The 49060-nt window shown below is 41.9% G+C and carries 47 protein-coding genes and 1 tRNA gene (1 of these 48 running past the window's edge); 16 read left to right on the top strand and 32 right to left on the bottom strand.

Features of this window, described 5'->3' with window-relative positions; all coding sequences use genetic code 11:
- Positions 1-283: 283 nt before the first annotated feature.
- The 15 genes from OQ279_RS08245 to OQ279_RS08175 all read right to left on the bottom strand — a co-directional run bounded on the left by OQ279_RS08245 (position 284) and on the right by OQ279_RS08175 (position 12807).
- Entirely contained in the window at positions 284-436 is a 153-nt protein-coding gene (locus OQ279_RS08245) for a hypothetical protein (RefSeq protein ID WP_266069404.1), read from the bottom strand.
- A 164-nt stretch (positions 437-600) separates the two neighbouring features.
- Complete coding sequence (gene mptB / locus OQ279_RS08240) at positions 601-1947, bottom strand: polyprenol phosphomannose-dependent alpha 1,6 mannosyltransferase MptB (protein WP_266069403.1); 1347 nt, start codon at positions 1945-1947, stop codon at positions 601-603.
- 73 nt (positions 1948-2020) lie between these two features.
- On the bottom strand, positions 2021-2344 hold the full coding sequence (locus tag OQ279_RS08235) for a type II toxin-antitoxin system PemK/MazF family toxin (RefSeq protein ID WP_266069402.1): 324 nt from the start codon (positions 2342-2344) through the stop codon (positions 2021-2023).
- Complete coding sequence (locus OQ279_RS08230) at positions 2335-2580, bottom strand: AbrB/MazE/SpoVT family DNA-binding domain-containing protein (protein ID WP_266069401.1); 246 nt, start codon at positions 2578-2580, stop codon at positions 2335-2337. The genes OQ279_RS08235 and OQ279_RS08230 overlap by 10 nt, the downstream gene beginning before the upstream one ends.
- Positions 2581-2648: 68 nt before the next feature.
- Positions 2649-4151, bottom strand: a complete 1503-nt coding sequence (locus tag OQ279_RS08225) for a cellulose synthase family protein (RefSeq protein WP_266069399.1) — start codon at positions 4149-4151, stop codon at positions 2649-2651.
- Complete coding sequence (locus OQ279_RS08220; protein ID WP_266069398.1) at positions 4151-4840, bottom strand: glycosyltransferase family 2 protein; 690 nt, start codon at positions 4838-4840, stop codon at positions 4151-4153. The genes OQ279_RS08225 and OQ279_RS08220 overlap by 1 nt, the downstream gene beginning before the upstream one ends.
- Before the next feature lie 146 nt (positions 4841-4986).
- On the bottom strand, positions 4987-6564 hold the full coding sequence (locus tag OQ279_RS08215) for a 4Fe-4S binding protein (RefSeq protein WP_266069397.1): 1578 nt from the start codon (positions 6562-6564) through the stop codon (positions 4987-4989).
- A gap of 38 nt (positions 6565-6602) precedes the next feature.
- Positions 6603-7901, bottom strand: a complete 1299-nt coding sequence (locus OQ279_RS08210; RefSeq protein WP_266069396.1) for an NAD(P)/FAD-dependent oxidoreductase — start codon at positions 7899-7901, stop codon at positions 6603-6605.
- Positions 7901-8731 (bottom strand): purine-nucleoside phosphorylase, encoded by an 831-nt coding sequence (locus OQ279_RS08205; RefSeq protein ID WP_266069395.1) that lies wholly within the window; start codon positions 8729-8731, stop codon positions 7901-7903. The genes OQ279_RS08210 and OQ279_RS08205 overlap by 1 nt, the downstream gene beginning before the upstream one ends.
- 10 nt (positions 8732-8741) lie before the next feature.
- Positions 8742-9302, bottom strand: coding sequence for a peptide-methionine (R)-S-oxide reductase MsrB (gene msrB, locus OQ279_RS08200; RefSeq protein ID WP_266069394.1), 561 nt, complete (start codon positions 9300-9302; stop codon positions 8742-8744).
- Positions 9303-9312: 10 nt separating this feature from the next.
- On the bottom strand, positions 9313-9924 hold the full coding sequence (locus OQ279_RS08195; RefSeq protein ID WP_266069393.1) for a TIGR04282 family arsenosugar biosynthesis glycosyltransferase: 612 nt from the start codon (positions 9922-9924) through the stop codon (positions 9313-9315).
- A gap of 4 nt (positions 9925-9928) precedes the next feature.
- Positions 9929-10984: an arsenosugar biosynthesis radical SAM (seleno)protein ArsS gene (arsS, locus tag OQ279_RS08190; protein ID WP_266069392.1), complete on the bottom strand. Its 1056-nt coding sequence runs from the start codon at positions 10982-10984 to the stop codon at positions 9929-9931.
- Positions 10985-11192: 208 nt separating this feature from the next.
- Positions 11193-11528, bottom strand: coding sequence for an arsenosugar biosynthesis-associated peroxidase-like protein (locus OQ279_RS08185; RefSeq protein ID WP_029036636.1), 336 nt, complete (start codon positions 11526-11528; stop codon positions 11193-11195).
- Positions 11529-11624: 96 nt separating this feature from the next.
- Positions 11625-11813, bottom strand: a complete 189-nt coding sequence (locus OQ279_RS08180; protein WP_266069391.1) for a hypothetical protein — start codon at positions 11811-11813, stop codon at positions 11625-11627.
- A gap of 100 nt (positions 11814-11913) precedes the next feature.
- Positions 11914-12807 (bottom strand): sulfotransferase domain-containing protein, encoded by an 894-nt coding sequence (locus OQ279_RS08175; RefSeq protein WP_266069390.1) that lies wholly within the window; start codon positions 12805-12807, stop codon positions 11914-11916.
- 132 nt (positions 12808-12939) lie between these two features.
- On the opposite strand from OQ279_RS08175, the gene OQ279_RS08170 reads away from it, so the two are divergent.
- From OQ279_RS08170 to OQ279_RS08160, 3 genes are all read left to right on the top strand, one after another.
- Positions 12940-13416, top strand: a complete 477-nt coding sequence (locus OQ279_RS08170; protein ID WP_266069389.1) for a DUF4168 domain-containing protein — start codon at positions 12940-12942, stop codon at positions 13414-13416.
- Between the two features lie 285 nt (positions 13417-13701).
- Positions 13702-14853, top strand: a complete 1152-nt coding sequence (locus tag OQ279_RS08165) for a zinc-dependent alcohol dehydrogenase (protein WP_266069388.1) — start codon at positions 13702-13704, stop codon at positions 14851-14853.
- Positions 14854-14884: 31 nt separating this feature from the next.
- Positions 14885-15406 carry a hypothetical protein gene (locus OQ279_RS08160; RefSeq protein ID WP_266069386.1) on the top strand — a complete coding sequence of 174 codons (522 nt, stop codon included), beginning with the start codon at positions 14885-14887 and terminating at the stop codon, positions 15404-15406.
- An 80-nt stretch (positions 15407-15486) separates the two neighbouring features.
- Here the strand turns inward: OQ279_RS08160 and thrC are convergent, their stop codons facing one another.
- Genes thrC through thrA form a run of 3 tightly spaced genes read right to left on the bottom strand, consistent with a single transcriptional unit; the run spans position 15487 to position 20153 of the window.
- Positions 15487-16782 (bottom strand): threonine synthase, encoded by a 1296-nt coding sequence (thrC, locus tag OQ279_RS08155; protein ID WP_266069385.1) that lies wholly within the window; start codon positions 16780-16782, stop codon positions 15487-15489.
- Positions 16779-17702 (bottom strand): homoserine kinase, encoded by a 924-nt coding sequence (locus OQ279_RS08150; protein WP_266069384.1) that lies wholly within the window; start codon positions 17700-17702, stop codon positions 16779-16781. Before OQ279_RS08150 ends, thrC begins: the two co-directional genes overlap by 4 nt.
- Before the next feature lie 3 nt (positions 17703-17705).
- Complete coding sequence (gene thrA / locus OQ279_RS08145) at positions 17706-20153, bottom strand: bifunctional aspartate kinase/homoserine dehydrogenase I (protein ID WP_266069383.1); 2448 nt, start codon at positions 20151-20153, stop codon at positions 17706-17708.
- 481 nt (positions 20154-20634) lie between these two features.
- Here thrA and OQ279_RS08140 point away from each other — a divergent pair, with 481 nt between their 5' ends.
- A complete protein-coding gene (locus OQ279_RS08140) occupies positions 20635-21831 on the top strand; it encodes a DUF7282 domain-containing protein (RefSeq protein WP_266069381.1) in 1197 nt (398 codons plus the stop codon).
- 184 nt (positions 21832-22015) lie between these two features.
- Here OQ279_RS08140 and OQ279_RS08135 read toward each other — a convergent pair whose 3' ends face one another.
- The 11 genes from OQ279_RS08135 to OQ279_RS08085 form a co-directional block, all read right to left on the bottom strand.
- Complete coding sequence (locus tag OQ279_RS08135) at positions 22016-22891, bottom strand: DUF808 domain-containing protein (RefSeq protein ID WP_266069380.1); 876 nt, start codon at positions 22889-22891, stop codon at positions 22016-22018.
- Between the two features lie 283 nt (positions 22892-23174).
- Positions 23175-23426: a hypothetical protein gene (locus tag OQ279_RS08130; protein ID WP_266069379.1), complete on the bottom strand. Its 252-nt coding sequence runs from the start codon at positions 23424-23426 to the stop codon at positions 23175-23177.
- Between the two features lie 43 nt (positions 23427-23469).
- Complete coding sequence (locus OQ279_RS08125) at positions 23470-23964, bottom strand: hypothetical protein (RefSeq protein ID WP_266069378.1); 495 nt, start codon at positions 23962-23964, stop codon at positions 23470-23472.
- Positions 23965-24355: 391 nt separating this feature from the next.
- Positions 24356-25393: a hypothetical protein gene (locus tag OQ279_RS08120; protein WP_266069377.1), complete on the bottom strand. Its 1038-nt coding sequence runs from the start codon at positions 25391-25393 to the stop codon at positions 24356-24358.
- Positions 25394-25655: 262 nt separating this feature from the next.
- Entirely contained in the window at positions 25656-26996 is a 1341-nt protein-coding gene (locus OQ279_RS08115) for a ferredoxin reductase family protein (RefSeq protein ID WP_266069376.1), read from the bottom strand.
- Positions 26997-27291: 295 nt separating this feature from the next.
- Positions 27292-27600, bottom strand: coding sequence for a hypothetical protein (locus OQ279_RS08110; protein WP_266069375.1), 309 nt, complete (start codon positions 27598-27600; stop codon positions 27292-27294).
- A 119-nt stretch (positions 27601-27719) separates the two neighbouring features.
- Positions 27720-28541: a carboxypeptidase-like regulatory domain-containing protein gene (locus OQ279_RS08105; protein ID WP_266069374.1), complete on the bottom strand. Its 822-nt coding sequence runs from the start codon at positions 28539-28541 to the stop codon at positions 27720-27722.
- Positions 28542-28736: 195 nt separating this feature from the next.
- Positions 28737-29429 carry a GNA1162 family protein gene (locus OQ279_RS08100; RefSeq protein WP_266069373.1) on the bottom strand — a complete coding sequence of 231 codons (693 nt, stop codon included), beginning with the start codon at positions 29427-29429 and terminating at the stop codon, positions 28737-28739.
- Positions 29426-29770 carry a DUF4810 domain-containing protein gene (locus OQ279_RS08095; RefSeq protein ID WP_266069372.1) on the bottom strand — a complete coding sequence of 115 codons (345 nt, stop codon included), beginning with the start codon at positions 29768-29770 and terminating at the stop codon, positions 29426-29428. Before OQ279_RS08095 ends, OQ279_RS08100 begins: the two co-directional genes overlap by 4 nt.
- On the bottom strand, positions 29767-30093 hold the full coding sequence (locus OQ279_RS08090; protein ID WP_266069371.1) for a hypothetical protein: 327 nt from the start codon (positions 30091-30093) through the stop codon (positions 29767-29769). Before OQ279_RS08090 ends, OQ279_RS08095 begins: the two co-directional genes overlap by 4 nt.
- Complete coding sequence (locus tag OQ279_RS08085; RefSeq protein WP_266069368.1) at positions 30090-31022, bottom strand: CsgG/HfaB family protein; 933 nt, start codon at positions 31020-31022, stop codon at positions 30090-30092. Before OQ279_RS08085 ends, OQ279_RS08090 begins: the two co-directional genes overlap by 4 nt.
- Positions 31023-31640: 618 nt before the next feature.
- On the opposite strand from OQ279_RS08085, the gene OQ279_RS08080 reads away from it, so the two are divergent.
- From OQ279_RS08080 to OQ279_RS08070, 3 genes are all read left to right on the top strand, one after another.
- Positions 31641-34097 (top strand): TonB-dependent receptor, encoded by a 2457-nt coding sequence (locus tag OQ279_RS08080; protein WP_266069367.1) that lies wholly within the window; start codon positions 31641-31643, stop codon positions 34095-34097.
- A gap of 605 nt (positions 34098-34702) precedes the next feature.
- The gene (locus tag OQ279_RS08075) at positions 34703-35098 is read left to right on the top strand and encodes a hypothetical protein (RefSeq protein WP_266069366.1); all 396 of its coding nucleotides are present in this window, start codon (positions 34703-34705) and stop codon (positions 35096-35098) included.
- A gap of 68 nt (positions 35099-35166) precedes the next feature.
- On the top strand, positions 35167-35379 hold the full coding sequence (locus OQ279_RS08070) for a hypothetical protein (RefSeq protein WP_266069365.1): 213 nt from the start codon (positions 35167-35169) through the stop codon (positions 35377-35379).
- A gap of 271 nt (positions 35380-35650) precedes the next feature.
- On the opposite strand, the gene OQ279_RS08065 is transcribed toward OQ279_RS08070, so the two are convergent.
- Positions 35651-35726: transfer RNA gene (locus tag OQ279_RS08065), tRNA-Phe, on the bottom strand.
- A 118-nt stretch (positions 35727-35844) separates the two neighbouring features.
- Here OQ279_RS08065 and OQ279_RS08060 point away from each other — a divergent pair.
- The 7 genes from OQ279_RS08060 (at position 35845) to OQ279_RS08030 (ending at position 43488) form a co-directional block, all read left to right on the top strand.
- Positions 35845-36576: a type III pantothenate kinase gene (locus OQ279_RS08060; RefSeq protein ID WP_266069364.1), complete on the top strand. Its 732-nt coding sequence runs from the start codon at positions 35845-35847 to the stop codon at positions 36574-36576.
- Complete coding sequence (gene bamG / locus OQ279_RS08055) at positions 36573-37820, top strand: BamG family beta-barrel-assembly machinery protein (RefSeq protein WP_266069363.1); 1248 nt, start codon at positions 36573-36575, stop codon at positions 37818-37820. Before OQ279_RS08060 ends, bamG begins: the two co-directional genes overlap by 4 nt.
- Before the next feature lie 34 nt (positions 37821-37854).
- Positions 37855-39225, top strand: coding sequence for a tetratricopeptide repeat protein (locus tag OQ279_RS08050; protein WP_266069361.1), 1371 nt, complete (start codon positions 37855-37857; stop codon positions 39223-39225).
- A gap of 1 nt (position 39226) precedes the next feature.
- Positions 39227-39793 carry an LPS export ABC transporter periplasmic protein LptC gene (gene lptC / locus OQ279_RS08045; RefSeq protein WP_266069359.1) on the top strand — a complete coding sequence of 189 codons (567 nt, stop codon included), beginning with the start codon at positions 39227-39229 and terminating at the stop codon, positions 39791-39793.
- Complete coding sequence (locus OQ279_RS08040; RefSeq protein ID WP_266069357.1) at positions 39790-39978, top strand: hypothetical protein; 189 nt, start codon at positions 39790-39792, stop codon at positions 39976-39978. The genes lptC and OQ279_RS08040 overlap by 4 nt, the downstream gene beginning before the upstream one ends.
- Positions 39979-39983: 5 nt before the next feature.
- Positions 39984-41270, top strand: coding sequence for a hemolysin family protein (locus OQ279_RS08035; RefSeq protein ID WP_266069356.1), 1287 nt, complete (start codon positions 39984-39986; stop codon positions 41268-41270).
- Between the two features lie 97 nt (positions 41271-41367).
- Positions 41368-43488, top strand: a complete 2121-nt coding sequence (locus OQ279_RS08030; protein ID WP_266069355.1) for a peptidylprolyl isomerase — start codon at positions 41368-41370, stop codon at positions 43486-43488.
- Positions 43489-43601: 113 nt separating this feature from the next.
- Here OQ279_RS08030 and OQ279_RS08025 read toward each other — a convergent pair whose 3' ends face one another.
- The gene (locus OQ279_RS08025; protein ID WP_266069354.1) at positions 43602-44519 is read right to left on the bottom strand and encodes a GYDIA family GHMP kinase; all 918 of its coding nucleotides are present in this window, start codon (positions 44517-44519) and stop codon (positions 43602-43604) included.
- Positions 44519-45832: a hydroxymethylglutaryl-CoA reductase, degradative gene (locus tag OQ279_RS08020; RefSeq protein ID WP_306419757.1), complete on the bottom strand. Its 1314-nt coding sequence runs from the start codon at positions 45830-45832 to the stop codon at positions 44519-44521. The genes OQ279_RS08025 and OQ279_RS08020 overlap by 1 nt, the downstream gene beginning before the upstream one ends.
- Positions 45833-46040: 208 nt before the next feature.
- Between OQ279_RS08020 and OQ279_RS08015 the strand changes: the two genes are divergently transcribed.
- Together OQ279_RS08015 and OQ279_RS08010 are read left to right on the top strand one after the other, a co-directional pair.
- Complete coding sequence (locus OQ279_RS08015) at positions 46041-48242, top strand: S9 family peptidase (protein WP_266069352.1); 2202 nt, start codon at positions 46041-46043, stop codon at positions 48240-48242.
- Positions 48242-49060, top strand: the 5' portion of a protein-coding gene (locus OQ279_RS08010) for a peptide MFS transporter (protein WP_266069351.1). The gene runs 777 nt beyond the window's last position; only the first 819 of its 1596 coding nucleotides appear in the window; the start codon lies at positions 48242-48244; the stop codon falls past the right edge of the window. Before OQ279_RS08015 ends, OQ279_RS08010 begins: the two co-directional genes overlap by 1 nt.

Below are 49060 nucleotides of genomic sequence, written 5' to 3'. Positions count from 1 at the left end.
TCGAAATGTTTTTGCCACGGATGCACAGATAATTCTTTAGCTGTCTCCTCGAGCGGAGTCGAGAGGTAGTATTCTAGTGGGGAATGAGTAAATTATTTTGCCACGAATACCCGAATATTTTTCTCATGTCGGCACTTTTTGTTACTCAAATTCTCTGTGATCTTCTTTTTGCTCCTGGTGAGCTTAGTGTGAATCGGGAGAATTATTTACTGATCACTGATCACTAATTTTTTGCGCCCTTTGCGTGAAATTATCAAGTCTTCATCTGCATCAATCTGCGAGATCAGCGGGAAACATTTTTCACATTTTCGAAATGTTTTTGCCACGGATGCACAGATAATTCTTTAGCTGTCTCCTCGAGCGGAGTCGAGAGGTAGTATTCTAGCGGGAAATGAGTAACTTGTTTTGCCACGAATACCCGAATATTTTCTTTCATGTTGGCACATTTTGTTACTCAAATTTTCTGTGATCTTCTTTTGCTCCTGGTGAGCTTAGTGTGAATCGGGAGAATTATTTACTGATCACTAAACACTAATTTTTTGCGTTCTCTGCGGAAAATCTTTGCGCCCTTTGCGTGAAATTATCACGTCTTCATCTGCATCAATCTGCGAGATCAGCGGGAAATTTTACATTTTTATGCCCGAAAATTTCATAAAACATCACCCCGAATACCACGACATATTCAACTGTGATAAACCACAAATTCTCTTCAAAATCCGGTTGCGAGTAAGCAAAATAACTCAGCACCACCATCAGGCTCCATACCTGCATAAATTTGTATCGGGTAAAAACAGAGAGTAGCAACGGAGTGGCCAGGTACCATGGATGTACGGTGGTGGCCAGCAACAAATAGATCACCATGCTAAACATTATACTGGTGAGTAAACCTCGCATTTTGTGATTCCGTTCTAAAATGGCCATAAGTAGGATCGAAACAAACACCACGCCCGCGAGTGCAGGTCCGGCATATCCAATAATATTATAACCTTCAACCTCATAACCTATCCACCTGATGAGGTAATAAATACTCGCATTAAACTCAAACTTCTGAAACCAGAGATTTATGCTGCTGAAGAAATTCTCTGCAAATACACCCGAAAGAAAAGGCAGGAAGATGAGAAGTAAGATTATACCTGTGGCTGCATAATAACCTAAAGCTTTTTTCCACCCAAGCTTCCTGATAAGTAGAGGCAGAAAAATAAGCGGGATCAATTTTACCGCAATGGAGCAGGAAAAGAAGAGGGCGCTAAAAAGCCATTTTTGACACTGTAGTAAATAGAGTGCAGCCAGGAGAAAGAACAGCATGACACCTTCAAAATGAAGATTTCCGGTGAGTTCAATGATGATGAGCGGATTGAGCAGATAGAGAAAAATATTGTTTTCAGGAAGCTTGAGGTTTCTCAGCAGTTTTCTTCCGAAGTAAAAGATCCCGATATCAGCAGCGATAATGAAGATCCGAAGCCAGATAATTGAGCCCAGGATGCTATTTCCGCCCAAAAGTGAAGCCAGTGCAAAGAAAAGCTGGTTGAGCGGCGGATAATTAGTCGGATTCCCAGCACTAAGGCTGCCCATGCCTTCATAAAGTTCCTGCGCTCCTGAAAATGGTAAATCTCCTGAAGAAAAGTATTCAGCAGGAGTCATTAAATAAGGATTTATTCCTTCCAGCAATAGCCTGCCGTCCCAGATAAATCTAAAGAAATCCTGAGATAGATTGGGAGCAGCAATCAGGAACAGCAGGCGAAAAATAATTGCGGCAGTTAAAAGGATCTTCCAGTTATACCGCTGCATCTGGAAGAATTTCCAGCTCAAAAAGAAAAGTCCGCCCCAGAGGGTCAAAAATTTAAAAAAGTCGGTTCTTTCCAGGTCGTAGGCGAAGGCTAGGTAAAAGGCACAGCAACTGAGGAAAATGAGGAGCGGGATTTTGTGGAGGTTTATAAAATTCTTCATTCCTTACCAGACCTAACAGGTTTTGAAAACCTGTTAGGTCTCCCAAGTGTAATATTTAAGGGTACTCGAAACATTAATCCACAAATGTCTCTTTAAGTACCTCTTTGCATTTCTGTATTTCAGATTTGCTCAGAGAATCAAGCACTCTAATAATTCTTTGTCTGTCAACCGTCCTGATCTGGTCTATTGCTATCATCCCTTTTTTATTATCCACTCTAACTGGTACTCTTGTTGGATATTTCTTAATGTTAGTGGTCATCGGTGCTATGACAATAGTTCGTAAATATTTATTCATTTCATTGGGTGAAAGAATAACACAAGGCCTGGTTTTTTTGATTTCACTTCCAAGTGTTGGATCGAGGTTTACCAGAATAACGGAATATTGGTTTAGCTCCATTCTTCGAAATTTTCATCATCAAATACATCATCGATAAGCAATTCATCGTCCTGTTGATTTGCCATTTCTCTAAATTTCTCTTCCCAATCTTTCCTCGGAGACTCCATAGGGCGCAGGATGATCTGTCCTTCTTCAAGAATCAATTCTACTTTTTCTTTGATCTGATATTTATCCAAAATAGTCTTACTTAATCTAAGACCTTTGGAATTCCCGATTTTAATAATTGGAGTTTCCATAAAACAAATTTGTAAGTACAAAGTTATTACTTTTTACTGAAATTATAATTATGTGTCCTCACTAAACCTCACAGGTTTTGAAAACCTGTGAGGTCTGATTTTTTACCCCGAAAGAGTTCTACATTCAAAGAAGCCAAGACCACATACGAAAACCCGAAGAACATCATTAAATGGAACGGGAGCAGGCTGTAATTTCCAATCCTGAAAGAAGAAAAAATTCCGAAGGCAAATAACAGCATCAACAGAATCTCCAGGATCAATTGAAAAGTGATCTTCACCGGCTGCTTTAAAGCTGCACCCGACTTGTTGCCGAGATTGAACTTGGGAGTCCTGATAAATTCACTCTTTTTTCCAAAATGTCCTTCCAGAATGGCGATGCTATTGTGCAGGGAAAGCCCCATGGCAATAGAAAAGAACGTAAAGAACAGGCCGGTAAACCTGAATATCGAGAGCTGTTGATCTTTATGCAGTTCCCGGTAAGCTGCGTAATAAGTGACAAAAAAAATGACAGGGCTTAAAATGAAGACGGTCATCCCGGTCAAAATTTCGGAGTAGGAGGGATTATCGAGTAAAAAGAGCACCGGGATACTAATGATTCCCATTAACAGCACCACGAAAAAAAAGCTGCTGTTCAAAAGGTGAAAAAAACTGTGGACGCGGGTGCCAAAAGTGGCGTTTTTGTCCTTTAATACTTTCCTGTAATTTTTCTGAAAATTCTCTGCTGCCCCTTTGTTCCACCGGAATTGTTGGGAACGTGCTGCTTCGATAGTAATGGGTAATTCGGCCGGAGTTACTACCTCTTTAAGGTATTTAAAATTCCAGCCTTTGAGCTGGGCTCTGTAACTCAGGTCCAGGTCTTCGGTGAGGGTATCGCCCTCCCAGTTTCCGGCATCAAGAATGCAGCTTTTTCGCCAGATTCCTGCAGTCCCGTTGAAGTTGATAAAATGTTTTCCGAAGTTGCGCCCGGTTTGCTCCAGGATAAAGTGGTAGTCCAGCAGGAAAGCCTGCAATCTAGTGAGTAACGAATAATCTTCATTGAGATGCCCCCAGCGGGTCTGCACTACACCCAAACTATCATCTTTAAAATAAGGAACAGTTTTTTTTAGCCAATCGGGTTTAGGAAGAAAATCGGAGTCAAAAATGGCAATAAATTCCCCTTTTGCAGAGGCCATTCCGGCCTTAAGAGCTCCGGCTTTAAAGCCTTTCCTGTGGGTTCGGGTGATATGTTCAATTGGAAAACCTTCAGCTCTTAATTCAGAAATTATTTCAGTAGTAAGAGCTGCCGAATCATCTGTAGAATCGTCCAGCACCTGCACTTGTAATTTATCATGAGGATAATCCAGCTTTGAAATATTCCGAAGCAGCCGTTCTACCACCGGTTTATCGTTGTAAAGCGGAAGTTGCACCGTGACAAAAGGAATCTGAAAAGGGTCTGAAAAATGCCATTTTTGAGAGGAATCTTTATGTTTTTTGCTTCTGCGGAAGTTGATGAGCAGGTGCAGCAGGGAAAGGCTGTAGAAGAAAACTACCAGCATTAACAACCCGAAAATTATTAAAATTGCCGTTCCCATTATTTGAAACTGTATTTAAAGATCCATGTAAGGATCTTGACTCCGGCCATAAAAGCCCCTTTTACAGTACCCGAAACTTTTGAAACCCCTATCCGGTTGCGGTAATGCACCGGTACTTCTTCATAGCTGTACTTCTTTTTTAAAGCCTTTAGCTGCATTTCTACTGTCCAGCCGTAGGTTTTGTCCTCCATGTTTAAAGCCAGCAGCTTTTCGTATTTAATGGCCCTAAAGGGACCAAGATCGGTGAACCGGGCGTTAAAGAACAATTTCATAAGGCTTGTTGCCAGCCAGTTTCCAAAGATCTGCGGAAAGGTCATAGCGCCTTTCTCCCGCCAGCGTTTGATCCTTGCTCCAATCACCATATCAATATTTCTATGGATAATTGGCTCCACGATCTTTTCCAGTTCCTGCGGAAAGTCGCTGTAGTCACCATCTAAAAATACGATTATTTCAGGCTTTTTTGGGAGCTGTGCAATGTAATCCATTCCTTTTAAGCAGGCGTAGCCGTAACCTTTTAGGGGTTCACGCAACACAGTGGCTCCTGCTTTTTCGGCAACTTCTTCTGTGTTATCTGTGGAATTATTGCTCACCACGATCACTTCGTCAACAATTTCAGGAATATCGCTGACTACACGACCGATTGAATCTGCTTCGTTGTAAGCCGGAATTATAACTTTTATTTGAGGCATGATGCAAAGAAAATCATTCTTCCAAGATTTCGGGTTCAAAATTTAAGATTCAAGATTTCTGTAAATTTTGAATGGCATCGAATTTCTGTATTTGGTGCTTGGCCTGCCTACGCAAAAGCTTCGGCAGGTAAAAATTTGGTACTTCTTTAATTTTTCCGTGTTGCTTTTTTCTGTTGCTGAATGAAATCCAGAAGATCAACATCATTTCCCAGCAACACCGCTTCACTGTTGATCCTGCCTTCGAGGGATCCGTTTTCTAATTTCAGAACACCCCGTGGGCAAACCGCACTGCAAATCCCACAGCCAACACAACTGGAGCGTACGATGTTTTCCCCTTTTTGAGCATATGCCCGCACGTCAATTCCCATTTCGCAATAGGTGGAGCAATTTCCGCAGGAGATGCATTGTCCGCCGTTGGTAGTGATCCTGAATTTAGAGAACAGGCGCTGTTGCATCCCCAGTACCGCAGCCATTGGGCAGCCAAACCTACACCATACGCGATTTCCGAAAATTGGATAAAAACCGACCCCTATTACTCCCGAAAAAGCCGCGCCAATCAGGAAGCCATACCATTGCCTTAGCAGGTAACCGTAGGTCATTCCGCTGAAGTAAAATGCAGCGATAATGGCCAGAACAATGCTGAGGGAGATAATTGCACCTTTTTTGGCATCTTTTGCCAGCCTGTGTCTTTTGAATATCCAAATGAGCCCAAAAAGCAGGACCAGAAATGCTGCTGATCCCATTAGAAAAACATTTTTGTTTAACCAGAATTGATCTGGATTCTCATTCAGGAAAGAGTAAACTACTGCAATGGTCATTACCACCACGAGCACCAGAACGGTGTGAATGATATAGCGTTCAAATTTCCATGTTGCCCTGCTTTTATCTGATAAATGCCGGTAAGAATCGCCGGCAGTTTCTGCGAGTCCGCCGCAGCCGCAAACCCAGGAGCAATACCATCTTTTTCCGTAGAAATAGGTGAGGATGGGAGTGATAACAAAAATAGAAGCTATTCCGAAGAAGAGCATGAGCAGGCCAATATTTCCGGCAGAAAAGAATTCTGATAATTTATACCCCGCAAAAAGGTCATAATTCAGTGGCCAGATGTTTACCGGATTAAAATACGGCTGATTGAGCCGCATGAGGATCTCCGGAATAAGGAACGCGAATCCCAGCTGAAAGAACATTACAGACCAGGTGCGAAGTACTTCATACTTATTGTGGCGGTACTTCAGCAAAAACTTATACCCAAAGGCGAGGATGGCAAGGGTGTATAAAGTGCCGTAAACAAACCACTGACTCGCAGCATGACCGCTGATTAACCTGCTAAGCGGATCGAATAGAGCTACGAGTCCGCTGTTGGCGCCATCGGAATTGTAGCCCAGGTACTGCGGAAACCAGTATAACACGATGTAGAACAAAGTGAGGATTATTCCCGTTCCCCACGCGAGGATGCCGCGAGCGGTCATTGACCTGAACCAGATGCCGTCGTTCTTCACTCCTGCCGATTTCCCCAGGTAAAGATCATTTGCAAAAATGATCACTCCCAATCCAATCAGCCCGATAGCCGAGTAAAGAAAAACTGAAGGCAGTTGCAAGTTGAAAAGGGCCAGGGCCAAAATAAATACGCCTGTCCAACCGAAGCCGGTGGCTACTTTTTGAGTAGTGGAGAGTGTTGCGGGTGGTTCTCCGGAAAGAGACATGTTATTTTGGGCTGTGGACATTTGTAGGAATTTGACACCTAACAGGTTTTTAAAACCTGTTAGGTGTGGCTGTTTATCATATTCTTTTTAAAACTACTAAAAATCTCCTTCTCGTGGTGATCGTAAAATTCGGGATCGAAATTGGCTTCGCGAAGGTGTGACAGGACATATTCAAGATCCCGTTCCTCTGTTAGCCAGCGGTCAAAGACTTCATGTCGCATCCGGATTCCAAAAGTGTTAATTCCGAGGAATTGATTGGTTCCGGGGTCAAAGGCAATGGTTATAGCCTTCTCACCATCTTTATGCTGCCAGTGAAAATGTTGTTCTGCCTCTCCGGGGTTTGCACTCACATTTCCGTAGGTTTGGTACTCGATGTCAAAGAATTTCGCACTGTTGAACCAGTGACCGGGCTTATAAGCAAATGGCTTTCCGCAGATGGTCTGCGCCACGGTTTCTCCCATCATTCGGGCGGTGTACCATACGGCTTCAATATCTTTTCTGCCCGTTGTGGGCTGCCGGTGTTGTGCACAATCTCCAATCGCATAAACGTTAGGAAGGTTTGTTTGTAGATTAGCATCAACAAGAATTCCGCGATCGGTTTCAATTTCTGACCCTTTCAAAAAGCTAATATTTGGCTTGACACCTACCGAAATCCCCAGCAGATCGCACGTGAGCTCTTCTTCCGAGGAGGTTTCTATAGAAGTCACTTTTCCGTTGGAGCCGTTAATCTTCTTAAGCTCAGTTTCGTGTTTTAAAACAATCCCATGGCTTTCTATGTGCCGGGAGATCAACTGGGCATCTTCAATGGGCAGGACATTTTGCCAAAAAGCTTTTTCCCGAATGAGCATGGTCACAGGAATTTTGCGGGTGTGGAGCATTTCGGCCAGTTCCACTCCTATGAGTCCGCCGCCAACGATCACTGCACTTTTGCAATTCCGGGTGTTCTCTTCCAGCAGCTCCAGGTCTTGTTTTGAAACCAGTCCCTGTACGCCTTTGAGTTCTTCCCCATCCCACCCCAGAAATCGTGGGACAGAGCCGGTGGCAAGGATTAGCTGATCGTAAGACATTTTTTCACCACCTCTCAAAAATAGCATTTTTGAAGAGGCTTCTATTTTCTCGACATACGCCTGCTTCAGCTCAATGCGGTTCTCCTCCCAAAACCAGTCTTCATAAGGCTTCAGGTGTTCCCATTTCATGTGGCCCATGTATACGTACATCAGGGCGGTACGCGAAAAGAAGTAGTCACTTTCCGCAGAGATCACCGTGATCTTTTTATTAGAAATCCGGCGAATGTGACGTGCAGCAGTGATGCCGGCCACGCCGTTTCCAATTATGACCACATGTTCTGTAGTTGACATTATTCTGCCGGCTTAAGTTCTATGCGTTTAATAAGTTCTCTAAATAGCGTGATCATCATAGGTTCGGCATTTCCGGCGGTCTCAATGATATCCTGAATATTCACTGGTTTCAGATCGTCGGGATTTCCTTCATCGGTCAATACAGAGACTGCGGCAATGGGTATTTTAAGATGGTTCGCCACAATAACTTCGGGCACTGTGCTCATTCCTACGGCATCGGCTCCAATGGTGCGCAAATAGCGATACTCGGCGCGGGTTTCGAGCTGAGGCCCCACAACTGCAGCGTAAACTCCTTTGTGCAGTGGAAAGCCGTGTTCTTTGGCGATTTCCTGCATGATTCGGCCGCTTTGTTGATCGTAAGGGGCACTCATATCTGTAAAGCGCGTGCCCAGTTGTTCAACACCCCTAAAAGCCAAAGGAGAACCGCCCTGCAGGTTGATATGATCGTCGATAAGCATGATCTCTCCCTTCTTGAACTCAGGATTCAAAGAACCTGCTGCGTTTGAAATGAGCAGTTTTTTGATCCCCAGGCGTTTCATAACCCTAACCGGAAAAGTTACGTCCCACATTGAATAACCTTCATAAATGTGGAAACGCCCCTGCATTACCACCACTTTTTTATCGTCGAGCTTCCCAAAAATGAGTTTTCCTTTGTGGAATTCCACTGTTGCTGTAGGAAAACCTGGAATGTGATTATAACTGACTTCTGAAATTATTTCCAGTTCATCAATTAATTTCCCCAATCCTGTTCCCAGAATGATCCCTATTTCGGGTTTATCGAAGCCCCTGGCCTCAAGAAATTCTGTAGTATGTTCTAAATCTTTGAGCATTGATTATTTTTTAAATATCCATTTGTTTAAAGTCGAGCGCCAGCGAATTCAGGCAATGTCGCTCTTCTGTTGGTACTCCCTCGTAAGGAAAAATGTGTCCCAGGTGAGAATCGCACTGGGCGCACACCACTTCTACGCGCTCCATTCCGTAGCGGCGATCTATCTTTCGCTTCACGAGTTTTGAATCTATAGGAGCATAAAAGCTGGGCCAGCCTGTGCCTGAATCAAATTTTGTATTAGAGCTGTACAGCGGTAAATTACAGCCGCCACAGTAGTAAATTCCCTGCTTTTTGTTGTTGTAATAGACGTTGCGAAATGCCGGTTCTGTGCCTGCTTCGCGTAAAATTTCGTATTCTTCGGGAGAGAGCAGCTGTTTCCATTCTCCCTTTGTCCTTGAAACTTTTTCCACATCAATGGTATCAGCTGTTACCGAATCATAGCTGTGAGTCTGTACAGGCACTTCTTCGGCCTGGGTCATGAGGGTTGCGCCTTTTTCGGTTTTCTTCCCGTCATTACATGCAAGGATCAAAACCGCTGCCATTAAAAAACTTAAAATCTTCATCTTCTTCATATCATTGTTTTTAATCAATCAATTTCACTAGTTCAGGATGGCTGCGCATATCTTCAAAAGTATCAATATCGTTGCGTACCGGCAACAGCTTTAGCTTTTCCTGCTCCAGTTCGCTAAGGGTTTGATCAAGGACCCGGCTGGTGCTCCAGTCTTTATTTCTGAAGAGTTGCGGAGTGGGTTTTTTCATGCCGAGCAGGAAATAGCCTCCATCCTGGGCCGGCCCCACTACATATTCGTGATCTTTAAGTGTCAAAAATGCCATTTTCAGGTCTTCTTTTTCAATATCAAAAAGATCGCTTCCAATGATCACCACTTTTTTAAATCCTGCTTTAAATGCTTCGGAAAAAGCCTGCTCCATACGCTGTCCCAGATCCTGACCCTGCTGAAGTTTTTTTCTGAAAAATTCTTTGTTCCAAATATCATTCTCCGGAAGGGCTTCAGAATAATATACCCACTTTTCTACCGGAAGTGGCTGTGTAATGGTCACAGTATGCTGAAGGAGATAGTTGTAAACTTTTAAAGCTGCATCGTCTCCAATACTTTGCGCAAGGCGTTTTTTGACCTTGCCTTTCTCCGGATTTCGGGTAAAAATGAGAAGCAATTCATCGGTTTTTTCTTTCATAATATCAGGTTACGCTGCCCTGGCAGCTACTGCCTGCTCCTGCCGTGCAGCCATAGCAGTGTTGGGAAATGCAAATCTCTCTGTCCTGAAGCATTTCAGGTTCAAAATCTTTTAAATGCTGCACTTTCGAGTTGACCTTCAACCCCAGCATCTGGTTAAAATCGCAGTCGTACAGCCAGCCGTCCCAACTTACTGAAAGTGTGTTCTTGCACATCACATTTTCTACGGCTGCGGGATTGTACGCCTCAACGAGCGCAGTCATGTAATCTTCATAATTTTCTGAAGCTATAAGATACTCCAAAAATCGGCTTATTGGAAGGTTAGTGATACAAAAAAGCTCATTGAATTCAATATCAAAATCCTCTTTTAATGCCTTTTTGAAATCCCGTTCCAGGGCCTGCTGGTTGGCCGGTAAAAATGCCCCTGCAGGATTGTAGACCAGGTCAAGTTTGAGTCCGCTGTTCATTTTGCCATATCCTGCGGCATTCAACATCTTTAGAGCCTGAATGGATTTGTCAAAAACTCCGTCGCCACGCTGCCTGTCCGTTTTTTCTTTTTTATAGAACGGAAGTGACGAGACCACATGTACATTGTGTTTTCTGAAGAATTCCGGCAGATCGTGGTACTTCTTGTTGGCTACGATGATGGTGAGGTTGGAGCGCACAATGAAATCTTTGATCCCTGCTTTTGAAGCTTCTTCTACAAACCACCTGAAGTCTGGGTTCATCTCGGGTGCCCCGCCGGTAAGGTCTAAGGTATGTGCTCCCGATTTCCTGATCACGTTCAGGCAGAGCCGCATGGTTTCCCGGGTCATGATCTCCTTGCGATCGGGACCCGCATCTACATGGCAGTGCGAACACACCTGGTTGCACATATATCCGAGATTGAGCTGCAGGATCTCCAGCTTTTTGGGCTTAAGCGGAAATGTTCCTGTGGTTGCCACTTTTTCCTTAAAAAGCGGCAGCTCTCCGTCTCCAAAGATCCCGTTGCTGAGATATTTTAGCTGTTCTTTCGGATTGGAGAGGAGGTTTTTTCGGGCTTGTAGGGATTTTGTGTGCATGTGTTACTGGTGGTTATAGTGACTGCTGAGCCGTTGCATGCAACGGCTTTACTCTGGATGGTGGTCCTGTGGAGCCCCTTGGCATCTTACCTCGGAGCTGTTGCATGTAACGCTTTACTTTGAGTGTGAGCTGGCTTAGCGCCTGGCTTCGCACCTGGCTTCGGAGCCGTTGCATGCAACGGCTTTACTTAACAAGTACAACAAGTTGTCACATGGACAACTTGTTGTACTTGTTCATCATCTGGACGCCGTGCACGAGGGTGGCTCCGCCTTTTATGGCTGCGCCCACGTGGATGGCTTCCATCATCTCTTCTTTTTCTATTCCGCGTTGTAGGCCGTCTTTGGTATAGGCATCGATGCAGTAAGGGCATTGCACTACATGGGAAACAGCAAGGGCGATAAGCGATTTCTCCCTGGCTGTTAGGGCGCCTTCTTCAAACACGCTGTTGTAGTATTCAAAAAATTTGCTTCCTAATTCTTCATCCCATTCCGATATACTGCCGAACTTCTTAAGGTCGGCCGGATCATAATATGTTTTTGACATAAGTTTGTATTTGGGCCTCTAAGATAGGAAGTGTAAGGTAAAGAGCATTTAAACCTTCGTGAAATAAGGTCTTAAAAATGGCATTTTTGGAACCTCTTATGCAAACACATCAGAAAAGAACAATAATCCCAGCACCACAATGGCAATAATTACCACAATGGCAATTACGCCCAGGCTACCTCCTGTTTTTTCTTCGGTTGACTGATTGACATGGTACTTTTTGTCAGTTTTTTTGTTCTCTACCGGTGTAGATTTTTTATTTTCCTTGCGATCGTTAGTTTCCATGGTAAAAGCTTTTAAAGTTTAAGGTACAAAATTGCCTTTAGAAACTTTTGTTTCTGAAAATATGCAGGGGCACAATTAAGAAAAGTTTAGAAGTTAAGGCCTAATAAAGCCCTTTCCAGTCAATTTTGCTGAGGATTTCTTCCAACTCTTTTTTGGGAATATCCAGCGGCATGGCTGGCAATTTATCTCCTTCTCCCGGGCTAATCGGATACCCAATAATACGCATTAGCGGCCCTGCTTTTATGGCTGCTCTTTCTATTTGATCTATGCTCAATCCATCTACCCATTTACGACTTTTGCCCTTGTGCAGGTGCCGCGGATTCTCTTCTTTCATGCTTGAAAAACTCACTTCTGAAGCTATGTTCTTCTTTTCCTCTTCGCTCAAATCGAGATTGAGATACTTCAGCAATGACTCATATTCCTTCGGAAAAGATTTCAGCAGGTTTTCGTAGAATACAAAATGCAAATCCAGTTCTCCTGAATGCAGCAGGTAATTTCCGTAGAACCAGACCCATTGCTCCAGGAGGCGTTCATATTCCGCAGAAAAAAATTCTTCAATCGAATTGTAAGGGGAAGGGTAGTGCTTTTGCATGTAAGGCGTGAAAGCAAACTTGGCGGCCGAAAGTGCCGTGTCTCGCGGATCTCTCACAATGCAGGCTTTCCTGTCAAAAAAGGCAAAAACTTCAGCAGTTTTTTGGCACCAGGTAGAATGCGTCCAGGCGAGGCTGGCTTCTTGAGAATAATCCTGCATATTAGGAACGGGCTCTTTCAGCAGAGAACTAACTCTAAAGGCAACACCATTGTCGTCAATGTCGAGCATGTCTGTTCTTGCCTGGTTTTTAAAACTGAGCTTTTCCTGCTTAAGAGTAGCGTATTCGGGCCGTGTCTTTATATAATAAGAGATTTCTTCACCCGCCTGTTCCAAACTTTTCTTCAGAATTGTATTAAGCCAAAAGCTGCCAGATTTTGGGGCGCTAACCTGTAATATGTTCATATTTCTGCTTTTTAGCCCAGAAGTTAGTAAAATTTGAAGAAAGTGCATTACTGCCATTTTTCATGAGAGTAAGCCATCAGAAAGATGCTGGCATGGTACTTGAACCAACCCACGGCAAATAAAACTTTTAATATGACCAAAGTAAACAAACTGGCAGGAGCGCTTATAGTATTTTTAATGCTGGGTAGTACAGCGACTTTTGCACAGGAGCAACAGGCGCCGGAGCAACAACAGCAATCGGCCGAAGTAACCGATGCCGAACTGACAAAATTTGTACAGGCGCTACAGGGCGTACAACAAGTGGCGATGGAGGCGCAACAAAAGATGATGCAGCTGGTGAAAGATGAGGGGATGGAATTTGCCCGTTTCAACGAGATTCACCAGGCTTCAGTAAATCCTGAAGTTGAGGTAGAAGCTACTGCCGAAGAAAAAGCGACCCACGAAAAGATCATAGGACAATTTGAATCTATGCAGGCGGGACTTCAGCAACAATTGGAGGAGTTCATCAGCCAACAGGGACTTACGCTGGAAAGATATGAGCAAATTGCGATGAGAATCCAGACTGATACGCAACTTCAACAGAGAATTCAGCAGATGCTACAGGGTTAAATTCTGAAAATATTCCTATTAAAGGAGGCTGTTTTAAGAGCTAGTAAAACGTCAATCTGAAGTAAATTCGGGCTGACAGGAACAGGGCTGTTAAGACAGCCTTTTTTTTGTGTCGTTTTTTCCCGGGTTTGTTAGCAGCATCCCAAAAATGACAGAGCGGGCTATAAAGTATCGTTAAAAAGTTTTGTTGGAAGATCCCTTTCTTTAATTTTAAAACACACTAAATCAGCACAGTGTAATTCACTCCTGATTTATGGATGCTTTAAAAAAGAAAAACTTACCAGTATGCTAGCAATGAATTATCGCGGTCCTTTCAGGATTCGTGCAGATCGTGACCGTCCTTTCCCAGAAATTGAGCATCCCGAAGATGCTATTGTAAAAGTTACCAGAAGTTGTATTTGCGGCTCAGACCTTCACCTGTATCACGGCCTTGTGCCCGATACCCGGGTGGGAACTACTTTTGGCCATGAATTTATAGGAGAAGTGGTAGATGTGGGCTCTTCGGTCACTAAAGTAAAAGTTGGCGACCAGGTGATGGTGCCCTTTAATATTGCCTGTGGTAAATGTGCATTTTGCAAGCAGGAAATGTACGGCATGTGTCATGAAGCTAATCCACAGTCTACCGCTGCCGGGGGAATTTTTGGTTACTCACATACTACAGGAGGTTACCATGGCGGGCAGGCAGAATACGTGCGGGTTCCTTATGCCAATGTTGGCCCTACAGTGATCCCCGACTGGATGGATCCCGATGATGCCGTGCTCCTTACCGATGTGGTACCCACAGGATACCAGGCAGCCGAAATGGGAGGCATACAGGAAGGTGATACGGTGGTGGTATTTGGTGCCGGCCCAATAGGGATTATGGCAGCCAAATCGGCCTGGCTCTTTGGTGCGGGCAGAGTGATTGTGATAGATAAGCTCGATTACCGGCTTGAATTTGTAAAGGATTTTGCTCAATGCGAGGTGTATAATTTTACGGCACTTGAAGACCCGGTAGTGTTCATTAAAAAAATCACAGATTCGCTTGGGGCCGATGTTTGTATAGATGCCGTGGGTGCCGAAGCTGCAGGAGATACGATGAATACGATGCTGGGCAGAAAGCTGCTCATGCAAGGAGGCTCAACAACTGCACTGCACTGGGCTATCAACTCGGTTAAAAAGGGCGGAATCGTATCAATAGTTGGGGTATATGGGCCTATTGATGCTTTAGTGCCCATTGGGAATGTTGTTAACAAGGGTATTACCATCAGGGCGAGCCAGGCTTCGGTAAAAAGGCTGCTGCCAAAAATGATAGAGCACGTAAAATCGGGAACAATTAAGCCGAAGGAAATGATCACGCACCGCATTCCGCTGGAAGAGGTGGCCGAAGGTTATCACATTTTCAGCAATAAGCTCGACAATTGTATAAAAACCGTGCTTATTCCGCCATCAGCATAAGAGCAGCATTTTAAATTAAAAAACAGAATTTATGATCGGAGATCAAACCAAACCCGAAGACTTCAAGAATGAAAGAGGGGGCGACCACAGCCATATAAAAGGATGGGGAATAGACCGGGATCCAAAAAATGATCCCACTTACCCCATGAAACATAGAACAGATGAAGAAATAGAGGGATATACCTGGGAACGGCCCGAGCAACAACCGGTGAATATTGAAGTATTGCATTCGGTAGAACGGCCTAACATTCCGGCGGTTTTTGGAACAGCACAACCCCCAGAGGGCCTGAGTGGTGCCATAAGACGTTTTGCCTTTAAGTACAGTGAATCGAGCTATGGGCGCTGGCTTCCGTTAGTGATGGCCGATAGGATTGGTGAAATTGAGGGCATTGTTGATGACCTTAAAAAAGGGCATATCCCCAACCTGTTTGCCGAACACGGCTTAAAATCTGAATGGAAGTACAACCGCAAAAAATTTGTTCTAAAATCGGCAGTCACGGCAGCTGCATTGGCCGGCGTGCTGCTGTTTCTCACGCGAGATAAAAAAGATTAAGCTGAAGTTCATATTCGGTTAAAATTAAAACACAGGTGTCAAAAATGGCATTTTTGACACCTGTTTGTTTTTGATGTCTCTTATTTCAGAAGGAAATTCTTCAGGTCTTCGTAATCCGAAATTTGAACAGCTTTCTTTTCCCGGTGTTTCAATGCTTCAATATCAGGCGGGAGCGGGATCTTTTTTCCAATCACATCTTCAATAGTTTCCAGGAACTTTACCGGGTGGGCCGTTTCAAGGAAAATTCCGTAGTAATCTTTATGTTTCCGAAGGAATTCTTTGAGCCCCAAATATCCTACAGCACCATGTGGATCCATTAAATATCCTGTGTCTTCATAGACCTTCTTGATAATTCCCCGGGTTTGATCATCAGTATAACTGAAGGAAGACAGATGCGACTTCAGGTCCTCAAAATTATTGCTGAAAAGTTCCAGGATACGAATAAAATTGCTGGGGTCGCCAACATCCATGGCGTTAGAAATGGTCTGTACGCTGGCGGTGGGTTCATATTTCTGAGTTTGTAAAAATCGGGTGACCACGTTGTTCTCATTGTTGGCAGCTACAAAATGATCAATGGGTAGACCCATTTCTTTTGCGAGGAGTCCGGCGCAAATATTTCCGAAGTTACCACTGGGTACCGAAAAAGCCAGTTTTTGATCCCTGTTTTTCACTTGTTCATAGGCCAGGAAATAATAGAACATTTGAGGCAGCCAACGCGCCACGTTTATTGAATTGGCTGAAGTGAGTTTTCTATGCTGCTGAATTTCGGAATCCAAAAATGCCATTTTTACCATGCTTTGGCAGGCATCAAAAGAACCATCTACTTCGAGGGCGGTTATATTTTCTCCCAAAGTGGTGAGCTGTTTTTCCTGGATCTCACTCACTTTACCTTTAGGATAGAGAATGACCACCTCAATACCTTCTACTTTTAGGAAGCCCCTGGCCACGGCGCCCCCGGTATCCCCCGAGGTTGCCACAAGTACCGTAACTCCCGGAATGTTGCCTTTTTTTATGAAATAGCCCAGGGTGCCCGCCATAAATTTGGCACCCACATCTTTGAAGGCCAGGGTAGGGCCGTGGAACAATTCCAGTACGCCCACCTGCTCTTCAACAGGTTTTACTGGAAAGTCAAAATCAAGCGTATTTTCTATGATGCCTGCTAATTCGGCGGGAGGTATCTCTCCTTCCACAAACTGGCCGATTGCTTGCGTGGCAATTTCGGTTGGGGTAAGGGAAGAGATTTGTTGAAAGAATTGTTTCGGAAGTTTTTTTATTTCCTCCGGAAAATACAGCCCTTTATTGGGTCCCAAACCATTGAGCACCGCCGTTTCAAAACTTACTTTGTGGTTTTTGTCGTTTAAGCTGAAGTACTTCATGATATGATTTTTACGCCTTCATTCCCTATTTTAGAGAGGTGAAGATCAAAGTCTATTTCCTTTTCCTGGTAGTATTTCTGGATAGCTGCTCCCGTTTGTTTGGCTGAAGCCTCGCCTTTGCACATCGCAAAGACCGAGGGCCCCGAGCCTGAAATGCCAAATCCCAAAGCGCCGCTCTCCCGGGCTATAATCTTAAGCTCGTCAAAAAAGGGAATTAAAATAGAACGTACAGGTTCTACGATTTCATCTTTAAGGCTTCTGCCCAAAAGATCGTAGTCATTGGAGTACAGAGCGCTCACAAAAGCGCCTAAATTTCCCCACTGTTTTACAGCTTTTTGAAGGCTGATGCTCTGCCTGATGATAGAACGGGAATCCATGGTCTTTACTTCAATTAACGGGTGCAGGATCACCATGCGCAGATCTTGCGGAGTGGGCAGGTGAATTACTTCAAGCGGCTCGTAACTTCTTATGAGGTTAAAGCCGCCCAAAAGTGCCGGTGCCACATTATCGGCATGTGCATTTCCGCTGGCAAGGCGTTCCCCTTCCATAGCAAAGGGAATAAGTTCTTCGGGTGAAAAGGGCTCGTTTAGAAGTTTATTGACGGCAAAAACTGCTCCTGCCGAGCTTGCTGCACTGCTTCCAATCCCGCTACCTGCTTTGATCTTCTTATAGATCTCAATATCAAAACCCTGTTGCGAATTCAATTCCTTCAGGAGCGCACGAACGGCCACACCGGCTACATTTTTATCTGCTTCCATAGGAAGTTCCTGCCCGCTGATCTTAGTAATTCTTATCTCGCCTGTAGTATTCTTCCGAAGCAACATTTCATCACCTATAGATTCCAGGCAGCAGCCCAGCACGTCAAATCCGCACGAGAGATTTGCCACAGTGGCCGGGGCAAATATTTTAATTTCTTCCATCGCCTATTTTTTTCCGATTCTTATGATGTCGGCGAAGATCCCGGAGGCAGTGACATCTGCACCGGCACCTGCTCCCTTCACGATCAATGGCTGCTGGCTGTAGCGATCTGTAAAGAAAAGTACAATGTTGTCACTCCCGCTCAAATTATAGAATGGATGCTCGGGGCCAACTTGTTGCAGCCCTACACTGGCCTTGCCATTTTCAAGCTGGGCCACATATTTTAGCTGGGCATTGTTCTGGGCGGCATTGTCATAGATCTCTTTAAACTTAGGTTCGTCTTTCTTTAAAATCTCAAAGAATTCTTCATTAGAACCGGCTTCGAGACTCTCTTTAGAAAGAAAACTCTTATTCTCTATATCTTCAAGTTCCATCTGGAGTCCGCTTTCGCGGGAAAGGATGAGTATTTTTCGGGCCACGTCTACCCCGCTAAGGTCAATAGTAGGATCGGGTTCGGTATAGCCTTCTTTCATCGCTTTTTCTACCACCTTGTAAAAAGGTTCTGTGGCGTCATAATTATTAAAGACAAAATTGAGGCTGCCCGAAAGCACCGCCTGAATTTTAGTGATTCTATCTCCCGAAGCCACGAGGTTCTTAAGCGTATCTATAATGGGTAAGCCTGCACCTACGTTGGTTTCGTATAAAAAAGAAGCGCCGTATTCCCGTGATAGATCCTGCAGTCTTGAGTAGCTCTTAAATTCCTGGGAACAGGCAATTTTATTACAGGTCACCACCGAAATTGAGTGGGAGAGGTAATGGTCATATAGCGAGGAAATCTCAGGACTGGCTGTGTTATCCACAAAAATGCTGTTGCGAAGGTTCAGGGATTTTACCTGCTCAAAAAAGGCATTTTTGTCACCCTTTTCTCCGTTATCAAGAAGTTGTTTCCAGTTTTCGAGATTCAGACCGTTCTCGTCAAAAACCATCTTTTTGGAGTTGGAGAGGCCGAGGATCCTTACTTTAAGTCGAAGTTTGTCCAGGAGGTAAGCTTCCTGGTTCTTTAACTGGTTGAGCAGTTTACTACCCACATTGCCCACCCCTGTGATAAAGAGGTTGAGTTCTTTTGAAGGCACTTCAAAGAATTGTTCGTGAAGCACATTGAGGGCTTTGGTAACATCTTTTTTAGCGATTACTGCTGAAATATTACGTTCTGAAGAGCCCTGCGCGATGGCCCTGATGTTGATATTGTTATTGCCCAGCGCACTGAACATTTTTCCGCTTAGCCCGTGATGGCTCTTCATGCGGTCGCCCACCAGCGCAACAATGGCGATATCATCTTCAATCTCCACACTTTTAATTTTTCCCGACTGTATCTCTACCTCAAAAGCTTCATTGAGCGCATCTTTTGCAGCCTGGGCTTCATCCTCTTTTAGGGCAAGGCAAATGCTGTGTTCCGAAGAAGCCTGGGTGATTAAGACCACACTTATGTTCACGTGGAATAATGCCTCGAAGCAGCGTTTTGAAAACCCGGCTACTCCCACCATTCCGCTGCCTTCAATATTGATCAATTTTACAGCGTCAATATGAGTGATGCCGGTAACCCATCTAAAGTTTTCTTTACATCCTTTAGAAATTACGGTGCCTGCTGCTTCAGGCTTAAAAGTATTTTTGATATTGATCTTGATCTCATTCTTTAGAAGTGGCTGAAGGGTGGGAGGATATAAGACTTTTGCACCAAAATGTGAAAGCTCCATGGCTTCTTCATAAGAGATGTTCTTTAAAGCATAAGCCTGCGGCACTATACTGGGGTTGGCGGTATACATTCCGTCTACATCGGTGTAAACCTTCAGGGTTTGCAAATTGAGCGCACCGGCAAAGATCGCTGCAGTAAAATCTGACCCGCCCCGGCCAAGGGTGCTGGGAACGCCTTGCTCATTGCGGGCTACAAAGCCGGGCACGACAAAGAGTTTTGCCTTATTTTGGTTAAAGAGATCCTGGATGTTTTTATAAGTCTTTTCGTAGTTCACCTGAATTTTCTCCTGGGTATTTCTGCAAACAATAAGCTCCCGGCTGTCAACAAACAGCACGTCTTCTTGCAGGCTTTGGAAGTATTCAGCAATAATGAGCGAGGATAGAATTTCTCCAAAACCCGAAATTACGTGTCGGGTACGATCAGATAGCTCATTTAGCAGGTAAACCCCTTCATACAGTGTTTCCAGGCGGTTAAATTCATTTTTTACACGGGCAAGGATCCGGCTTTGATCTTTTACCTGGATTAATTCTTTGACGACATTAAGATGTCTTTTTTCATTTTTTTCGAGCAGGTCTTTATAGGAAGCGTCTTCATTTGCGGCGAGTTCGGCCATTTGCAGCAGTTCATTGGTGACGCCGCCAAAAGCTGAAAACACAGCGATGGTATTATCGGTATTAACATGATCTTGAACAATCTTGGAAACGAGTTTAATATTTTTCGAAGAGGCAACAGACGAGCCCCCGAATTTCAGGATATTCATAAGGTTGGATTTTTAAGACTATAAATGATTTAGTGTCTTGTTTAAAAACAAGAAGGTATGCGGACGGAAATATATTAGATCACTACCCCCAAGGGGTAATCATAATCATTGTAGTAATAGTCATCGTGGCAACAGTCCCTGTCGCGGAAAGAAATAGATTATATGTGGACTGTTTATTGCTCATGTATGGCTTACAGTTGGTGAATATATTCAATATTTTCAATTAAAGAAATTTATAAAAGTATTTTTTCGTAAAAAACTGTAGTTTGTTTAATATTTCAGTCTTTTTTGTATAAAGTGAACAGCTTTTCCGAAGAACTTTTAAAGATGCTCATGCCAGGATTGCAAAGTGTAGGGGTGCTTAGCCGAAGACTATTAAAGAAATATTAATTAGGGTTTTTATGAGGGTATTTAGCATAGCATTAACGGGGATTGCAATCTTATCTGGGTACTTTGAAAAAAACTTAAAAAAAGAGCTATTATGAAATTAAAGAAATTTTATCTTTTAATGTTGCCAATGATTCTAAGTCTCGGATTAGTGGCGTGTAGTGATGATGATGATGGTGGGGTAGACCCCGATCTTCCACCAACCGGAGCTATTGTTGTAGATGAGCAGGTAACTGTGCAGGATGGTACCTTAACTATCAATTCAGTAAATATTAGTGAAGACGGATGGGTGGTAATTCACCGTGATAATAACGGAGCACCTGTAGTGCCTGGAATTATCTCTGTTCCCAAACAAATTGATGATGGGCCTACCACTAATGTGACTATTGAATTAAAAGATGGTGAGCAGGTACAAAATGGAGAAACCCTATGGGTAATGCTTCACGTAGATAACGGGGAGAGCGGCGTGTACGAATTTGATACCGTTAACGGTGTTGATGCGCCTGTTACCGATTTACAGGGAGATATTGTAACCGTACCCTTTACTGTAGTTGTAGAAGGTGATGATGTTTTGCTTACTGCTGCCGACCAGGATCTAGTGAATGGGGTGGTTTATGTTGAATCTATTACCCTTGAAGAGGATGGGTATGTGGTGATCCACGAATCTAATGACGCCGGAGACGGCCCTCAGGTTCCTGAAATCATTTCGCAACCTGTTTATCTTGAAGCCGGTGCCTATGCTAATGTAGGAGTGCCATTAAAAGAAGACGGCACTGTTGAAGCCGGAGATGTTTTATGGGTAATGCTCCATGAAGATACCGGGGAAGAGGGTGTTTATGAATTTGATGGAGAGAATGGACTTGACAGTCCTCTTACAAAAGATGGAGATATTGTGGTTACCCCAATTACAATTAATGATGTGACTGAAGCACCAATGAGCGGTATGCTTACAGTAAATGACCAGCCTATTGTTGACAACACTATTACTGTTGAAAGCATCAATGTTGATATGGATGGATGGGTTGTAGTTCATGCTACTAATGAAGCCGGAGACGGACCTCAGGTTCCCGAAATTATTTCTGAACCTGTGTACCTTGAAGCCGGAGACAACACCGATGTTGTAGTGACTTTTGAAGAAGATGCCAATGTTGCTGCAGGAGATACCGTTTGGGTAATGCTGCATGACGACACAGGAGTTGAAGAAGTCTATGAGTTTGACAACATGAACGGGCTTGATTTGCCTCTGTTTGATGATGACGGAATCATTGTTACTCCAATCACTCTTGAATAGTAAAATAATTGCTAATATTGAAAGGCTGCCGGTTTTGGCAGCCTTTTTTTATTCCTGAATTTTAACTTAACCTGAAGCAGTTCAGCTACTCCTAAATATTTAAACTAAAAATCAATAATTCGTTCATTTGTACTCCAAAAATGGCACTTTTGAAGAGGATTTTCCGCAAGGTACAAAACACGGCTTAGTGAGCAAATTTCTTCCAGACGCCGGTGGCCGATTTTATGATCAACAACATTAAGATCCCAACGGCCAGGCCTGTGAGCAACTCTACCAGAATTCCCGGTAAGCCGGGAAGAAGGTCGTGCATAAAATGAATGTTATGAACAAAAATTCCGCCTGAAACCAGGAGTAAAGCTATAGTTCCAATTATCGAAAGGCTTTTAATGACCTTGGGCAGTGCCCTAACCAAAAAACCTCCTATTTTGTCTGAGATACTGTCTTTTCGATCATTAAGGTCTATGAGTTTTGCCCCAAATTCATCCATTCTTACAATGAGGGCCACAATACCGTACACGCCAACGGTAGCTATAAAAGCAATGACGGTAACCACAAGAATTTGCGTGACCAGAGTTTCGTTGGTAACACTGCCCAACGCAATAATGACGATCTCTACTGAAAGTATAAAATCGGTTAAAATGGCCGATTTGATTTTTTCTTTTTCGATCCTTAAAATCTCTTCTTCGGAAAGTTTTTCGAGTTTAGGTGTATCAGTTTCATGAGCATGAGGAAAGAAATATTCATAAATTTTCTCTGCACCTTCGTATGCCAGATATAGTCCGCCAATGATCAGAATTACGGTCACTGCAGCTGGCAGAAAGGCGCTTAGCAAGAAGGCGAGTGGCAGGATAATCAACTTGTTTAAAAAGGAGCCTTTTGTGATTGCCCATAACACCGGCAATTCACGGGAAGACATGAAGCCGGAGGCCTTTTCGGCATTCACCGCAAGGTCGTCACCAAGGATTCCTGCAGTTTTCTTTCCGGCGACTTTAGACATCATGGCAACGTCGTCCATTAAAGTGGCAATATCATCTAAAAGAGCAAAAAATCCTGAAGCCATAGTTGGTTATAATTTTTTGCAGGCAAGATAAGCGGTTTTTGGAAATTTCAGGAGCATTAGGAGAGGAGTTGGTTCATCTTCACATAACTTTATTATTAAAAAGCAAGGAACTCGCTTAAAGCAGCGGGAAAATCTCTGCTGAAAAATGCCATTTTTGAGAGGTAAGCTGAAGTGGTTTTACTCGCACATAAAATATCTTTTCCGAAGAAATTAAAAAAGTCTTTATTGAACAATTTTGAGGAAGAGTGCTATTCTTCAGCAAAATTATTTAAAAGCTTATTGCCTAAAGAATAGCCCGGGCCCTACGATGACGAAATTGTGAGAGTAGCTCAAGTTCGCTGTTGCTGCGACAAATCTGATACTTATTTACAATAGAATCCTGTGATGTGCTGCCTGCCGACAAAACTTCCGATCTCATTCCTACCGGGGGTTTTCCACAGGGCGTGGCCTCGTATTTTTCCCAGTCTGTAAATAACATGCTGACTCCGGACAGGCTGATAATGGTGAAAATTATAATTCTTTGTATAGCTTTCATAACTGTGATTAGGTTTGATGCTGGTTTGGTTGATGGTTGTAGATTAGAGGGGTTTTGGTTGCTTACTCACGGCGGTATTAATACGGCTGAAGGAGCTAAGCAGAATCTTATAATAAATTCCTATCAAAAGGAGATGTATGAATAAAGAGAGAATCTGATTCCAGAAATCGGTTAGATAAAAGCCCATTTTTGCAGCGAGAAGAGTAGCTGTAGCAATGAATGCGGCAAGAATAAAAAATGCAACAATAGTTTTAAGACTGGCAACAAGAGATAGCGAGATCACGCGCTTTAGATAATCTTTGCCGTCGCCATTCTGGTTAATTTCGAAAGTCTTTCCCATTCCCCAGGAGATCGCAGTGAGAGCAACGATTAGCTTTAGATATAGCGACCATACGGGAACATCTACAGAATTTGCTGGGAAGTTGTACAAAAGGGCCAAAAGCAGAAGATGGGCCAAAAAATATTTAAACGCAATGAAATCTGAAAGCTCACCGTGGGCCAGGAGCTTTTCAAGCCTTTTAATCTTAAACCAAATCATAATCTTTTCATTCTTAAGTCGGTGACTTACATAAAACTCTTGTAGGGAGATCATCGGCCTTTTTCATTCGGCAGATTCACATAGAGTCGTAAGTCTAACAGCTGTAGGGAGTGCTGTTTCTTCGGGTGACAGGACAGGGATCTTTAGAAATATCTTCAGAAGAAATTGTCCTGTTAAATTTCCGACAATATAGATAGAAAATTTGAAATTCTTTAGGGGTAGGTGAAAATTTATGAGCTGGTTAAAAGCAAGTTATGAGCTAATGAAATTCCGAAGCTATTCCAGGCCTCTCCTGATAATTGCCAGAAGAAAAGCTTAGAATGTAGACATAAGTAGGCCTTAGCCGAATTTTAACTGCTTGGGTGGTGTGCGATAAATTAGCTAATGATCATTAAAGTTCTGTAACTCCAATGATGTTTACAACCGAAAAAATACTATTAGGATCGGGAATTTCAATCATTTCATATTCACCTGTTGAAGGCCTGTACTTAAAAAGGTGTTTTTTATTATCAGCTCCTATCAGTTCAGCAAATTCTTTTGCCTCTTTATTGTAAAAAGTTTTATGAGCAAAGTTAAGGGTTGAAATGCGTGGAACTTTAGAGATTTCCTTCACTGTACCATCCTGCACGTTGAAAGTTACCGGCCTCACTTCTGCCATTAAATTGGAGTTTGGTACTGGTGAAAATCCGAAGAGTGTATGGCCATTCCCGCTGTATCCAAGGTTGGTGATCCCGGCTTCCCGGCCCGTGAACGGAAGAACTTCTACAGCGTCATTTTCAAGATCGATTTCCAGAAGATCGGGATCCCAATTGCTGTTTTTGAGGGTTACGGCATATATTTTTTGACCTATGAGGCTTGTGGAATACACGTTGGAATAGCCCATGGAATGTAGATCAACTTCAGAAGTTGTGGTCACCTTAAAAGTATCCGGTTCAATTCTAACCATTTTAACAGGCTTAACACTGGTGGGCAAATCCAGGTCTTCTCTGGTAATTCCTATAAGATTTTTGTTTTCTTCATCCCAGTCTAAAGACATCAATGCAGTATTCTCTCCAAATTCTTCCGGAAAATCAAGAATGGCAGATACAGTTTTACCCGATTGCTTATCGTAAATATAAAGAATGCCTTTTGGAGGGTCAAAACGGTGTTCATAGATAAAGATCTTTGATCCCGATGAGGTAACCGAATTAAAGATGGTATTAAATTCTATCCCGGGAATTCTATCTGTCTGGGTCACCTGGCCCGTGTTATTCCCAATGGTATACAGCGTGCCATCGTTCTGTAGCGCGATGTAATTAAAGGAGTCTACAGTCTCTTCGGGAGTTTTAGGTGGTTGTTCTTCTTCTGCGGAAGAATCCTCCTCTGAACAGGAAAATAGAAAAACGAGTAAGGCCGACATGAGTAATGACCTGAATATTTTTGAAGACATACATCAAAATTTATAGAGGTGAATGTAATTAATATACAGGTATGTAGGAGCAAAATTTTTTTAAATATTTTCCTGAATTGAGTGTCAAAAATGGCATTTTTCAGAAGTAATTTTTATAAGATCAATCTGCTGAATTTGAAGAGTTTTCAGGGTGCTAAAAGATGAAAAACATGCAGAATTAATTCAAGTAAAGTTCCTGCCCGGCCTTTTTGGTGATGCCAAATTTTCCTGTATTTCAAGAAATCATCTTAAAGGACAACTTTTAATCGAAATCAAATTCTTCAGAATGTATTCTTGCTTTAGGGATCTTGAGCGCTTTAAGTTCTTTGCAAACAGCCTTCCGCATGTTCCTGGGTCCGCAGAAAAAGATGTCACTGTTTTGGATTTCAGGATGATTTTCGGGATGAAAGTAGCCGTCGGTTTCCTGGGAGATCACTTCCACATGAAAATGTGGCATTTTCTTTTCTAAGGCTTGAAAAGTCGATATATGTGTCGCTGCGGCGGCATTTTGCACGCAATAATATAATTTTACGCTCAGGGGATCATCGGGATGGCTAAGCAGGTAGTTGGCCCAGCTAAGAAAAGGAGCAATTCCCACGCCGCCACCCAGCCAAACCTGCTGTTTGCTGGCAGTCTTAAAATTAAATCGACCGTAGGGGCCTTCAAGTAAAGCCGGAGTATTAGGTTTGATTAGGGCATATAGCCGGTGGGTGTAATCTCCCAAAGATTTTACCATGATCGATATTTTCCCGTCCCGGCTGTGATCGCAGATGGTAAAAGGATGGCTCTCTGCCGAAATATCTTCAGAAAGAAAGGAAAAGAAGTAAAACTGCCCGGGCCGGAAATGAGTATCTTTTTTCTTTTTTGGCTGAAGTTCAATTTCTACAATATAGTTGTTTAAATACCGGACTCCCGTGACTGAATACAGACTTTTCTTTTTTACAAGATCGAATAAAACCGACTTGTACAACCAGGCCGAAATGCCACCAACTGACAGCAGTCCCATATAAATTCCAAGAGCAGGATTTTCAGAAAAAAAGATCCCCTGAAAGAAGATATGCGCTACTCCTAAAATAAAGAAAAAACCCATGAACTTATGGGAGATCTTCCATTTATCATACGGGATCTTTACAACCAGGGTAAAGATTACAAGTAAGATCATTCCCCAAAGCGACCAGCTGCCAAGGTCAATTTCCATGCGGCGGTGAAGGGGGAACAGGTACCAGAGGGCTTTGGAAACATCGGTTGGAATCCACCTAAGCGCGAGGAAAATTGGATGCGCCAGGATCAAAAAGAAGGCAAATTTCCCTGTGGTGCGGTGCATTTTGTACACCTTGTCAAGGCCTCCAAACCAGTTTTCGAGGAATGTTAACCGGCAAGTTAATATTAAGCTGAGGGCAAGCAACGCAAAGCCGGTGAGGGAAAATAACTGACTTGCATATACAAGAAAAGGAGTGGCATTGTGCTTTACCGTAGTTTCGGGATAGGAGAGCATCCACAGCGGGATAACCAGCAGCGCAATTCCCCAAAAAATAATAGCACCTGGGTGTTTACCTGTCAGCCTGTTTGTTCCGGGGCTGGTGGTGAGGTTATAGGACAACATATCTTATAGCTTAGTGATTTTCATACTAATGCACAGCAGTACTGCTGCTGTTTCTAAGATGTCCTGAAAGGGTGGAAGGATTCTTGTAAAAACCAATGTGTATTACCACATTGATCAGCACTCTAAAATTACAATAAAAACCTAATTGAGGAGATGGAAACCGGAGGAAATTCTACCTTAAAAAAAGGTTCCAAAAATGGCATTTTTGGAGACTGCTTACACTTACTGTAGCAGTGTTTGTACACTATGTTTTAGTAAGATTAGTTATTTAATTGTTTGCTATGGTTCTTGATTATCAGGATTGAGAATATTTTTCGTCAAACTTCTTCCTGGCATACTCATTAAACTCCTGTATTTCATTTTCAGTCATTTTGGCTTTTAAAGAATCTAATTGAATACTCCATTTTGTTCCGTAGGGAGCCATTATAAGCGAATCTGGTTGGTTTTCCCAGTAATCTGCCTCTTCCAGTATTTTATCAATGGAGTATTTAGCTAACTCTAAATTAGAAGCTATCCCGGGAGCATCTTCTTTTGAGGATGAGTTATTATTAGAGTTACAACTAAAAAAGGCGAGAGCTATAGTGAAGACAAGAATTTTTTTCATGCATAAAATTTTTGATGATTAAGAATTATCTAAAGTTATACTTTTCTGGCATTTAATAATTTCAGCTCATGTTAAATTAATTATTGATTTTCAATTAGTTGGATCTTGGTTTTTGTTTCCTAATACTCTACTTCTACATTAATTGATTGTGCTCCTTCCACTTCTTCCCATTTTCCCAGGCTGCTTCCTCTCATATAAGCATTTCCTTTAGTGAGGATAGCTCCCATAAAAACTTTACGTGGTTTTTTAGCGTCTGGTATGATTTCCACTCCAACAAAAAAGTCCTCTTCAAGGTAAACGGAGTATTTCGTAAGGTCAATGTTCACCCACCCCTGCTCAATAAGTTTTCGTTGAATAATATTTTTGAAGATTATTCTATCTCCAGGTCGGTCGTCCAGGTTCTCATAAAAATTTATTCTTATATAGGCACTATCTGCTTCAAAGCCACGTCTCATATAAAAATTCACATCTTTAACTCTAACAGTTTTATTGTTTGGAATTTTAATTTGTTTTGCACTTTCGATAACGTCCATTTCAGTTGAGATGGTACTCACCCATAATAATGGGTTGTAACTTTTAACTCCTATTTTCTTATTTTTCTTCTTCCTGTTAGTCACTATAACCTCAGATAATTTGTTTTCATTGGGCTGAAGTTGAATCACGAGGTTTTTGGAGGTTTTAATGGGAATTCTTACCGTTTGATAATTCACGTGACTAATGGTAAGGCTATCGCTTGCAAAGGCTTTAGGAAATTTGATCTTAAACTTTCCATCCAGGTTTGAAACTGTACCTTTATTTTTATTGACCACACCCATATTCGCAAATTCAACAGGATTATTGGTTTCGGAGTCAATAAGTAGTCCGCTAATTTCAATTTCCTGCGAAAAGGCAGAAAGGCTTAGACATAGTGAAACAACTAAGGCGGAAATAGATTTTTTCATGTTTAAATTTATACCTAACAGGGTTTTAGTTCAAAAAACTGTCTAAAAAGTCATTTCCCGTCTACCTGTCTCCTAACTTCAGGCGCTTCAGGTTCTTTTCACTTTGATTATTAAATCAATAAGATTAAAAAAAAATCAGAATGATAATTTAACAGCTTTTAGACAGCTCTAATCGTGGATAATCAGACAGTCCTCTTAGTACATCCCGCTTTTTAGGCGCACCGTGAATACTTTAGGACCAGCCAGTTCATTCCCATCCTGCTTAAACTTCGGATTGTATTTCCCCGTGGGGAGATCCCCAAACGTATATGAATTACAGGCCTTGGCAACGTCAACATATTTAGTCGCAGCTGTATTCAGGGCAGATACTGCAAGATCTGCAACCAAACCTAATACACCGCCAGCCCCGGTACTGACTGATGTATCATAAACAACCTCTCCTTTTCTATTATATAAAACCTCGTTAGTACGGGTGGATTTTATAATGTATTCTACTTCTACCTTTACAGTGGAGCCAATGGCTGACTTGTCCCATTTATTGATGATCGTAAAAACAGCCAGGTCAGCACCAAAGATTTCTCCGAATGTTTTTAGCGGTGAATTCAGAAATAACTCGGCATCATAGGCACTTTCCTTCTTTAAGATCTCCATTGACAGAAATGGAGGAACTACATAATATCCTGCATTTGCCAGGGGAACATTTAAGGTAGTATGAAAATATTCCTTGGCTTCCACATTTGTGGTTCGGTTGATGGGCGGCATCAACAAAATTGTCAAAGGCTCCTGCTCATACATTTGTTGATAGGCAGTAGATTTAGCAACTTTCGGTGCACTGCAACTGGCTAGGCTTAAAACAAGCAGACTGAAGATAAACAGGGCTTTTTTCATAACTCGGTCATTTTTAATATTCTATCAATAAATATTTTAGATTCGGGGTAAAGCTGTATTTCTTTAGCCAACATATCTTTTCCTTCGGCTAATCTTCCGGTTTTCATCAGGATAAAGCCATAATCGGCGTGTATCCCGGGGGGGACAACACCTCTTGTCCCTTTTTGTTTTGAAATCACTTTCTCATAATTCTCAAGCAGGGCCACTAAGGAAGCTTCGTCACTGTTTTTGATATAATTATAGCTGGCGGCTTCATATTTTTCCCAAGAGTATAATTGTTTGGGGGCACTGCAGGACATGGCCAGTATGACTACGCTAAATAGTAAAATTATTTTTTTCATGGTAGTTTTATTTTTTTAGTCTCTTGAGTAGATACAAATATTTTTTTTTGATAGATTACCTCACCATTATAGAGAACAGAAAGGTTATGAGATCCTGTGGAAATGGCATATACTTTTCCTTTTGGTCTGTCACTATGGTCTTTTTGGACTTCTGCTGAAAAGGAGGTATTGTCATCGATACTTACCTCTACGCCAGATTCATAATTCTTCGGATTCCCCAGGAAAATAAGAAAGGCTTCATTTTCTAAACCTGAAGTGGTGGTTTTTACGCCGGTACATCCTAATGTTGTAAACACAGTAAATAAAAGGATCATTTTTTTCATATTTTCGTTTCTTTAATATAATACCTGTCCAGAGTACTGGTGTCAATCGCTCCTTCCACAAAAGAAACCATGGAGAATTGAGACTGTGGACTTTCACCACCCATGTACATTACTTTTACTTTTCCTACTGTTTTACCTGGTAATTCGACCATCATTCCTGTCTGCGGATTTTTAACTGATTTGCCTTTTTCAACGACTTCAAAAATGTCATTCACTTTAATCCCCTGACTGGCACCACCAGATATTAATATTCCATCCTCGTCATAAGAAAGGAAATAAGATTTCCAGGGCCTGTCCATACAGTTATTAATGATATTTTCTACTAGTTTAGAAATTGCCACCGAAATTGCTTTATCACTAAGAGTTGCGTCATAATCTGTGCGCTCCCCAAGACCCATCACGGTTTTGTTCGTGGTTTCGGCCTCACCTTTGGCTTCTTCAGAATAAATGATCTGGCCGGTGGAAACATCAACCAGACGTAAACTGACGCCCGCTTGTACGGTTTGGGTCTTACTTCGTGAAAAAGCATTTACATCGCCAATATTTTTACGCCCGAATTCAGTGACCGAACCTATAATTAAATAATCGGCCCCTACTTTCTGCCCCTGATTATCTGAAAGTTTATATTCTTCCATGATTTTATCCATCTCCTGCCGTTCCAGAAGAATAAACTTGTTCGAGGAAGCCAATTTGGTGGTTAAAATGTCCAGCGCCTGATTGGTAATTGGATCATTTTCTTTGTCATAAAAGATTCCTTTGGCATACTGAGTTTCATTCGAAAAACGAGCAATAGCAACTTTTCGTTTTAGTCCCTGCGCCTCGGGTTGCTTTACTTCCATGACTTGTGGTTCCACTTGAACCACTTTTTGCTGCACAGTACAGCCTATGAGGGTGCATCCAAGTGCAAGGCTCATTAGAGTTTTTTTCATTGTACAATAAGTTTTAAAAAGAATATTTTACCGGAATTCCGGATAATCTCCTCGGGAAATTTTCTGGTAGGGCAGAAGGTCCAGATGACTACACAATATTAAGAAAATATTGTTAAAGTTTCTTAAAAAAGTTGATATTGTAGATAAAAGTATATTCCGCTAATGCACTCAGTAGAAACTTTTATAATTTTTTAATCGAAAAAGGTCTGGATGATAATCAGACAAAAGCTTGTAGGGAGTCGCTTCTGCCCTTAACTCGTTAACTAGTTTTTAAATATAAACAAAAAAACCATTGATTACCAAATCAATATGAAATTTAGGTTAGATGTGAATTGACTTCAGCCCTATGAAGAAATGAAAATAGTTCTCTTCATGATAAAAATCCACTATATAATCAACAGATCTGCGTTTCCGTGGTATAAACAGGTCTTCCGTGGGCTTAATCAGCTGCCTTCAGGGCCTTTTAAAAAAAATGATTTTTAATTTACTGACTTTCTTCAGTTTAGGGTATTTGCCTGTATTTTTTATTTGTAATTGTTTTAAATAAGCTTTTGTATTTAGATTATGCTTCCTAGATTTGCGCTCTATTTATAATTAGTCTAAATTAATTTATATAAAATGCATCAGAAATACTACATCATGTTTTTGTTTATGCTTATGGCTACAATTGGTTTTAGTCAGGCAACAGGAAACATTGAAGGAAATGTCATTAGCAGTAACGGTAATCCTATTGCCAATGCTAATGTGAATGTTTTAGGAACAAGCCTGGGTTCAGAAACCAACCGGAACGGGGAATTTGTTATTAAAGCCATTCCGCAGGGAAATTATACGCTTCGGGTTTCTTACGTGGGTTATGAAAACAAAGATCTTGCTTTTTCAGTTCAGGCCGGGCAAACTACTGAAATTCCTGCTGTTATTTTGAGAAATAATGAAGAGGATCTGGATGAGGTAATTATCACCGGTAACGCTAACATCAACAGCTTTGCAAGAGCTAAAAGTCAGTATGTGGCTAAACTTCCTCTAAAAGATATTGAAAACCCGCAGGTTTACAATACTATAACGGGAGAATTGCTGGAGCAGCAGGTGATCACTTCTTTTGACGATGCCCTAAAAAATGCTCCCGGAATTACCAAACTCTGGGAATCTACAGGTAGGGGAAGTGATGGCGCCGGATATTTCTCTATAAGAGGTTTCGCCGTACAGCCTACTTTGGTCAACGGCTTACCCGGTTTGACCAATGGAAGCCCCGATCCTGCTAATATTGAAAGCATAGAAGTCATTAAAGGCCCTTCTGGGACCCTTTATGGAAGCAGCCTTATCTCTTATGGTGGGTTGATAAACGTGGTGACAAAAAAGCCGTACGATTACTTTGGCGGAAATATCTCCTACACCATGGGAAGCTTCGGGATGAATCGTGTTACAGCCGATGTGAATATGCCTCTTGATGAAGATGGTGACGTGGCTTTGCGTGTAAACACCGCATATCGCAAACAAAATAGCTTTCAGGATCTTGGCTTCAGCGAATCTTTCTTTGTGGCGCCTTCGTTGAGCTATAAGGTAAATAATCGTTTGTCATTTTTGATAAACACCGAATTCTATACTTCTGAAAGTACCAATCCTGCTATGTTATTTCTTGACAGGGGCGCGCCGTTAAAGGCTACAAATATGGATGAATTGGGTTATGACCCTAATCGTTCTTATACAAGCAACGATCTAACTCTTAAGAACCCAAATTACAGCCTTCAGGGGCAAATGGAATACAAGTTGTCTGATAACTGGACGTCTCAAACAGTCTTTTCCAGAAGTTCTTCTAAATCTCTTGGTTACTACTCCTATTTGTACGAAACCACACGGTTCTACATGGGGCGTACAGAGGTAGAAGGTTCTGTGACCAATTTAGATGAAGGTTTTGTCTTTACCCGTTACATGAATAATCAGAATTCTACCACGCTAACCAGTGATATTCAGCAGAACTTTATTGGAGATTTCAAGATTGGAGATTTGAGAAACCGCATGGTTGTTGGGCTTGATTATTTTAACAGGGAGACTATCGACAATAGTTCAGGTTATATCGCTAACGGAAATGTGTACATAGGCGATGCAAGCCTGCAGAATGTGAATGAAAGCGTCTTTGGCAGATTTGATCCCGCTAATTATGTGAGGAACAATGATAGCGGATTACTTTCGGAAGCATCGGTAAACAACCTGCTTTCAGGTGTAGCTTTGAATAATTCTACGATCACTGAAGAAGTGTACAGTGCCTATATTTCTAATGTGCTGAATATTACTCCTAAGATTTCTGCTATGGCCAGCTTGAGAATTGACCAGTTTGAAGGCGAGAATAACAGCCAGACAGCGCTTTCTCCAAAATTCGGACTTGTTTATCAGCCAATCCTGGAAAGAGTTTCAGTTTTTGTTAACTATATGGATGGTTTCAGCAATGTTGATCCGCGAGAGCAGGGGAATCCTGCAGAGGGTGCTACAACTACCGTGAGCTTTGATCCTGAAAGAGCTAAGCAGCTGGAGGTGGGAACCAAGCTAAACCTTGTTAAAGACCGCGTTTCTGCCAGCCTTAGCTACTATGATATCAAAGTTTCCAACATTGTGATGGAAGATATGGACAGGCCGTTCTACTACGTGCAGGAGGGAGAGCAGTATAGCCGCGGTTTTGAAGCCAGTATTACCGCCACTCCTGTTGATGGGTTAAATGTAATTGCAGGTTACAGCTACAATGAAAGTGAACTTGAAGAGTCTGGTTTACGCCCTGAAACTGCCGGGCCTAAAAATCTTGCGAACCTATGGGCGAGCTACAGCTTTGCCGGTAACCTGGATGGTTTCGGAATTGGTTTTGGAGGAAACTATGCAGGTGAGAACATGATCTTCAATAGAAATCTTGGAACCTTCACACTTTCATCGTATACCGTTCTAAATGCAGCAGTTTTCTATAATGCAGAGAAGTTTTCGGTTAATCTGAAGCTAAACAACCTTACTAATGAGGAATACTATAATGGTTGGTCAACAATCAATCCGCAAACGCCAAGAAATTTTGCGGCCAGCTTTACCTATAAATTCTAGTAAAACATAAACTGGAATAGAAATAGCCGCTTCGGAAGAAATTCCGGGGCGGTTTTTTGTTTGGGAGAAGTCAGGCAGGAAGTGTCAAAAATGGCATTTTTCTTTGTTGGTTTTCCTGAAGGTTTAGGTAACCGATAACATTTGTTGACACTATCTAGAAAAACTGTGTAAGTAGAAAAAATAATAGCTGCTTAAGAGAAATGTTCCCTATAATACAATTGAAAAATACCTTTTTTAAGAGCTTTTTTGTTTAAGAAAATTTTAGTATCTATACAGGAAATTTATTCTATTAAAATTTAGATAAGTTTTTTGCTTGAATTTTTACAGCTTTGGATAGTGCTTAAGCTGTGCTAATAAATGTATTCAATTCTCTTCTTCCAATACGCCCTACTTGAGAAAATGGAATATCAGCCTGCAAAATAAAGTTTTATGAGGAAGTTTTTCTCAAAGCTTCTTGCCGAATGATATAATGAAGGACTGTTTTTTTATTTATTGCACTGAGTAAAGGTGCCAAATCTTGAATATCACTATATGAGTCTTTTATTTAAGGAGAACCTCGTTTTTAAGCTATTTGTGATTATAGTTTAAAACAAAAAATAACTTTTATGAAAAAAATTTTCTATCTGTTCTTTTTACCGATGATTTTTCTGTCATGTTCTTCAGATAATGATGAAGTAAATTCTAATGGTATTAATCCCCCAGATTGGATACAGGGGACTTGGTTAGCAGAAGGTTCAATAACAGGAGATGTAGGTTTTAGATTTACAGGGAGTGATGTCGTGCTGCTACAAAATCTTTTGGATACCAGCTATGGGGATCTTGTCAACCATTCGCGTGAATTAGGGCAGAAAGTTGAAATCGAACAAGATGTTTCATCCGATTATTATTCTTTACACCTGATTTTTAGTTCAGGGCAAACGATGAAATTTGAATTTAGAAAAATTTCGAATGATGAAATTGCATGGGTTCAATCTCAGAACACTATATTAGTTAAACAATAATTTATAATGAAATGAAACAGCAATACTAGTATGATAGTATTGTCTTCGGCTTAAGCATTAATGATGTTATGATAAAAAAAAGTATTTTATTGTTGGTGTTTGTTCTTAGCTTATCTTGTTCCAACGATTCAGATAATACTTCGGGAAGTTTAGATATTCCTGAAGTATTTAGAGGAGAATATGAGGGAGTTCAAACAGAAAAGATTGCAAAGATTCATCATTCCTATTTAGAAATTGAGACTGACGAAGGAAAAAAGAGAATAACGGAGGGTGAAAAATGAATACTTCAATGGTTCTAATCATTATGAGGTAGATTTACCTAATGATGAGAGATTAGTTCTTTTATCCGGTAATGGGTATGTAGGAATTACCATATTTAGCAGTAGTGGTAGTTGGATAATCAGTGATTATTTTGAAAATTTAAGCAGCCAATAGAACTTCCTATCTCAATTAGTAGTTTTAATGGATCATGATCCCTTGATCCCCGAAATGGTCTGAAGTCTTAAGGCATAAAGAAACCCTCAAATTTTCATTTGAGGGTTTCTGCTTTGATGGTGGTGCCTCCAGGAATCGAACCAGGGACACAAGGATTTTCAGTCCTTTGCTCTACCAACTGAGCTAAGGCACCAGTGTTTAAAGCGGCTTACCTTGTAGTAAGCGGGTGCAAATATATATTCAAATTTAATATCTCCCAAGGGAAATTGAAAAAAAATGCTTTTGTACTTTAGCTTTTTCAAATAACTGCCATGAATCTCGTTGTTGATATAGGCAATACAATTGCTAAACTGGCTGTTTTTCAGCAGGATGAAATCCTTCTGAAAATTTCAGCAGATAAATCCGATTTAAATAAAAAAATTTCTGAAATCCTGAAACTTCATCCGGGAATCAAAAATTTAGTGGTTTCCAACGTGTCTTCGGCAAAATGGAAGCTTCCTGAAGGAGCTGAAAAATCGGTTAGGGTTGTAGAGCTTTCCGCAGAAACCCTGCTACCCTTCAAAAATAACTATGGAACACCTGCTACTTTGGGGAACGACAGGAAAGCTCTAATCGCTGCTGCCGTAAAATACCATGCAGGTAAGAATGTATTGGTGATAGACGCCGGCACCTGCATTACCTACGACTTTAAAACTGCCAGAGAAGAATACCTGGGCGGCGGAATTTCTCCGGGCTTAAAAATGCGATTTTTGGCACTAAATAATTTTACGGCAAATCTTCCGTTAGTAGAAGCAGGAGAAGGACATGAATTAATTGGTGATTCCACCACTTCCTCAATAACTTCGGGTGTTGTAAATGGCACGCTCATGGAAATTGAGGGGATAATTGGTAAGTATAAAGAAAAATATAACAATTTAATAGTTATAATTACCGGTGGAGATGCAACTTTCTTGTCTGGAAACTTAAAAAATGGCATATTTGCGAACTCCAATTTCTTGTTGGAGGGTTTAAATTTTATTCTCGAATTTAATATCGATCAATGACAAAACGATTGTTTATAATCGTATTCATTTTATTTTCAGTGATTACGACCGCTCAGGAGCGAACTTCCTCACCTTATTCTTTTTACGGGCTGGGATTAAACACCTTCAAAGGTACCGTAGAAAACAGATCAATGGGTGGTCTCAGCATTTTCTCAGATAGTATTCATGTCAACCTGCAAAACCCGGCAGCACTGGGCAGGCTTAGGTTAACTACTTATACAGTTGGACTGAGTGGCAATTCTGTTGAGATAAAGAGTGGAGACGAGAGTGAAAATGCTAGTTCAAGTTCGCTTGATTATTTAGCTGTGGGAATTCCAACGGGTAAATTTGGTTTTGCATTTGGATTGGTACCTTATTCTTCTGTGGGTTATAACATAGATGATATCAATCAGGACGAAGGGATAGGAAACAGGTATACAGGAAAAGGTGGTCTTAACCGGGTCTTTCTCGCTGCGGGTTATCAAATAACCTCAAATATCAATATTGGCGTAGACGCTAGTTATAACTTCGGAAATATTCAGAATAAAAGCATACTGGTACGCGAAGATGTGCAATATAGCTCCCGGGAAATAAACAGAAGTGACCTTAGTGGTTTCACTTATAAAATCGGGCTTGATTACGAGAGGATGCTCACTGAAAGCCTGCAGTTTAAAATGGGGGCGTACTACACGCCCGAAACTACTTTGAAAACAGACAACCAAAGAGAGCTTGCCACGATATTGTTAGGGGTTGACGGCAGGGAGATTACTGTAGATAGTCGTGATGTTTCTGAGCCTGCGTCAGATTTTGTTTTGCCTTCAAGCTTTAGTATAGGAGCAGGAGTAGGACGGCCTCATAAATGGTTTTTAGGAGGAGAATTTTCTACAACCGAAGCGGGAGATTACAGCAACCGTGCCTTTGCAATAGAAGGAGCGTCATTTGAACAGGCTTCTAAATATAAAATTGGAGGATTTTTCATTCCCAACTATAACTCTCTTACCAGCTACTTTAGCCGAATTGTATATCGTGGGGGTCTTCGTATGGAAGAGACCGGGCTTCACCTTAATGGAGAGTCTATTAATGAGTTTGGCATAGCTTTTGGTTTAGGACTACCAGCAGGAAGGATGTTGACCAACATTAATCTGGGATTTGAGTATGGACAGCGCGGTACAACAAGCGCCGGATTAATCCAGGAAAACTTTTTTAATGCTATGATAAGCCTCTCGTTGAACGACAGGTGGTTTATCAAAAGAAGATTCGAATAATCACAAACTATTAATCAGGAATAAAACTTATACTATGAAAACCAAGGTAATATTATTTCTTTCAGGGGTTGTTCTGGGAACAGGGGCCTTGCAGGCACAGGCTAATCAGGAATGTGCCACCACAGCAGCCCTGGCCTATAGCGATGCAAAGGCAAAAAACTATGATGCGGCCTGGACCAGAATTCAAACCTTAAGAGAGGAATGTCCTTCCTATCATATAGCAACCTATCAGTACGGAGAAAGGATATTGAAAGATCGCCTTGACAATGCACCCGATGCTGAGAAAGAAAGCGTAGCGCAGGAGCTTATAAAATTATATAAAGAGCGTTTGCAGCATTTCCCTGCAAAGACCGATGCAGGAGATGTTAATGCCGATATCGCGCAGCTCATGTTTGATGTAAAACTGGGTTCAACTGAAGAGCAATATGAGGCTTTTGATAAAGCTTTTGAAGCAGATCCAAACAGTCTCAATGCCAAGTCACTGTATACTTACTTCTACCTGTTGGTAGAGTTGCAGGATTCCGGTAAAAAAGATCTTCAGGAGGTTTTTGACAAATATGATGTTGTTATCGCCAAACTTGAAGAGCAGGAGAATGAGACTGCTGAGTCTTTAGCTAGCTTAATTGAAAAGCAGGAGGCTGGAGAAGAGCTTTCTTCTAAAGATAAGGCAAGACTTAATGCATATGAGAAAAACCTTGTAGCCTATAGTGCTGTAAAAGGAAGTATCAACGCAAAACTTGGTCAACGTGCAGATTGTACTAACCTTATCCCGCTTTACAGCAAAGATTTTGAAGCTAAAAACGGTGATACTGAATGGTTGAAGCGAGTGAATAGCAGGTTGTCTGCAAAAGATTGTACTGAAGATCCACTTTTTGTAAAGGTGTCTGAAGCTCTTCATAAATTAGAGCCATCTGCAAGTTCTGCTTACTCTCTTGGTCAATTAGCCGAAGCAAATGGAAACCAAAGTAAAGCGCTTGAATATTACAACCAGGCAGCCGAACTGCAAAAAGACCCATCTGCAAGAGCAAGTATTTATTACAAGATTGCGAACCAGTACAAAGATAAAGGCCAGTTTGGGCAGGCCAGAAATATGTATCGTAAGGCTATAAGCTCAAAACCATCATTTGGTAGGGCTTACCTCCAAATCTCTAACATGATCGCTCAAAGTGCAAACAACTGTGGAAATACTGCTTTTGAAAAAAGAGCTGTATACTGGAAAGCTGCAGAATATGCCGAGAGAGCCGCAAGAGTTGATCCGTCAATAAGCAGTACTGCTAATGAGACTGCATCTGCATACAGGGGTAGAGCACCACAACGTAGCGATATCTTCCAGAATGACATGCAGGGTAAAACCATCAACATTGGATGTTGGATAGGAGAAAGCATTCGCGTACCTAATTTGTAGTATGAAATTTACATACAGGATATTTTTTAAAAGCATTGTCACAACCCTTGTTGTGACAATGCTTTTTTCTTGTGAGGGGAATTTGAAAGGCGTTAGGCAAATGGAGATCCCCGAAGATGCACCGCAATCTATAGGGGTGGGAATTAACATGAAGTATGTTGATTCCGGAAAGGTGGTGGCTACTCTTAGAAGTGAAACCATGAGGGATTTTTCAAACAAAGCTTTTCCCTATCGCGAATTTCCTGATGGTGTTATCGTAGAATTTTTTGACGAGAACCAACAAAAGAATACCATAACTGCCAATTATGGTATTGTTTATAATGAGACAGGGCTTATAGATTTGCAGGGTGATGTGGTGGTGGTGACCAGTGATAGCACAAAGCTCACTGCAGATCAGCTTTATTGGGACCAGGTGAGAAACTGGGTTTTTACAGATCATCCTAACACCATCAGGTTCAAGAATGGAGCGATCAATGAAGGAAAGGGTTTTGATAGCAATCAGGAATTCACTAATTTCCGTTCAAGATCAAATGTTGGGGTGCAAATTTTAGAAGAAGACAAACAATGATAAAATTTTCGAAGTTTTTTGAATTTGCCTACCTGGCAGCCGCAGCGTTCTTTCTTTACGAGGCTGTGGTCATTTGGAATGATCAACGCAACCAGGCCTATCTCTTCCTTTTCTTTGTGGTGATAGCCATATTCATGTTCTTCTTTAGAAGACATTTCAGGCACAAGTACGATAACAGGAAATAGGTACTATGGCCTTCGAGATCGTTATTATTCTGTGTTCCCTTATTCTTTCAGCTTTCTTTTCGGGTATGGAGATCGCTTATGTGTCTGCCAACAAGATTCATGTTGAAATTGAGAAGAAGCAGAATGATTTTTTAGCCAAAATACTTACCCGTCTTACCCGTAAACCTTCAAAGTTTATTGCTACTATGCTGGTGGGCAATAACATTGCCCTGGTTATCTACGGGTTTTTTATGGGAGATCTCTTAATGGCATGGCTCACACCCGATCACTTTAGCAATGAAATAGTAGTTTACCTGCTTACAAATCTCAGCCTTCTCACTCAAACCGTTATTTCCACACTTATTATTCTGCTTACTGCGGAATTTTTACCCAAAGTGTTCTTCCAAATCTATGCCAATTTCTTTCTGAAGTTCTTTGCCGTACCTGCCTATTTATTTTACCTGCTCTTCAGTTTTATATCCTCTTTTGTGATATGGGTTTCAGATCTCGTTTTGAAAAGGTTCTTTAAAACCCAGGGAGATGAAGTGCAATTGGCTTTCACAAAGGTGGAACTCGGAAATTATATTTCTGAGCAAATGGACAAGATTGAGCACGACCAGGAGGTAGATTCCGAAATACAGATCTTTCAGAATGCCCTCGAATTTTCCGAAGTAAAATCCAGGGAAGTTATGATTCCCCGTACAGAGATCGTGGCTGTAGACATTACTACCGATCCGCGGGAGCTGGTGGAGACTTTCACCGCAACGGGGCTGTCTAAGATCCTGGTGTACCGGGAGAATATTGACGACATTATTGGTTATATCCATTCCTTTGAGCTTTTCAAAAAACCGCCTACCATAAAATCTATCCTGTTGCCGGTAGTCTTTGTGCCCGAGACCATGCTGGTGAAAGATGTTCTTAATATCCTTATCAAAAAAAGGAAGAGTATTGCGGTGGTGATAGATGAATATGGCGGCACCAGTGGAATGATGACCGTAGAAGATATCGTGGAAGAGCTGTTTGGAGAAATAGAAGATGAGCACGATCCTGTAATTCTTATAGAAGAAAAACTTGAGGAGAATAAGTACCTTTTTGCAGCCCGTTTGGAGGTAGATTATCTCAATGAGAACTATAAGCTGGACATTCCCATAGGAGAGAATTATGAGACCCTGGGCGGTTATATTCTTGATCACACCGAAGAAATTCCGCCAAAGGACGGAGTCGTTGAAATTGATAGTTTTACCTTTTATATCAAAGAAGTTTCCAACACAAGGATTGAGCTTGTAGAGGTGATCGTGAACCCAAACGATTAATTTTTAGTTTTTCCTCACATTTTGAAGATTTATAGTTTTTTAGTAAAGCTAAAAACGTTATTTTCGCCCCCTATATTTTAGAATTAATTATAAGATAATGGCAGTATTAAATTCAATAAGACAACGTTCGGTCTTCCTTATCGTGATCATTGCTTTGGCACTTTTCTCATTCGTTTTAGCCGATGTGATTAGGAACGGAGGGATGGTTTCTCAGAAATCACAGAATACCATAGCGACAATTAATGGTGAGGACATTGATAGAGAGCAGTTTGCCCGTCAGGTTGAGTCTTTGCAGCGTAACATGGGTCAAAATGCGACCACTGCACAAGTTGTGAACCAGGTTTGGGAAATGAACGTTCGTAGAACGCTTATGCAAGAGCAGTTTGAAGAGCTGGGTATTCGTGTAGAAGAAGCTCAGGTGAAAGAGATGATGAGAAGGGAACTGGCAAACAATCCTAATTTCACTAACGAGGCCGGAGTTTTTGATGAAGCCAAATTAAGAGAATATGTAGCTACTTTAAGATCTACTTCTCCCCAGGCATATCAGCAATGGTTAGATTTTGAAACCAGTCTTGCCGAAACTGCCAGAGAGCAAATCTATCTTAACCTGGTTCGTGCCGGGGTAGGGGCAACGCTTCTTGAAGGCGAGCAGGCTTACAGGTTTACTAACGATAATGTAGACATGGAGTTTGTTCACATTCCCTACACTACAGTTGAAGACTCACAGGTAGAAATTTCTAAAGATGAGATCAGAGACTACGTAAAAGCACATCCGGGACAGTTTAAAACTGAAGCTACACGGGATATCCAGTACGTTCTTTATGAAGAAACTGCTTCTGTTGAAGATGAAGCTGAAGTGAAGAATGAGCTGCTGGGACTTCTTAATGATAAAGTTGAATTCAACGCTGCAACCAATACCAGCGATACGGTTGAAGGTTTTGCAACAACCAGAAACTGGGAAACTCTCGTTAATGAAAGATCTGATGAAAAATTCCAGGACAGGTTCGTGTTCAAAAACCAATTACCTGTAGATCATGCAGATTCTTTGTTCAACCTGAATGAAGGAGAAGTGTACGGTCCATTTAAGTTCAATGGTTCTTACAGGCTGGCGAGAGTAGTTGAAACTGCTCAGATTCCAGATTCTGCGAAAGCAAGACACATTCTTGTATCATGGCAGGGTTCTCCGGTAGGAGGACAGGTGACCAGGAGTAAAGAGCAGGCGCAGCAATTGGCTGATAGCCTTGCTAACGTAGTAAAAGGTAACAAAGACAAGTTTGCTGAACTTGCTTCAGAATTCTCTGCCGATGCTTCCAACAAAGAAGATGCAGGTCAGCTTGGCTGGTTTGGTCCTGGAGCAATGGTGCCTCCATTCAATGATTTCGTGTTTAATAATAACGAAGGATCTATAGGAGTAGTTGAAACTCAATTTGGATACCACGTGATCCACATCCAGGAGCAAACTGAAAAAGAAAAAGCTGTTAAACTGGCAACTGTTTCAAGGGCTATCCAGCCTTCAGAAAAAACATCAAACGAGCTTTTTGCTGAAGTGACAAAATTTGAACTCGGTGCAAAAGATGGCAACTTTGCTGATCTTGCAAAAGAGGGAGGAAAAGAAGTGAGACCGGTAAAAGAAATTAAACAACTCGAAGAAAATATCCCAGGTATTGGGGCGCAGAGAAGAATTGTGCAGTGGGCATTTGAAGAAGAAGTTGAAGTTGGAGATATTAGAAGATTTGAAGTTCCTTCAGGATATGTGGTGGCGCAGGTTACCGGATTGAATAAAGGTGGCCTTAAATCGGCTGAAGCTGCGTCTGCAACCGTTATTCCAATTCTTCAGAAGCAAAAGAAAGCTGAGATTATAAAATCTGAGATCAGCGGAAGCGATCTTCAGGCCATCGCCCAAAAGCAGGGAGTGCAGGTAAATACTGCAAACGCAGTGAACCGCAATAGCCCAACCCTTCCAGGTGTTGGAAGTGAGCCAAAAGTTGTGGGAGCAGCTTTCGGACTTGAAAGTGGTGAAACCAGCAGTCCTCTAGAGGGTGAAAAAGGAGTTTTTGTAGTGAAAGTACTTCAAAAAAATGACGCTCCTCAAATGGAATCTTATCGTCCTTATGCTGCAAGAGAGGCTTCTGCCCGACGCATAACTGTGAACACTGAGGTTTTCCAGGCGCTTAAAGAATCTGCAGAAATTGAAGATAACCGCGCAAGGTTCTACTAGGATCCTGTTAGAAAAATATATAAGAAAAGCCCTTCATTTGAAGGGCTTTTTTCATTTTATGTGGTGATGTAAAAAGGTTTTATTTAAATAATACTTTGGGGGAGGTAAAGCCTTTATAAGATCATGTCAGAATAGGAGAGGATGGTGTTGTAGCCTTTCCTTCTGAAGTATTCCATATCCTCGGCTGTGCCGGTGACCAGTATAAAATCACCGCCCCAGCCGCCAAGGCTTTTTATTGCCCCCGGGTAATCTGGGAACAGGCGGGATTTGACCTTTTGCAGCCCCACCAGCTGTGAGATAATATTCTCATGTACTTCCAGGAGCATTTTAAACTCCAAAAGATCTTTACTGCTAATTAAACTATGGGTGAGTGCCGAAATTTTATCAATGCCCGTGTTTAAGGCTGTTTTGTCCTGCTGCCTGTAGTGCTGTATGGCTTCGCGGCTGTTCTGTTTTTGATTTAGGTGCACAAAAAAGATCTGGTCTTTAAAAGCAGGGTCAAATGAGGTCTTTAAAATGCTATTTTCAAAGGGATGTTTTTCAAAGGTGATCGCGGTTTCGTGCATGGCTACTGCCACATCATAGCCGCTGCCCCCAAAAGTGTGCTGCAGGAGCTCGTAAGGGTCAATTTTCAGCCATTTGGCAAGGTTTGCAACAAGGGTCGATGATGTTCCGAGGCCCCAGTTTCTTGGGAAGTCCGATTTTGTGGTGATTTCAAATCCGCCTTCAGAAAATTTCTGCGGAGCCATTTTCCTGGCAAAAAAGAGTGTCAAAAATAGCATTTTTGACACCTCATTTTTTTCATGCTTCCGTGGTGCTTCCGAAGAGGTTAAAGCTGAAATTTCAAAGTTGTCTTTAAACCATATTTCCTGTTTCTCATCATAACTTTTCCACTTTATTAAAGGCTCTTCAATGTTTGTGACTTCCAGGCTTTGTCCAAACTTTGTGGGTAAGGCAAAACCGGTGGCGCCATCAAGAATAACATATTCCCCGCTTATCAGTAATTTTCCGTGACTGTGGAATACCTCCATTAGCTTCTCAGTTTTTCAAGTTGCTGCTCCACTGCGCTGTGCGAAACATTGTGGTTCTTAAAATAGCTTGTTAGCACTTCTTTTTCCTGTGTTGTTGCCTGGAATTGGTTGAGGATATTCATAAGGTGCATTTTCATATGTCCCTGCTGAATTCCTGTGGTGATAAGTGACTTTACGGCGGCAAAATTTTGTGCCAGGCCGGCTACTGCCACTATTTTCATAAGTTCTTCGGCTGAAGGTTTTTGCAGAATTTCCAAAGCGATCTTTGAAAGCGGATGTAATGCCGTGAGACCACCTACCGTTCCCAGGGCCAACGGAATCTCCATCCAAAACCTGAATTGTCCATCGTGTACTTCGGCGTGGGTAAGGCTGCTGTATTTCCCATCTTTTGAGGCATAAGCATGAATACCTGCTTCTACCGCTCTAAAATCGTTTCCTGTGGCCAGTACTACCGCGTCAATTCCGTTCATGATGCCTTTGTTGTGGGTCACCGCCCTGTAGGGCTCAACTTCAGCGATCTTGAGGGCCCTAACAAATTTTGCAGCGAAATCTTCCCCGCTCATGCCCTGATCGGCCAACGCTGTTACCGGGCAGGAAACTTCAGCTTTTACGATACAACCGGGTACGTAATTAGAAAGAATGCTCATCACGATCTCTATCTCCTTTTCGGTAGCGTTAAAAGCCTCATGGCTCTTAGCTGCTTCACGAAAAGTTTCAGCAAAACGCTCCAGGCAGGAGTTGATGAAATTTGCACCCATAGAGTCTTTAGTCTCAAAAGTGCAGTGCAGTTGGTAGTAATTGTCGAGTAGCTTTGTTTTGTCACGCAGCTCCATATTCATTACTCCGCCGCCGCGCTTCTCCATGTTTTTGGTGAGGGGAGCTACTGCTTCAAGTAATGTTGATTTGATGCTATTGAAAAAATGCTCCAGCTTTTTCCCGTCTCCAGAGTACATGAAATGTACCTGCCCTATCTTTTCTGTTCCCAAAACTTCAGCTTTAAAACCGCCCCTGTCACTCCAGAATTTGGCTGCTTTGCTCGCCGCAGCAATTACCGAGCTTTCTTCTATAGCCATGGGTACCGCATAAAGCCGGTCATTGATAAGAAAATTGGGGGCAAGCCCAAAAGGCAGGTAGTAATTTGACAGGGTGTTCTCTGTAAACTCTTCGTGGAGCTGTTGCAGGCCGGAGTCGGGGTTCCAGTACTGGGTTAAGATCTTCCTGGCGTTTGTATTGTGAGCCAGGTATGTTTGGCTAAGCCAGTCAATTTTCTCCTCTTTTGACAGTTTGGAAAAGCCCGAAATAGGTGTGATCATTATGTGAAATTTGAGAGCACAAAGATACAATTACTGTAAGAAACATGGCAGCTGTTAGAATTTCTGGAGCAGAGGGAGCAAAACTTACAGATTTGCACATCTACACTCATTCGGTTCATTAACATCTTCTTATGATTTAACAGCAGAAAGCCTGTTTTTTAGCCGAATTTTTACTAAACTTGGCAAGCAAATTTTTTAAACGCAAAAAATGAAGTTGACCTACGGGTTTTTGGCCCTTTTTCTTTTGGCTACAACGGTTCTCACTGCGCAGAAAAAAGCAATTACACTTGAAGACATTTGGGGAGGAACATTCCGGCAGGAAAGAATGGAAGCCCTGCAATCTCTCAATAATGGAGAAGAGTATGTGGTGCTTAATTTTGATCGTAGTGCAGGCACATCAGCCATAGATGCTTATTCTTACAAGACCGGTGAAAAGACAAGAACTATTCTTAACAGTAAAGATCTTGAGGAAATTCAATATTTTTCGGAATATGAATTCAGTGAAAATGAATCTAAACTGGTGCTGGGCACAGAGATTGAATCTATCTACAGGCACTCTACCCGCGGGATCTTTTACGTGTACGACCTGCAAACGAATGAACTGAAAAAGATTTCAGAAGAAAAAATCAAGGAACCTACCCTGTCGCCAAATGGGGAGAAGGTTGCTTATGTATTCAAAAATGACATTTTCGTGAAAGATCTTTCCTCCGGAAAAGTGGCGCAGGTGACTACCGACGGGGAGATGAACAAGATCATCAACGGGGTGGCCGATTGGGTGTATGAAGAAGAATTTTCTTTTGTGCGCGCTTTTCAGTGGAATAAATCTGGTGATAAAATCGCTTTTTTGAAGTTCGACGAAACTGAAGTCCCCGAATTCTCTATGGATGTTTACGGGCAGGATCTTTACCAAACCCAAACAGTCTTTAAATACCCTAAAGCAGGAGAAAAAAATTCAGAAATAAGCCTTCATATTTATGATCTTCAGCAGGAAGAAGTTTCAGACGTGAATTTGGGTGATTACGAAGATTTTTATATTCCGCGGATAAAATGGACCAATGATGCCAATGTGTTAAGTGCACAGGTTCTTAACCGTCATCAAAATGTGCTCGATCTAATATTTGTTGATGCTGAAGCAAATAAAGCTGGAGTAGTGCTCACAGAAACCGATGAAGCTTACGTAGATGTGACCGATAATTTGACATTTTTGGAAGATAACAGCTTCATCTGGACCAGTGAAAAGGATGGCTGGAACCACATTTATCTCTACGACAAGAACGGTAAACTGAAAAATCAGGTGACCAGAGGTAACTGGGAGGTGACCAATTACTACGGTCTTGATCCTAAAACCAAAACTATTTTCTACCAAAGTACCGAGAACGGAAGCATCAATCGTGATGTGTTTTCAGTAAGGACCAACGGAAAGAATAAAAAACAACTTACAGATAAGGTGGGGCAAAACAGTGCCGACTTTAGTGCCGATTTTACTTACTTCATCAACAGCTACAACAGCGCGACTACGCCTTATGAGTTTACCCTACACCTCGCAAAGAATGGGAAACTTGTAAGGGAGATTGTCAATAACGAGGAGCTTTTGGAGCAAATGGCAGAGTATGAGATTGTGCCTAAGGAATTCTCAACTCTTGCGGTAAATGGCGCCGATCTCAATATGTGGATGATCAAGCCTGCTGGTTTTGATCCTGCAAAAGAGTATCCGCTTTTTGTCTCGCAGTATTCGGGACCTGGTTCTCAGGAAGTAGGCAACCGCTTTCACAGCACGAATGACTACTGGTATCAAATGCTTGCCAGCAAAGGATATATTGTAGTGGGAATTGATCCTCGCGGTACCGGGTTTCAAGGTGCTGCCTTTAAAAAAGTGACCCAAAAGGAACTTGGAAAATATGAAGTGGAAGATATTATTGAAGCCGCACGAATCCTTGGATCAAGAGACTACATAGACGAAGACAACATGGGTATTTGGGGCTGGAGCTATGGAGGTTTTATGTCATCTAATGCCATTCTTAAAGGTAATGACGTCTATAAAATGGCTATAGCAGTGGCACCGGTTACCAGCTGGAGATTTTACGACAGCATCTATACCGAAAGGTATATGACTACCCCGCAGGAGAACCCTTCGGGATATGATGAGAATTCGCCCATCAATCATGTGGAGAAGCTAAAAGGAGATTACCTGCTTATTCATGGTACAGGAGATGACAATGTTCATGTTCAAAATACCATGAGAATGATAGAAGCCCTCGTGCAGGCGAACAAACAGTTTGACTGGGCAATATATCCCGATAAGAATCACGGTATTTACGGTGGTAACACCCGTATGCACCTTTATACGCTCATGACGAACTTTATCGAAGAAAATCTAAAAGTTAATTCTAATATCAAATCATCCCTATAATGGCACAGGCAACAACAGCACCTCAAAAGAGTGAATTATTTGGTCACCCGGTAGGTCTATACATTTTATTTTTTACTGAAATGTGGGAGCGCTTTTCCTATTACGGAATGCGCGCCATTCTCGTACTCTATCTTGTTAGCGCTACCCAGGGCGGAAATGCCGGTCTCGGCTGGACCAATGCCGAAGCTTTGGCGCTTTACGGATGGTACACAATGCTGGTATATGTGGCTTCCATTCCGGGAGGGATAATAGCCGATAAACTTCTGGGGCAGAAAAAAACTGTGCTGTGGGGAGGAATAATTTTAGTGGCAGGACACGGGATACTCGCAGTTGAAGAAATGTGGGCATTCTACACCGGGCTTGGGTTAATTATTGCCGGCGTGGGAATGCTTAAACCTAATATTTCTACCATGGTGGGAGGTCTCTACAAAGAAGGGGACATTCGCCGTGATAAAGGATTTACCATATTTTATATTGGGATCAACCTGGGAGCTTTCCTTTCAAGTTTAATTGTAGGTTATGTAGGTGAGAATATTGGATGGCACTGGGGCTTCGGTCTTGCAGGAATAGCCATGGCACTTGGGCTTCTAGTGTACCTGTGGGGGCAAAAATACCTTACAGAAGTAGGGAATTTACTTTCAAAAGCTGAAAGAGATTCAGGTGCTTCTTTTGGCGGGATGTTCAAAGATCTTTTCAAATCTCCGCTACAGTTAACAATCACTGCTGTGCTACTGGCAGGTTCAATTTATTATCTTCTTGCCATAGACATAGCTTACGGTTTCCTATTCATATTCCTAACCTTCGTTACGGCTATGATG

The organism is Salinimicrobium profundisediminis, assembly GCF_026241755.1.
GTDB lineage: Bacteria > Bacteroidota > Bacteroidia > Flavobacteriales > Flavobacteriaceae > Salinimicrobium > Salinimicrobium profundisediminis.
This window is presented reverse-complemented; position numbering and strand designations above follow the sequence as displayed.

Excerpts from the sequence above, each read along its gene's own strand:
- OQ279_RS08245 (WP_266069404.1), bottom strand. The coding sequence starts at position 436 with ATGAAAGAAAATATTCGGGTATTCGTGGCAAAACAAGTTACTCATTTC.
- mptB (WP_266069403.1), bottom strand. The coding sequence starts at position 1,947 with ATGAAGAATTTTATAAACCTCCACAAAATCCCGCTCCTCATTTTCCTC.
- OQ279_RS08235 (WP_266069402.1), bottom strand. The coding sequence starts at position 2,344 with ATGGAGCTAAACCAATATTCCGTTATTCTGGTAAACCTCGATCCAACA.
- OQ279_RS08230 (WP_266069401.1), bottom strand. The coding sequence starts at position 2,580 with ATGGAAACTCCAATTATTAAAATCGGGAATTCCAAAGGTCTTAGATTA.
- OQ279_RS08225 (WP_266069399.1), bottom strand. The coding sequence starts at position 4,151 with ATGGGAACGGCAATTTTAATAATTTTCGGGTTGTTAATGCTGGTAGTT.
- OQ279_RS08220 (WP_266069398.1), bottom strand. The coding sequence starts at position 4,840 with ATGCCTCAAATAAAAGTTATAATTCCGGCTTACAACGAAGCAGATTCA.
- OQ279_RS08215 (WP_266069397.1), bottom strand. The coding sequence starts at position 6,564 with ATGTCCACAGCCCAAAATAACATGTCTCTTTCCGGAGAACCACCCGCA.
- OQ279_RS08210 (WP_266069396.1), bottom strand. The coding sequence starts at position 7,901 with ATGTCAACTACAGAACATGTGGTCATAATTGGAAACGGCGTGGCCGGC.
- OQ279_RS08205 (WP_266069395.1), bottom strand. The coding sequence starts at position 8,731 with ATGCTCAAAGATTTAGAACATACTACAGAATTTCTTGAGGCCAGGGGC.
- msrB (WP_266069394.1), bottom strand. The coding sequence starts at position 9,302 with ATGAAGAAGATGAAGATTTTAAGTTTTTTAATGGCAGCGGTTTTGATC.
- OQ279_RS08195 (WP_266069393.1), bottom strand. The coding sequence starts at position 9,924 with ATGAAAGAAAAAACCGATGAATTGCTTCTCATTTTTACCCGAAATCCG.
- arsS (WP_266069392.1), bottom strand. The coding sequence starts at position 10,984 with ATGCACACAAAATCCCTACAAGCCCGAAAAAACCTCCTCTCCAATCCG.
- OQ279_RS08185 (WP_029036636.1), bottom strand. The coding sequence starts at position 11,528 with ATGTCAAAAACATATTATGATCCGGCCGACCTTAAGAAGTTCGGCAGT.
- OQ279_RS08180 (WP_266069391.1), bottom strand. The coding sequence starts at position 11,813 with ATGGAAACTAACGATCGCAAGGAAAATAAAAAATCTACACCGGTAGAG.
- OQ279_RS08175 (WP_266069390.1), bottom strand. The coding sequence starts at position 12,807 with ATGAACATATTACAGGTTAGCGCCCCAAAATCTGGCAGCTTTTGGCTT.
- OQ279_RS08170 (WP_266069389.1), top strand. The coding sequence starts at position 12,940 with ATGACCAAAGTAAACAAACTGGCAGGAGCGCTTATAGTATTTTTAATG.
- OQ279_RS08165 (WP_266069388.1), top strand. The coding sequence starts at position 13,702 with ATGCTAGCAATGAATTATCGCGGTCCTTTCAGGATTCGTGCAGATCGT.
- OQ279_RS08160 (WP_266069386.1), top strand. The coding sequence starts at position 14,885 with ATGATCGGAGATCAAACCAAACCCGAAGACTTCAAGAATGAAAGAGGG.
- thrC (WP_266069385.1), bottom strand. The coding sequence starts at position 16,782 with ATGAAGTACTTCAGCTTAAACGACAAAAACCACAAAGTAAGTTTTGAA.
- OQ279_RS08150 (WP_266069384.1), bottom strand. The coding sequence starts at position 17,702 with ATGGAAGAAATTAAAATATTTGCCCCGGCCACTGTGGCAAATCTCTCG.
- thrA (WP_266069383.1), bottom strand. The coding sequence starts at position 20,153 with ATGAATATCCTGAAATTCGGGGGCTCGTCTGTTGCCTCTTCGAAAAAT.
- OQ279_RS08140 (WP_266069381.1), top strand. The coding sequence starts at position 20,635 with ATGAAATTAAAGAAATTTTATCTTTTAATGTTGCCAATGATTCTAAGT.
- OQ279_RS08135 (WP_266069380.1), bottom strand. The coding sequence starts at position 22,891 with ATGGCTTCAGGATTTTTTGCTCTTTTAGATGATATTGCCACTTTAATG.
- OQ279_RS08130 (WP_266069379.1), bottom strand. The coding sequence starts at position 23,426 with ATGAAAGCTATACAAAGAATTATAATTTTCACCATTATCAGCCTGTCC.
- OQ279_RS08125 (WP_266069378.1), bottom strand. The coding sequence starts at position 23,964 with ATGATTTGGTTTAAGATTAAAAGGCTTGAAAAGCTCCTGGCCCACGGT.
- OQ279_RS08120 (WP_266069377.1), bottom strand. The coding sequence starts at position 25,393 with ATGTCTTCAAAAATATTCAGGTCATTACTCATGTCGGCCTTACTCGTT.
- OQ279_RS08115 (WP_266069376.1), bottom strand. The coding sequence starts at position 26,996 with ATGTTGTCCTATAACCTCACCACCAGCCCCGGAACAAACAGGCTGACA.
- OQ279_RS08110 (WP_266069375.1), bottom strand. The coding sequence starts at position 27,600 with ATGAAAAAAATTCTTGTCTTCACTATAGCTCTCGCCTTTTTTAGTTGT.
- OQ279_RS08105 (WP_266069374.1), bottom strand. The coding sequence starts at position 28,541 with ATGAAAAAATCTATTTCCGCCTTAGTTGTTTCACTATGTCTAAGCCTT.
- OQ279_RS08100 (WP_266069373.1), bottom strand. The coding sequence starts at position 29,429 with ATGAAAAAAGCCCTGTTTATCTTCAGTCTGCTTGTTTTAAGCCTAGCC.
- OQ279_RS08095 (WP_266069372.1), bottom strand. The coding sequence starts at position 29,770 with ATGAAAAAAATAATTTTACTATTTAGCGTAGTCATACTGGCCATGTCC.
- OQ279_RS08090 (WP_266069371.1), bottom strand. The coding sequence starts at position 30,093 with ATGAAAAAAATGATCCTTTTATTTACTGTGTTTACAACATTAGGATGT.
- OQ279_RS08085 (WP_266069368.1), bottom strand. The coding sequence starts at position 31,022 with ATGAAAAAAACTCTAATGAGCCTTGCACTTGGATGCACCCTCATAGGC.
- OQ279_RS08080 (WP_266069367.1), top strand. The coding sequence starts at position 31,641 with ATGCATCAGAAATACTACATCATGTTTTTGTTTATGCTTATGGCTACA.
- OQ279_RS08075 (WP_266069366.1), top strand. The coding sequence starts at position 34,703 with ATGAAAAAAATTTTCTATCTGTTCTTTTTACCGATGATTTTTCTGTCA.
- OQ279_RS08070 (WP_266069365.1), top strand. The coding sequence starts at position 35,167 with ATGATAAAAAAAAGTATTTTATTGTTGGTGTTTGTTCTTAGCTTATCT.
- OQ279_RS08060 (WP_266069364.1), top strand. The coding sequence starts at position 35,845 with ATGAATCTCGTTGTTGATATAGGCAATACAATTGCTAAACTGGCTGTT.
- bamG (WP_266069363.1), top strand. The coding sequence starts at position 36,573 with ATGACAAAACGATTGTTTATAATCGTATTCATTTTATTTTCAGTGATT.
- OQ279_RS08050 (WP_266069361.1), top strand. The coding sequence starts at position 37,855 with ATGAAAACCAAGGTAATATTATTTCTTTCAGGGGTTGTTCTGGGAACA.
- lptC (WP_266069359.1), top strand. The coding sequence starts at position 39,227 with ATGAAATTTACATACAGGATATTTTTTAAAAGCATTGTCACAACCCTT.
- OQ279_RS08040 (WP_266069357.1), top strand. The coding sequence starts at position 39,790 with ATGATAAAATTTTCGAAGTTTTTTGAATTTGCCTACCTGGCAGCCGCA.
- OQ279_RS08035 (WP_266069356.1), top strand. The coding sequence starts at position 39,984 with ATGGCCTTCGAGATCGTTATTATTCTGTGTTCCCTTATTCTTTCAGCT.
- OQ279_RS08030 (WP_266069355.1), top strand. The coding sequence starts at position 41,368 with ATGGCAGTATTAAATTCAATAAGACAACGTTCGGTCTTCCTTATCGTG.
- OQ279_RS08025 (WP_266069354.1), bottom strand. The coding sequence starts at position 44,519 with ATGGAGGTATTCCACAGTCACGGAAAATTACTGATAAGCGGGGAATAT.
- OQ279_RS08020 (WP_306419757.1), bottom strand. The coding sequence starts at position 45,832 with ATGATCACACCTATTTCGGGCTTTTCCAAACTGTCAAAAGAGGAGAAA.
- OQ279_RS08015 (WP_266069352.1), top strand. The coding sequence starts at position 46,041 with ATGAAGTTGACCTACGGGTTTTTGGCCCTTTTTCTTTTGGCTACAACG.